Annotated in this window: 49 protein-coding genes, 1 pseudogene and 1 other annotated feature (1 of these 51 only partly in view); of the genes and pseudogenes, 3 read left to right on the plus strand and 47 right to left on the minus strand. The window is 32.7% G+C overall.

What is annotated here, in order from left to right; all coding sequences use genetic code 11:
• Nucleotides 1–295: 295 nt before the first annotated feature.
• From ACZ446_RS13450 to ACZ446_RS13545, 20 genes and pseudogenes are all read right to left on the minus strand, one after another.
• Nucleotides 296–2,317 carry a methyl-accepting chemotaxis protein gene (locus tag ACZ446_RS13450; protein ID WP_464393056.1) on the minus strand — a complete coding sequence of 674 codons (2,022 nt, stop codon included), beginning with the start codon at nucleotides 2,315–2,317 and terminating at the stop codon, nucleotides 296–298.
• 528 nt (nucleotides 2,318–2,845) lie between these two features.
• A pseudogene (locus tag ACZ446_RS13455) lies at nucleotides 2,846–3,010 on the minus strand (peptide ABC transporter substrate-binding protein); the annotation flags it as partial.
• 132 nt (nucleotides 3,011–3,142) lie between these two features.
• A complete protein-coding gene (locus ACZ446_RS13460; protein ID WP_464393057.1) occupies nucleotides 3,143–4,315 on the minus strand; it encodes a M20 metallopeptidase family protein in 1,173 nt (390 codons plus the stop codon).
• 39 nt (nucleotides 4,316–4,354) lie between these two features.
• Nucleotides 4,355–5,116 (minus strand): glutamine amidotransferase, encoded by a 762-nt coding sequence (locus ACZ446_RS13465; protein WP_464393058.1) that lies wholly within the window; start codon nucleotides 5,114–5,116, stop codon nucleotides 4,355–4,357.
• Nucleotides 5,117–5,207: 91 nt separating this feature from the next.
• Nucleotides 5,208–6,491 carry an ArgE/DapE family deacylase gene (locus ACZ446_RS13470; protein WP_464393059.1) on the minus strand — a complete coding sequence of 428 codons (1,284 nt, stop codon included), beginning with the start codon at nucleotides 6,489–6,491 and terminating at the stop codon, nucleotides 5,208–5,210.
• A 17-nt stretch (nucleotides 6,492–6,508) separates the two neighbouring features.
• On the minus strand, nucleotides 6,509–7,444 hold the full coding sequence (locus ACZ446_RS13475; RefSeq protein WP_464393060.1) for a nucleoside hydrolase: 936 nt from the start codon (nucleotides 7,442–7,444) through the stop codon (nucleotides 6,509–6,511).
• An 83-nt stretch (nucleotides 7,445–7,527) separates the two neighbouring features.
• Nucleotides 7,528–8,463 (minus strand): ABC transporter permease, encoded by a 936-nt coding sequence (locus ACZ446_RS13480; RefSeq protein WP_464393061.1) that lies wholly within the window; start codon nucleotides 8,461–8,463, stop codon nucleotides 7,528–7,530.
• On the minus strand, nucleotides 8,456–9,544 hold the full coding sequence (locus tag ACZ446_RS13485) for an ABC transporter permease (RefSeq protein ID WP_464393062.1): 1,089 nt from the start codon (nucleotides 9,542–9,544) through the stop codon (nucleotides 8,456–8,458). Before ACZ446_RS13485 ends, ACZ446_RS13480 begins: the two co-directional genes overlap by 8 nt.
• The gene (locus ACZ446_RS13490) at nucleotides 9,541–11,067 is read right to left on the minus strand and encodes an ABC transporter ATP-binding protein (protein WP_464393063.1); all 1,527 of its coding nucleotides are present in this window, start codon (nucleotides 11,065–11,067) and stop codon (nucleotides 9,541–9,543) included. The genes ACZ446_RS13485 and ACZ446_RS13490 overlap by 4 nt, the downstream gene beginning before the upstream one ends.
• 81 nt (nucleotides 11,068–11,148) lie before the next feature.
• Nucleotides 11,149–12,186: a BMP family lipoprotein gene (locus ACZ446_RS13495; protein ID WP_464393064.1), complete on the minus strand. Its 1,038-nt coding sequence runs from the start codon at nucleotides 12,184–12,186 to the stop codon at nucleotides 11,149–11,151.
• An 86-nt stretch (nucleotides 12,187–12,272) separates the two neighbouring features.
• Nucleotides 12,273–13,277, minus strand: a complete 1,005-nt coding sequence (locus tag ACZ446_RS13500) for a LacI family DNA-binding transcriptional regulator (protein ID WP_464393065.1) — start codon at nucleotides 13,275–13,277, stop codon at nucleotides 12,273–12,275.
• A 128-nt stretch (nucleotides 13,278–13,405) separates the two neighbouring features.
• On the minus strand, nucleotides 13,406–14,158 hold the full coding sequence (locus ACZ446_RS13505; RefSeq protein WP_464393066.1) for a sulfite exporter TauE/SafE family protein: 753 nt from the start codon (nucleotides 14,156–14,158) through the stop codon (nucleotides 13,406–13,408).
• A gap of 35 nt (nucleotides 14,159–14,193) precedes the next feature.
• Nucleotides 14,194–15,159: an ABC transporter permease gene (locus ACZ446_RS13510; RefSeq protein ID WP_464393067.1), complete on the minus strand. Its 966-nt coding sequence runs from the start codon at nucleotides 15,157–15,159 to the stop codon at nucleotides 14,194–14,196.
• Nucleotides 15,149–16,141: an ABC transporter permease gene (locus tag ACZ446_RS13515; RefSeq protein ID WP_464393068.1), complete on the minus strand. Its 993-nt coding sequence runs from the start codon at nucleotides 16,139–16,141 to the stop codon at nucleotides 15,149–15,151. The genes ACZ446_RS13510 and ACZ446_RS13515 overlap by 11 nt, the downstream gene beginning before the upstream one ends.
• Nucleotides 16,134–17,501 carry an ArgE/DapE family deacylase gene (locus ACZ446_RS13520; RefSeq protein WP_464393069.1) on the minus strand — a complete coding sequence of 456 codons (1,368 nt, stop codon included), beginning with the start codon at nucleotides 17,499–17,501 and terminating at the stop codon, nucleotides 16,134–16,136. Before ACZ446_RS13520 ends, ACZ446_RS13515 begins: the two co-directional genes overlap by 8 nt.
• Entirely contained in the window at nucleotides 17,498–19,027 is a 1,530-nt protein-coding gene (locus tag ACZ446_RS13525) for a sugar ABC transporter ATP-binding protein (RefSeq protein WP_464393070.1), read from the minus strand. Before ACZ446_RS13525 ends, ACZ446_RS13520 begins: the two co-directional genes overlap by 4 nt.
• A gap of 70 nt (nucleotides 19,028–19,097) precedes the next feature.
• Nucleotides 19,098–20,090, minus strand: coding sequence for an autoinducer 2 ABC transporter substrate-binding protein (locus ACZ446_RS13530; RefSeq protein WP_464393071.1), 993 nt, complete (start codon nucleotides 20,088–20,090; stop codon nucleotides 19,098–19,100).
• Between the two features lie 72 nt (nucleotides 20,091–20,162).
• Nucleotides 20,163–21,068, minus strand: a complete 906-nt coding sequence (locus ACZ446_RS13535; RefSeq protein ID WP_464393072.1) for a ribokinase — start codon at nucleotides 21,066–21,068, stop codon at nucleotides 20,163–20,165.
• Nucleotides 21,069–21,914, minus strand: coding sequence for a BtpA/SgcQ family protein (locus tag ACZ446_RS13540; RefSeq protein ID WP_464393073.1), 846 nt, complete (start codon nucleotides 21,912–21,914; stop codon nucleotides 21,069–21,071). It abuts the gene before it with no gap.
• An 84-nt stretch (nucleotides 21,915–21,998) separates the two neighbouring features.
• Nucleotides 21,999–22,736 (minus strand): GntR family transcriptional regulator, encoded by a 738-nt coding sequence (locus ACZ446_RS13545; protein WP_464393074.1) that lies wholly within the window; start codon nucleotides 22,734–22,736, stop codon nucleotides 21,999–22,001.
• 293 nt (nucleotides 22,737–23,029) lie between these two features.
• Between ACZ446_RS13545 and ACZ446_RS13550 the strand changes: the two genes are divergently transcribed.
• Entirely contained in the window at nucleotides 23,030–23,767 is a 738-nt protein-coding gene (locus ACZ446_RS13550) for a YaaA family protein (RefSeq protein ID WP_464393075.1), read from the plus strand.
• A 152-nt stretch (nucleotides 23,768–23,919) separates the two neighbouring features.
• Here the strand turns inward: ACZ446_RS13550 and ACZ446_RS13555 are convergent, their stop codons facing one another.
• The 14 genes from ACZ446_RS13555 to ACZ446_RS13620 all read right to left on the minus strand — a co-directional run bounded on the left by ACZ446_RS13555 (nucleotide 23,920) and on the right by ACZ446_RS13620 (nucleotide 38,179).
• On the minus strand, nucleotides 23,920–24,474 hold the full coding sequence (locus ACZ446_RS13555) for a BMC domain-containing protein (protein ID WP_464393076.1): 555 nt from the start codon (nucleotides 24,472–24,474) through the stop codon (nucleotides 23,920–23,922).
• 49 nt (nucleotides 24,475–24,523) lie between these two features.
• Nucleotides 24,524–24,904: a PH domain-containing protein gene (locus tag ACZ446_RS13560; RefSeq protein ID WP_464393077.1), complete on the minus strand. Its 381-nt coding sequence runs from the start codon at nucleotides 24,902–24,904 to the stop codon at nucleotides 24,524–24,526.
• A 165-nt stretch (nucleotides 24,905–25,069) separates the two neighbouring features.
• Nucleotides 25,070–27,028: a transketolase gene (gene tkt / locus ACZ446_RS13565; protein ID WP_464393078.1), complete on the minus strand. Its 1,959-nt coding sequence runs from the start codon at nucleotides 27,026–27,028 to the stop codon at nucleotides 25,070–25,072.
• A gap of 13 nt (nucleotides 27,029–27,041) precedes the next feature.
• A complete protein-coding gene (locus ACZ446_RS13570; RefSeq protein WP_464393079.1) occupies nucleotides 27,042–27,311 on the minus strand; it encodes an HPr family phosphocarrier protein in 270 nt (89 codons plus the stop codon).
• A 41-nt stretch (nucleotides 27,312–27,352) separates the two neighbouring features.
• Nucleotides 27,353–29,587 (minus strand): BglG family transcription antiterminator, encoded by a 2,235-nt coding sequence (locus ACZ446_RS13575; RefSeq protein ID WP_464393080.1) that lies wholly within the window; start codon nucleotides 29,585–29,587, stop codon nucleotides 27,353–27,355.
• 1 nt (nucleotide 29,588) lies between these two features.
• Nucleotides 29,589–30,854, minus strand: a complete 1,266-nt coding sequence (locus ACZ446_RS13580) for a PTS ascorbate transporter subunit IIC (protein ID WP_464393081.1) — start codon at nucleotides 30,852–30,854, stop codon at nucleotides 29,589–29,591.
• Between the two features lie 14 nt (nucleotides 30,855–30,868).
• Nucleotides 30,869–31,138, minus strand: coding sequence for a PTS sugar transporter subunit IIB (locus tag ACZ446_RS13585; protein ID WP_464393082.1), 270 nt, complete (start codon nucleotides 31,136–31,138; stop codon nucleotides 30,869–30,871).
• A gap of 74 nt (nucleotides 31,139–31,212) precedes the next feature.
• On the minus strand, nucleotides 31,213–31,668 hold the full coding sequence (locus ACZ446_RS13590) for a PTS sugar transporter subunit IIA (protein ID WP_464393083.1): 456 nt from the start codon (nucleotides 31,666–31,668) through the stop codon (nucleotides 31,213–31,215).
• 242 nt (nucleotides 31,669–31,910) lie between these two features.
• Complete coding sequence (locus tag ACZ446_RS13595) at nucleotides 31,911–33,194, minus strand: iron-containing alcohol dehydrogenase (protein WP_464393084.1); 1,284 nt, start codon at nucleotides 33,192–33,194, stop codon at nucleotides 31,911–31,913.
• 27 nt (nucleotides 33,195–33,221) lie between these two features.
• On the minus strand, nucleotides 33,222–34,175 hold the full coding sequence (locus tag ACZ446_RS13600; protein WP_464393085.1) for a 2-hydroxyacid dehydrogenase: 954 nt from the start codon (nucleotides 34,173–34,175) through the stop codon (nucleotides 33,222–33,224).
• A 46-nt stretch (nucleotides 34,176–34,221) separates the two neighbouring features.
• Nucleotides 34,222–34,992, minus strand: coding sequence for a TerB family tellurite resistance protein (locus ACZ446_RS13605; protein ID WP_464393086.1), 771 nt, complete (start codon nucleotides 34,990–34,992; stop codon nucleotides 34,222–34,224).
• An 83-nt stretch (nucleotides 34,993–35,075) separates the two neighbouring features.
• Nucleotides 35,076–35,846, minus strand: a complete 771-nt coding sequence (locus ACZ446_RS13610) for an ABC transporter permease (protein ID WP_464393087.1) — start codon at nucleotides 35,844–35,846, stop codon at nucleotides 35,076–35,078.
• Nucleotides 35,833–36,753, minus strand: coding sequence for an ABC transporter ATP-binding protein (locus ACZ446_RS13615; RefSeq protein ID WP_464393088.1), 921 nt, complete (start codon nucleotides 36,751–36,753; stop codon nucleotides 35,833–35,835). Before ACZ446_RS13615 ends, ACZ446_RS13610 begins: the two co-directional genes overlap by 14 nt.
• 58 nt (nucleotides 36,754–36,811) lie before the next feature.
• Nucleotides 36,812–38,179, minus strand: a complete 1,368-nt coding sequence (locus tag ACZ446_RS13620) for an MATE family efflux transporter (RefSeq protein ID WP_464393089.1) — start codon at nucleotides 38,177–38,179, stop codon at nucleotides 36,812–36,814.
• A 366-nt stretch (nucleotides 38,180–38,545) separates the two neighbouring features.
• Here ACZ446_RS13620 and ACZ446_RS13625 point away from each other — a divergent pair, with 366 nt between their 5' ends.
• Nucleotides 38,546–39,421 (plus strand): DUF7973 family transport facilitator, encoded by an 876-nt coding sequence (locus ACZ446_RS13625; RefSeq protein ID WP_464393090.1) that lies wholly within the window; start codon nucleotides 38,546–38,548, stop codon nucleotides 39,419–39,421.
• Between the two features lie 95 nt (nucleotides 39,422–39,516).
• Here the strand turns inward: ACZ446_RS13625 and nrdJ are convergent, their stop codons facing one another.
• On the minus strand, nucleotides 39,517–41,907 hold the full coding sequence (nrdJ, locus tag ACZ446_RS13630; protein ID WP_464393091.1) for a ribonucleoside-triphosphate reductase, adenosylcobalamin-dependent: 2,391 nt from the start codon (nucleotides 41,905–41,907) through the stop codon (nucleotides 39,517–39,519).
• A gap of 389 nt (nucleotides 41,908–42,296) precedes the next feature.
• Between nrdJ and ACZ446_RS13635 the strand changes: the two genes are divergently transcribed.
• The gene (locus ACZ446_RS13635; protein ID WP_464393092.1) at nucleotides 42,297–44,687 is read left to right on the plus strand and encodes a bifunctional diguanylate cyclase/phosphodiesterase; all 2,391 of its coding nucleotides are present in this window, start codon (nucleotides 42,297–42,299) and stop codon (nucleotides 44,685–44,687) included.
• Nucleotides 44,688–44,814: 127 nt separating this feature from the next.
• On the opposite strand, the gene ACZ446_RS13640 is transcribed toward ACZ446_RS13635, so the two are convergent.
• The 12 genes from ACZ446_RS13640 to dhaM form a co-directional block, all read right to left on the minus strand.
• A complete protein-coding gene (locus ACZ446_RS13640) occupies nucleotides 44,815–45,774 on the minus strand; it encodes a sugar kinase (protein ID WP_464393093.1) in 960 nt (319 codons plus the stop codon).
• A gap of 100 nt (nucleotides 45,775–45,874) precedes the next feature.
• Complete coding sequence (locus ACZ446_RS13645) at nucleotides 45,875–46,897, minus strand: PfkB family carbohydrate kinase (RefSeq protein WP_464393094.1); 1,023 nt, start codon at nucleotides 46,895–46,897, stop codon at nucleotides 45,875–45,877.
• A gap of 377 nt (nucleotides 46,898–47,274) precedes the next feature.
• Nucleotides 47,275–47,925 (minus strand): bifunctional 2-keto-4-hydroxyglutarate aldolase/2-keto-3-deoxy-6-phosphogluconate aldolase, encoded by a 651-nt coding sequence (locus ACZ446_RS13650; RefSeq protein WP_464393095.1) that lies wholly within the window; start codon nucleotides 47,923–47,925, stop codon nucleotides 47,275–47,277.
• Nucleotides 47,926–48,307: 382 nt separating this feature from the next.
• Nucleotides 48,308–49,576, minus strand: a complete 1,269-nt coding sequence (gene serS / locus ACZ446_RS13655; RefSeq protein ID WP_464393096.1) for a serine--tRNA ligase — start codon at nucleotides 49,574–49,576, stop codon at nucleotides 48,308–48,310.
• Nucleotides 49,577–49,692: 116 nt separating this feature from the next.
• Nucleotides 49,693–49,902 (minus strand) — a binding site (T-box leader).
• Between the two features lie 124 nt (nucleotides 49,903–50,026).
• The gene (alr, locus tag ACZ446_RS13660; protein ID WP_464393097.1) at nucleotides 50,027–51,154 is read right to left on the minus strand and encodes an alanine racemase; all 1,128 of its coding nucleotides are present in this window, start codon (nucleotides 51,152–51,154) and stop codon (nucleotides 50,027–50,029) included.
• Nucleotides 51,155–51,220: 66 nt separating this feature from the next.
• Nucleotides 51,221–52,345 (minus strand): alanine dehydrogenase, encoded by a 1,125-nt coding sequence (gene ald, locus ACZ446_RS13665; protein ID WP_464393098.1) that lies wholly within the window; start codon nucleotides 52,343–52,345, stop codon nucleotides 51,221–51,223.
• Between the two features lie 187 nt (nucleotides 52,346–52,532).
• Nucleotides 52,533–53,564 (minus strand): peptidyl-prolyl cis-trans isomerase, encoded by a 1,032-nt coding sequence (locus ACZ446_RS13670; protein ID WP_464393099.1) that lies wholly within the window; start codon nucleotides 53,562–53,564, stop codon nucleotides 52,533–52,535.
• A gap of 182 nt (nucleotides 53,565–53,746) precedes the next feature.
• On the minus strand, nucleotides 53,747–55,135 hold the full coding sequence (locus ACZ446_RS13675) for a PTS fructose transporter subunit IIC (protein WP_464393100.1): 1,389 nt from the start codon (nucleotides 55,133–55,135) through the stop codon (nucleotides 53,747–53,749).
• 40 nt (nucleotides 55,136–55,175) lie between these two features.
• Nucleotides 55,176–55,625, minus strand: a complete 450-nt coding sequence (locus tag ACZ446_RS13680; protein WP_464393101.1) for a PTS sugar transporter subunit IIA — start codon at nucleotides 55,623–55,625, stop codon at nucleotides 55,176–55,178.
• A gap of 23 nt (nucleotides 55,626–55,648) precedes the next feature.
• The gene (gene pfkB, locus ACZ446_RS13685; protein ID WP_464393102.1) at nucleotides 55,649–56,581 is read right to left on the minus strand and encodes a 1-phosphofructokinase; all 933 of its coding nucleotides are present in this window, start codon (nucleotides 56,579–56,581) and stop codon (nucleotides 55,649–55,651) included.
• A 27-nt stretch (nucleotides 56,582–56,608) separates the two neighbouring features.
• Nucleotides 56,609–57,370, minus strand: a complete 762-nt coding sequence (locus ACZ446_RS13690) for a DeoR/GlpR family DNA-binding transcription regulator (protein ID WP_464393103.1) — start codon at nucleotides 57,368–57,370, stop codon at nucleotides 56,609–56,611.
• A gap of 187 nt (nucleotides 57,371–57,557) precedes the next feature.
• On the minus strand, nucleotides 57,558–57,671 hold the end of the coding sequence (dhaM, locus tag ACZ446_RS13695; protein WP_464393104.1) for a dihydroxyacetone kinase phosphoryl donor subunit DhaM. 279 nt of this gene lie beyond the right edge of the window; 114 of the gene's 393 nt are visible here — the last part of the coding sequence; the start codon falls outside the window, past its right edge; it ends in the stop codon at nucleotides 57,558–57,560.

Here is a 57,671-nt window from a genome sequence, read left to right on the forward strand (position 1 = left end):
AAAACGTATCTGATTTTTGGCTGATCCGATACACTGATTAACTCCTATCAAACTAAATTGATGGGGGTTTTTTTATGTTAAAAAAGTCTATTGTTGCTGATTTTTTTATGATTTAAAGCTGGTAATTTATAATAAACAGAATAACTATTATTTCAGCGGAAAATACTAATACTTGTTATAATAGAAGGTAAAACTTGGTTATATGCTAATACAAGAAAAGGCTACTGGAGAATATCCAATAGCCCAACATCTGCAAGGATCTTTAATAACCTGTTATTAAAGAAACTAGGATACTTTAAATTTTGAATTCATTTACCGCATTTGAGAGTTTCTGTGCCATCTCCGCAAGATTTTGAGCAGAATTTACAATCTCTTCAGTGGAAGCACTCTGTTCTTCACTGGCTGCAGCAACTTCTTCTGCATTACTTGCCGCTGTTTGACTGACTTCTGCAATCTGTTTTACTGCAGATTCCACTTCATTACTGTTTACTTTCATTTTTTCAGTCTGTTCGTCTATATTTTCTATTATATTATTCAGAACAGAGGCTGCCTGCCTGATATCATCAAATGACTTACCACTTTCTTCTATTGAACTTACACTTGTATTTACTGCTTGCTCTGTCTGCTTCATATTTTCAACCGAAATTTCTACATCTTTCTGAATTCCACCAATTAATTTTGATATTTCGTCAGTAGCTTCACCTGACTGTTCTGCTAGTTCTCTAATTTCATCTGCAACAACACTAAAACCTCTTCCTGCTTCTCCAGCTCTTGCTGCCTCAATAGCTGCATTTAAAGCAAGAAGGTTTGTCTGAGCAGATATATCTTTAATTATTTGAACTATCTCACCAATTCTTTGTGATGAGTCTGCAAGAGAATCTATGGCATCAGATACATTATTAGAATTTTCTTTGAGTTTATTGACCTCTGCTACTGAATTTTCTATAGATTGATCACCAATTTCTATATTGTATGTTACCTCATCTGCTTTTTTGTTCATTGCTTCCGAGGAACTACTCACCATATTGATCTGGCCTGTCAGTTCATAGAGCAGAGCATTTGTTTCCTGGGCCTGTGCTGATTGTTCTTCAGCACCAGATGCCACATCCTGGATTGCTGTACCAACATGTTCTGCAGAAGCTGATACTTCTTCACCAGAGGCTGAAAGTTCTTCACTTGAAGCTGATAGGTTAGCTGAAATATCTATTACCTGTCCAACAAGAGATTTTAGGTTTTTGAGCATATTATTTAATGCATTTGATAGTTCCCCAACTTCATCCTTAGTCTTTACTTTCAATTCTGCCACCGAAAGATTACCATTTGCTATCTCTTCTGCAAATCCTATAGCATTTTTAAGCGGATTTACTACAGAAGAGGTCACCATGAAAACTATAATTGAGGCTACAATTATTGCTAACAAAATAGTAATGAATATCTTATTTCTGTATGCATCCAGCGCTGATTGATATTCAGATGTTGGAAGTGCGGTTACTATTATATAGTTATCATAGGGCATATAATGCTGGAGAAGTTCTTCTCCTTCCAAATTGATAATATCATTACCTTCCTGCTGAGTTAATATTTCATTGCCCCAGCTGTAATCTGTTATACTGCTGCCTATCATGCTGCTTTCTGGATGGCTAATTATCTCACCATTTTTGTTTGTAATATAAATATACCCATTTCTACCGTATTTAGCTGTTTCTGCAGTACGAGTGATATCAATTTTTGCCAAAATTTCCTGCAGTTCTTTTGGCCGGACACCAATCTGGACAATTCCTGCTTTATCTGTTCTTCCAACCCCTATATATTTAAATAATTCACCATCTGTTCCCCTCTCTTGAGGAGCCTGTGCTAATTCAAACTCTTCATTTTTCAGTCCTTCTAAAAAAGGCTGTGTCTGTTCTGATCCACTAAAATCAAACCCAATAAATTCCATAACACTAGACCATCTGATAACACCTTTTGCATCAGTTACATGTATTTCTTCTAAATCCAATTCCCGCATAAGAGTATTTATTTCCTCCTGGATTATAGAATCAGATACTGTTGTTAAATGTTGATCTATTGTTCTGGTTATTGTAATAAGATATTTATCAATTGCCTCTTCAGTAAGCTGAGCATTTTCTTTTCTATCATCTATTATGGTTTTAATTTCTTCCATCTTTGAAGTTGCTGTTTCTTCAGTCTGCTCCATGATATAATCTCTTTGAGTATCATAACCTATATATCCTATTACTGCCATTCCTGCTATGAGTACTATAAGTGTTGGTATTAAAAATTTTGCTCTAATCGACTTAAATTTTAATAATTTCATACTTTTTTATTACACTCCTTTTTGGCTGATAATGCTTTTATTTAATCTCACTAATTATATTATCGTGCTTAAGTTTGCAAAACTTAAACATCTTCAAACATGATTAAAGCCTTCCATACCTAATTAAATCTTATTTACTCATAAATAGTCTTTATCTTAACATGAAAAATTTGTCGAAAAATATTGTTGAGGAGGTTAACTAGTTATTGAAACTGAACCAGTAACAAATTTCGAGCAGTAGTATTAATATGATTTTAGAAATGATAATAGTCACACTTTGCTGTATTGTAAACGATGATAAATTTGCCACAAATTCCTAATAAAAAAAGCTGATACTATTAATTCATGTAATAATATCAGCCCCTATGTTAAATAAATTGATACATATTTAGTTTTGTTTATAATTATACAGTTTCAAAGTATAATTATGAGAATTTTTTGATTTTTATATTTAAAATTTATATACATATAATAACTTTACAACTCTTATCTATCTAATAAGTGACAGGTAGCAAAATGTCCCTCTAAATATTCTTTATATAAATAATGGAGCAAGTTTACAACCTGTGCCTGAACTGAAACATCAATTGCAGATACGGGCTCATCTGCAATAATTAATTTAGGAGCTACAGCTAATATTGCTACACCTATTCCCTGACTCTGTCCAACACTAAATTCATGATAGTAACAGTTAATATCTCGTCTTATTGCCAGCATTTCTATTTTAAGCTTAACCTAAAAAATAACCCCTATCAGCAAATAGATTTTGGTCTTTAACTCTACTTACTATAGGGGCTAAATGATTTTTATAAATTTTGACTAATTCTAGCTCATCAATTTTAATACTATGCCTAATAATGCTTTAACACCTGGAATCAGTATTTTTTCATTAATATTATATTCTGCATCGTGTAGTTTACCACTTTCTTCCCCAGAACCCAGGAAGAAGTAGCTGCCTGGAATCCTTTTTACAAACAAAGCAAAATCTTCGCCAACCAGAGAGGCATTTTCTATATATTTAACTTCTGGCAGCTCAGAATCTGTATTTAAGGCATCAAAAATTAACTCATTTACTTTACTGTCATTTACCAGAGCAGGAACTAATTTATCATATTTTAAATTATATGAGCCTTCGATCGTTAAATTATCCAATATTTTTTTCATGTTTTGAAATATTTGCTCTCTAACATTTTCATTTAAGCTTCGAACTGTACCTTTTAACTTAACTTGATCAGGTATGATATTAAATGCAGTTCCAGCTTCAATCTGGCCGATGCTGATCACAGCTGAGTCCAGGGGATTCAGTTTTCGGCTTATTATAGTCTGTATTTGGTTAATAAAGTTATTCATCATTATAACTGGATCATTGCTTTTATGCGGTTCTGAACCATGCCCACCTCTACCTAATAAATCAACTTCAAATTTATCAACAGCTGCCATAATTGAATCATTTTTCAAACCAATTTGACCAACAGGCAGCTCAGGCCAATTATGAAAACCTAATATATAATCAATTTTACTTTCTGCTAAAAATCCACTTTCGAGCATTGCTTTTGCTCCCTGCAGTTTTTCTTCAGCTGGCTGAAAAATAAATTTAACATTACCATCAATCTTTTTTTTAAGGCTGGATAAAACCTTTGCAATCCCCAGGCCAATGGCAAGATGACTATCATGACCACAGGAATGCATTATCCCCTCATTTTGGGATTTATACTCTAAATTATTTTTTTCAACAACAGGCAGAGCATCCATATCGATTCTAATAGCAACTGTTTTATTATTAACAGAATCACTCTTTAGATCTGCAGCAATACCAGTCCCACCAATTCCAGCTTCAACTTCATAACCCTGAGACTCTAGAAAGTTCTTAATAAACTTTGCTGTTTCAACTTCTTTGAAACTCAGCTCAGGATTGCTGTGAAAATGCCTTCTAATTTTAACAATCTCTTCTTCTAAACTATCCCAATCAAATAAATTATTAATCTTATAATCAGACATATTTTATCCTTTCATGAATTCAATCAATAATTTAAGCTTTTATTCAGTATCAGCGGATAACCAATCAATCAGCTGTCCCCATAATTTATCATACTGATCCCATTCGATAAAATCTTTAGACCCCCAGTGCGGAGCACAGTCAGAGGCAAAAGCAGCAGTTCTACCTTTTTTAAATTCTCCAGCTACTAAAAAGGGATCATCATTTTCTTTGCTTTTAGCAAGAACTACTGCATTTTCATCAGCACTAAACTGGTTATATCCTAAAAACATAGGCCAAGTTTTATCTAAACCAGCAGTAATTTCATGCTCTGTAGTTACTTCAGGATACATACCTTCTGGCACCTCTACTCTATCATCAACAGCTCTCATTTTAATCGGTAATACTTCTTCCACAGGTGTATCTTTATATCTTGCTTTAGCATCAACTCCCTGGAAAGATAAGTAGCCACCTATCATTAAAAAGCCTCCACCATTTTCAACATATTTTTTGATTAACTTGAGTCTATTTGTAGTAGGTATTGACTTTTCAAAAGTATCTGGATGAAGTAATAATGTATTTGCACCAATGTCACTTAAAATCAAAACCTGATATTGATTAATCTCCTCTTCAGAAGTTGGAAATTCACTTGAAGCACGGTGATTTGGAATAAAATCAACTTCATAATCAGCTTTTTCTAAAGCATTAATTAACCATTCTGCCCCTTCTTCATATTTACTGGTATAAAAAGTATCAAAACCTTTTATATGGGTTGAAAATGTTTCCCAACTTTCTCCAACAAGTAATACTTTTTTATTAGTCATTTTAATAACCTCCATATCATTTATTTAAAAATTATTTTACTCCTCTTCTCTCTTTTATAAGGCTCCTACAAAACAACCCACAACTAAAAAACTAACTTTTTTCTATTCCACACCAATCAGCTATAAATTCAGCGTAACTTAAAATGCTGTTAATATATTGATCAACAGAAATTTTTTCATCAATACTATGAGCATCTTCAGGATAACCTGGTCCATAAACAATAGTAGGTGTTTTAGAAATATTTTGTAAAAGTCGAGCATCATTACCGGCAGGAGATGCTGTTATTTCCTTATCTTTCGGGATATATTTTTTGAAAGTTTTTACTAAATCATGTTCTTTAGATATTTCATATGGGCTTCCTTCCTGGTAAACTTCAATTTCTAGTGGATTTTCTTTTAACCAGGGATCTCCCTGAACAGCATTATTAAGAGCCTGTTCTACATCATCTTGAATTTTTTCTTTTTCTAAACCTGGATAATAATGCAAGCATAATTTGAATTCACAGTTTGAAGGTACAGTAGATCCTGCTTCTCCACCTTTGATAACTCCAATATTTAACGTTGGAGGTGGCATTAAAGGATGCTTATACTCCATAAGCCATTTATGTTCCATTTCTTCTAAAGCATCAATTAATTTTATAGCCTTTTTTATCGCATTAACACCTCTCCATTTTTGAGATGAATGAAGAGATTTACCTTTGACACCAATCTTATAAAATATAAATCCCATATGCCCAACCTGTAAATTTAGTGAGGTAGGCTCACATATTACAGCTCCATCTGCCTTATATCCTTCCTGTACTAAACCAAGAGTTCCATTTCCCCCACCTTCTTCATCAACAACACTTTCAAAAATGACATCTCCCTTTAATTTATAGCCAGCAGCTTGAATAAGATCAACTGCCAGTAATGAAGCAGCCAATCCACCTTTCATATCACAACTGCCAAGCCCATAAATATTACCATCAATTTCTTCACCTAAAAAAGGATCATGCTGCCACATATCTTTTTCTCCGTATGGCATGGTGTCAATATGCCCATTTAAAATTAGAGACCTGCCATCTCTACTTCCAGAAAACTCGCCTACTAAATTAGGACGATCTTCGTAATTATGACCTGGGTTACCTTCATTGTACTTTTCTATCGCTTCCTGAATTTTTTCTTCTTTCATTTCCACATATTCTGCCTTACCACCGAGGTCTTTGATCAGCTTTTCTAGATACTGCTGTCCTTTAAGCTCATACCCGCCATCTATTCCATGACCAACAACTCTCGTATCAAGTTTTACCAAGTCTTTTAAGACCTCAAGATATCTACCTTTATTTTCTTTGAGCTTAATTTCTAAACTATTTTTTAACTCTTTATTTAAATTCATAATTTCCTCCAATCAAGTTACTCATATTTTGCAAGATTTTCAATTAAAATATCCCAGAAAAGATCTTGATTTAAGGTAATAGCGACATCGGTGTTCTTAGGCTGATCACTTTTATGATTAAAGTCACAGACAGTACGGCCATAAGTTAATTTGCTGTCAACTTCAACATCAACCCGCATATGTTCGGTTGTAAATACATCATCATCAATTAATTTAGCTACTGCACAGACATCGTGAAGCGGTGGTGCTTCGAAACCAAAAACCTCAAAATACGCTTGACCAAAGAATTCAAGCAGTTCAACTACTAGATCTCCAACTTTATTATCTAGATCTTTAATTCTATCTATAATTTCTGGATATGCTTTCGCCTGATGTGTCAAATCTAGACCAGCCATTGTAATTGGCAGACCGCTCTCAAAAACTATTTTTGCTGCTTCTGGATCAACATATATATTAAATTCTGCTGATGCAGTCTCATTTCCTGTACCATAAGCTCCACCCATTAAAACTATTTCTTTAATATTTTCTTTAATTTTAGGTTCTTTTTTAAAAGCCATAGCAATATTGGTCAGTGGTCCGGTTGGAACTAGGATTAGATCTCCATCTGCTTTCATTGCTTCTTCAATAATAAAATCTACAGCATGCTGCTCTTCAGTTTCGATTTCTGGCTCTGGGAATTTAGGTCCATCAAGACCTGTATCACCATGAATATCCTGAGCAATTACCTGTTCTCTAACTAAAGGTTGATCCATACCTGAATAAATCGGAATATCTGTAAGTCCAGCAAAACTACAGATATTTAAGGTGTTCTGCAGTGTTTTTTCTAACACTTGATTTCCGGCAACTACTGTAATTCCTCTTAAATCTAAAGCTTCAGACTTTGCAGCAAGTAAAATTGCTACTGCATCATCATGTCCTGGGTCTACATCTAATATTATCTTCTTCTTTTTCATTATTTATTCCTCCAATTTTAATTCCATATCTAAATCCAAAAATAATTATTTTTTCATTAATAATATTTTGAAGCTGTGTATTTTTATTTAAATATATCGTCTGAATCAGAATCTTTTTTCCTTCTTAATCTTATAGTACCAATCGTTATTGCAATTACTGTTGCCAAATAGGGTATCATTAGCATAAACTGTGATGGTAAACCAAGACTACTCTGTAAATTGTTACCAAGTGCTTCAGTAAATCCAAAAAACAAGCTGGCAAACCAGGTTTTAATAGGAGTTATTCCTCCAAAAAACATTGCAGCTACCCCAATAAAACCTCTTCCATTTGTCATATTTTCAATAAATTGAGTCGTATAACCTAAAGATAAATGTGCACCAGCGATTCCTCCCATAATACCACTAACAACTAAAGTCTGATATTTCTTTAAAGTCACATTTATTCCAGCGGCTTCAACAGCTTCTGGTCGATTACCAACAAAGCGAATTCTTAAACCCCAGGTAGTCTTGTAAATTATAATAAAGAAGATAAAAACCAGAATTATTGATAGATAATCGGTAAGTAAATATCCGCTCAAAATACTGTTCAAAACAGGAATATTCTCTATGATCGGTATGTCAATTTCTGGAATCGGAACAATATCGGGACTGTAAAAACTACCAGAAGTTTCAAAAATATTCACTAATAAAAATCTTGTAAAAGCTATAGCAAATAAGTTAATAGCAATCCCTGCCACAAAGACATTTGCCTTAAATTTAAGATGTAAAACTGCTATTATTAAGGCCAAAATTATACCTGCAATAATTGCAGCTGTAATACCTGCTACCCAACTACCTGTAAAATAACTGACTGCTACCGAAATAAAGGCCGTTGTCAACATAATACCTTCAACACCAATATTTGTAACACCCGAAAGCTCAGTAACTATTAAGCCCATTGCTGCAAGTGTAATTGGAGTGGACATTCTAACAGCTGCTCTTAATATATTTAAGTTTAAAATCAATCCTAATTTATCCAACTTCCATCACCTCTTCATCTGAGCTATTTTGAGAACTTACACTAGATTTTTTAATATCGATAATTATCTTTGCTGCTGCAAAAAGAATTATTAAAGCTTCGATAATGCCAACTACTTCTTTAGGTATACCTGTAAATCTCTCCATTCCGATTGACCCTGAGCGTAATACTGCAATAAAAAAGGCTACAAAAGGTAATGCCTTGAGATTATTTCTTGATAAAAAGCCAATCATAATTCCGTCAAAACCATACCCGGGTGAAAATTGATCTATAAAATAACCATGAATCCCTGTTATTTGAATTCCACCAATTAGTCCCCCCACCATTCCACTCATAATAACTGTCATAACTACAACTATCTTAGATTTCATACCTATATACTGAGAAAAAAATGGATTATTACCAACAGACTTGATTTTGTAACCAACTGTAGTTTTGCTAAAAAGCCAGATAAAAAAGATTAAAACACCTAAACCAATAAAGAGACCTATATTGGCTCGACTGGGAAACATAATCTTTGGTAACATGGCTGAATCCTGAAGGTTAGGAGTCTGTGGAATTCCAACATTAGGATTTTTAAAGGGATGATTAACTATATAACTTGTAAGCTGAATTGCAACATAGTTAAGCATAATAGTTAAACAGACCTCATTTACATTAAATTTTGCATTTAAAAAACCAGGAATTAGAGCCCATAATCCTCCAGCAATTGCTGCTCCCATAAGTACTATTGGGATATGTAATACAGCAGGCAATCCTGTTATATAAACTCCTAAAAAGGCAGCAGTTATAGCCCCAAAGTAGAGCTGCCCTTCAACACCAATATTAAAAAATGAAACTTTGGCAGCAATAATAAATGCTAAACCAGATAAAAGCAGAGGTACAAATCTTTCTAAAGTCCCTCCAAAATTAAATTTCCCACTAAATGCTCCCTTAATCATTTCTGTGTAAGCAACTGCAGGACTGTAGCCTAAAAACATAATAACAATTGTACCAATAATAAATGCTGCAGCTAAAGCTATAAGCACATTAATCATTGTTTGATGTTCATATAAGATTTGGATAAGTGATTTTTTCTTCAAGCTGAATCACCCCTTTGTTCAACTCCACCAGTCATTAAATAGCCTAGTTTTTCTTCTGTTGCTTCTTCACGCTTAACCTCTCCGACAATTTCTCCTTCATACATTACTATAATTCTATCACTTAAAGTCATAATTTCTTCCAAATCAGCTGAAACTAAAAGAACTCCTTTTCCCTTTTCTCTTTCTTCTAATAAAATAGATCTTATAAATTCCATAGACCCAATATCTACACCTCTGGTCGGCTGAGCAGCTACTACAAAATCAGCACCTTCTGATACTTCTCTAGCTACAACTACTTTCTGCATATTACCTCCAGATAAATTTCCAACTTCAATTGTGGTTTTAGGAGGTCGAACGTCAAATTTTTCGATTAAATCTTCAGCATATTTTTTTACTTTATCAAATTGAATTATTATTCCTTTAGAAAATGGATTGTCAAACAATTTGTTTGCAATTAAATTTTCTTGAATTGTCATCTCTTTGCAGACCCCCATTATATTTCTATCTTCTGGAATATGGGCCAGTCCTTTACGGCGAATTTCTAAAGGAGATAAATTACTAATTTCTTCTTTATTTAAAATCACTTCACCTTCGTTAAAGCTCTTCAAGCCTGTTAAGATTTCAACCAATTCACTCTGACCATTACCATCAACTCCAGCAACTCCCAGGATTTCTCCTTTTTTAACATTAAAAGATATGTTGCTTAATGAAGAAAGCTCTCTTTTTCCTTTCGCACTTAAATTTTTTACTTCTAATACATTTTCACCCTTTTTAGTTTCTTCTGGTGAAAAATCAAGAAAGACTTCTCGTCCAACCATAAGCTTGGCTAATTTCTTTTTACTTGCTTCCTCATTTGTTAATGTGTCAACTTTTTCTCCATCTCTCATAACAGTCATTCTATCTGCGATTTCTAAAACTTCGTCTAATTTATGAGAAATAAAGATTATTGTCTTTCCATTTTCTTTTAGAAAATTAATTGTCTTAAATAATTCTTCTGTTTCCTGAGGTGTTAAAACAGCTGTTGGCTCATCCAAAATTAAATACTCTGCCCCTCTGTAAAGAGACTTAAGTATCTCTACTCTTTGAGCTTCCCCAACTGAAATGTTTTGAACTTTTTGATTTAAACTGATAGAAAAACCATATTCTTCTGCTAAAGAATTTATTTTTTTATAGGCTGAATTATAATCTAAAAAGATCTTATTATCAGTTTCAAACCCTAATATAATGTTTTCAAGCACTGTCATTTCAGGAGAAAGCATAAACTCCTGGTGAACCATTCCAATTCCTAAGTCCATAGCAGCTTTAGCACTTTTAATGTCAACATTTTTCCCATCAATACTGATTTCTCCATCATCTTTTTCATAGATTCCATAAAGAATCTTCATTAAAGTTGATTTTCCTGCTCCATTTTCTCCTATCAGTGCATGTACTTCACCTTTATTTACAGAAAAATCCACATGATTTAAAGCTACTACATTTGGAAATTCTTTGTACATATTTTTCATATCAATTACTTTTTCCATATTTTCACTTCCTTATCTATTAAAGTGAATTAAAAAAAGGAGGTATAAATATAAATTATACCCCCCTTTATAATTTAAAAACTATTCACGAGAAAAGCCTTCATAAGATTCTACTTCAATTTCACCATTTTTGACTTTCTCAGTTAGTTCATTAACTCTATCTAATATTTCTTGAGGGAATTTGTCTCCTAAAGCTTCCTGCATTACAGTCATATCGGTTAGTCCTACACCACCATTAGAAAGGTCCATACTAACAATTTTTCCGCCTCTGAACTGATCTTTAACAACATCTTCAATCATTAAATAAGTTGCTCTATCTACTCTTTTCATCATACTTGTTAAAATATGTCCTGGATAAATATCATCCTGATTTAAGTCAACACCAACTGCATACTTATCTGCTTCTTGAGCTGCTTCTAAAATACCTCTACCAGTACCACTAGCAACATTCATTACAATATCTGCACCCTGATCATACTGAGAAAGGGTAAGCTCTTTTCCTTTGAGTGGATCATTAAAAGTCCCAGCAAATGAAACTAAGATTTCCATATCAGGATCTATATACTTTGCACCCTGCTTATAACCAACAAGGAAATCATGTAATACTGGAATGTCCATTCCACCAACCCAACCTATAATATTTTCAGAGTTAACACCGTCAATTTCATCATGCTTGGTAAACATAGCAGCTGCTGCACCAGCTAGGAAAGACCCTTCATTCTGAGCAAAAATTGCAGATGCAACATTGTCCTGATTAACAACACCATCAATTAATGCAAACTTAGTATTTGGGAAGTTCGGTGCATTTCTTTTAATAATTTCCTGGAACTGTGTAGATACACCAATAACTAAGTCATAACCGGAGGAAGCCATAGCAACTAAGTTTTGCTCCCATTCTGACTTTTTACCTGATTCTAAAATCTTATATTCAATATTATAGTCTTCAGCAGCTCTCTCCAAGCCTCTAAAAGCACTATCATTAAAAGATTCGTCTCCTAAAAATCCGGAAAGCACAAGTGCTACTCTAGTTTTATCCTGTGCCTGAGCCTCAGCCCCAGCAAATGCAACAAAAGAAATTAAAAATACAGCAATTAAAGATAATGTGACTAATTTTTTCATTAATAAAACCCTCCTTGTAGTTTTTGAAAGTTTCTGAATCTAAAACTGACTTCCCCCTTTATCACCTCCAATTAGTATTTTACAGTTTAACTCTCTAACTTTTTTACAGACTGTCTTTCAACTAGCTCGGTATTTAAAACAACATCTTCGTGAAATTCTTTATTATTTTCAATGAGATCTAATAATATTTTGGCTGCTATTTTACCTAATTTATTTTTAGGCTGTCTCATTGTTGTAAGTTTAGGTTGAACCAGGGAAGAAACATCTATGTCATCATGACCAATGATCGAAATATCGTCTGGGATTTTTAATTCATTCTCATCCAAAACTTCATATGCTCCTAAAGCCATCAAATCATTGGCAAAAAATACTGCTGTTGGATTTTCATTTTTAAGCATTTTTTTCATTGCAGTATAACCAGATTTTTTACTGTAATTTCCGTTTATCACTAATTTATCAATAAAATTTATATTATTATCTTTTAAAGCCTCTTTATAACCCTTCAATCTATCTATGGCAGGTTTAGTATTCAGATCACCAGTAACATGTCCTACTTTTTTATGCCCCAAATTTATCAAATATTCTGTAGCTTTATATGCAGATAGTTTATTATCAACGCTCACCATCGGATACTTTAATTCAGGGATATTTCTGTCTAGCTGAACAATTGATAAATTACTTTTTTTTATAGTATTTAAATCCATTACTGATTCACTGGATAAAGACATAATAATTCCATCAACACGATTATTAATTAATAAGTCAATAGAACTTTTTTCTTGTTTTATTTGGTTTTCTGTATCACAGATTATAACAGAATAACCATAATCCTTTGTTTTATGTTCTACACCTTTAATTATTTCAGGAAAAAAAGGATTACTAATATCAGGAATTATTAACCCTATTGTTTTAGTTTTTTTTAAAACAAGCCCTCTTGCAATATTATTTGGTTGATAATTATTTTTATTTATTATTTTCTGAATTTTTTCTTTAGTACTATCACTAACATCAGGTTTATTATTTATAACCCGAGAAACTGTGGTAGTAGAAACATTTGCCTGTCTGGCAATATCTTTGATGGTGATTCCCATTCAAAACACCTCATATTATATCAAATTATCCAGTAAAGGGAACGTTTACGTAAACGTTAACAGTTAAAATTATATATTATTCTGAATAATTTGTCAAATTGTTTCTACACTTTAATCCATCTCATAAATTAAAATAATCCGAGTAAATTTAAAGCCATAATCATTACTGCTAATGTCAAGAATATTTTAACTAATTTTTCTCCCTTAGAGACAGCTAAAGTGCTCCCTAACCAGGCCCCAAATGCATTGCCAATTGATAGTGTAAAACCAATTCCCCAATTAATTTTTCCATTAAAAATGAATATCAAAAGCGAAGAAGTGATATAGATTGCTATAATAAAAACTTTTATACTATTTACTTTAACTAAGGAAATTCCTGTGATTAAAGAAAGAGCAGCAATAATTATTATACCAACTCCAGCTTGAACAAAACCTCCATAAATACCAATAAAGAAGAAAATAACAACTGCTGCTGCTTTAGTTTTAAAACTCAGCTCTTCTTTAGTTTGATGAAATTTAGAAATGGGATTCCATAAGATTAGTCCAAGCATAATTATCATTATTACTGCTAAAATTTTATTGAAAATAGCTTCTGAAATCGAGATAGCTAATTGAGCACCAATTATTGAACCAATTAAAGCAGGAACAGCCAAAATTAAACTTAAAGAAAAATTTGAGTACCCCTTTTTTTTGAAATTTGTAACAGCAATTAAATTTTCGATTAGTAAAGCAATTCTATTTGTCCCATTTGCAATTGGTGCAGGTAATCCTAAAAATATTAAAACTGGTAGTGTAATAAGTGATCCTCCGCCAGCTAAAGTATTTAAAAAACCACCTGCAGCACCAGCAATTAAAATAAGACCTATTTTATAAATAGACAATTTTATCACTCCAATAATTAAACAAATAGCTAAGTTTAATTTATATCAAAAAATTTATTAGCTAAAACTGCGAAAAGTAACAGTAATCCTAATACTGCCAACTGCCAGATTGTATTTATATTGGCAAGCTGCAAACCATAGGCAATCATAGTTATTATCAGAGCAGACAACATTGTCCCGGTTAAAGATCCTTCTCCACCCATAATACTTATACCACCAAGGACAGAAACTGTAATAGCCTGAAGTTCATAACCATAACCTGCATCAGGTCTTGCAGCCATCAACCAGGATGACATTACTATAGCTCCAAAAGCTGCTAATGTACCACTAATAGCATATAATAAAAGCCTTATTTTTTTTGTATCAATACCTGAAAGACCTGCAGCTTTATTATTAACTCCAATATGATACACTTTTCTTCCAAAATCAGTATTTTTCATTACCCAGTTTAAAATTAAATATAAAGGTAATACTATAAATAATACCTGGACTGGAGTCTGAAATATATATCCCTGACCAACAAAAGAAAATCTATCTGGAAAATCGGAGATTGGAATACCTCCTGTCAAGACCATTGCTAATGCCCCATAAGCATACAGAGCTCCAACAGTAACAACAAAAGCTGGCATTTCAATATATGAAATCAAAAAACCATTTATTGAGCCAATTATAAAACCAAATATAAGTGTTAAAATACAGGCCAGCCAGATATTCAAACCTGCTGAAACGAGCATACCTAAAATTACTCCTGATAAACTGAGGACAGAACCTACACTTAAATCAATTCCTCCTTCTCCTCCAAGTATTACTAGGGATTCTCCTAAAGAAATGAGTGCGATAACTGCCCCAAATTGAGTCATTCCTAATAAACTTTCAACTGAAAGAAAATAGGGTGATAAAAATGTCATAATAATTAGGGTCAATAAATTTAATCCTAGTAAAAAGAAGATCCTATTTGAAAATATATTTTTAAAATCAATTGCTTCAGATTTAAGCTGCATTTAGTTCACCCTCCAAACTTTGTTTTTCTTTTTTATTACTCATCATATCTATTCCTATAGATACAATTATTAAAATACCAATAACTGCTCGTTCCCAAAGTGATGGGATTCCTAATAACAAAATTCCATTCTGCATAACATTTATGAAAAACACACCTAATAAAGTTCCGATAACTGAACCTTTTCCACCTGTTGCTGCTGTTCCACCAATTATTACTGCTGCTATAGCTTGAAGCGGTAAGTCATTACCAATCGTAATTTCAACCCCACCCATTCTACCAATATATGCTATAGCTGCTATTGCGGTTAAAGCACCAACAGTCATATAACTGTATACTAAAGTTCTTTTTACTTTTATTCCAGCAAGTCTAGCACATTCCTGATTATTGCCAATTGCATAAATTTTTCTGCCAAACTTCCTTTTGTTTGTAACTACCCAAAATAGAAAATATAAGGCAAAAATTAAAATTAATGAAATAGGTATACCGATAAAACTTTTATTTAAAAAACTAAATACAGGAGGGACTCCAGAGATCCATTTCCCACCTAAAAGACCAAATATAACTGCCCGCCAGAGATTCATTGTACCTAAAGTTGCTATAATTGGTGGCACTTTACCATATCCAACAAGTAACCCATTTATTCCTCCCAGCAAAGCACCTAAAATCAATGCCAAAATAACTACTATAATGGGGTTAAAACCGGCCATTAAAAGCTCACTTATAAATATAGCTACAACTCCCAGAACTGAACCAACTGAAACATCAATTCCTCCCATTAGAATTACAAGTGTCATACCTATTGAAACTATAGCAAGGTCAACAGAAGTCATCAAAATGCTCCTAAAATTACCTATTGAAAGAAAAAACTCCGTAACTATAGAGAAAAATACAATTTCTATAATCAGCATAATAAGTATGCCTAATTCTCTACGACCTAAAAAAGAGAGTTTGTTTTCTAATTTTTTAAACAAGTTATTCAATAGCCTTTCCTCCTTTTGAACTACTCATTCCACACCAATCAATAATAGATTTAGTAATTATTTTTGTTATGGTTTTTAGTTCCTCTAATTCTATATTTTCATTATTTTGATGTGCAACTTCTGGTTTTCCAGGACCAAAATTTATTATATTAGTACCATTTTCAATAAGTAAACCCATATCAGTATGGCTTGTTACCCCTTGAACTATTGAATTACAGCTATTATTTTTAGAATAAGCTTTTGAATATTCTTCGGTGTTATTCTTTAAAACATTTATAAATGGATGTTCAACTGGAACCTCTCCACAATCTGCATCAATCATCCATTCAATTTCAGGAGGATGATTTTTAAGCCAGGAATCAACTTCAGAAGCCTTTTTAATAATTTCTTCTATTTCTTCTTTTACTCTTGAGCCTAAACCATTTTCATCTTTTTCTGAAGGTAAGTACTGAGCATTAAAAACTATCTCTACCTTTTCAGCATATGTTGTTGGATAACTTCCACCATTAATTTGAGCCGGTATGATCTGACATGGTATAGGTAACAGCGGATGTTTTTTGCTTTTAGACCAATCCTCATTAATATTATCTATAATATCAAGTATAAATCTTGCTTTTTTTAAGCCATCAACTGCTCCTCCATCTTTCCAATGAGGCTGCTTCATTTCAATATGTCCACTTTTTCCTCTAACAATAATTTTACCCCAAAGAATGCCTCGGCAGAGTGGTGCTACCTTTAAAGAGGTAGGCTCGGCTAAAATACCAGCATCTGCTTTGTATTCTTTAACAGCAAAGTCAAGTGTCCCCATGCCGCCAGCTTCTTCATCAACTACACTACCAAATAATATATCACCGTCAATTTCCAAATCTAAATCTTTAATTATTTTAAGAGCCATCAGCATTGCCGCAATACCACCTTTCATGTCGGCAGTACCACGACCATATATTTTCCCATCTTTTACTACACATTTAAAAGGATCACTATCCCAACCTTCTCCTACATCAACAACATCTATATGACCAAAAAGAAGTATAGAGTTGGCTCCACTGCTATTTTGGCCAGGTATTTTCGCATATAAATTAGGACGATTTGTGAAATCTCTTCCTTCATAATAACCAGCCTTATCTTTGTATTCTCTCAATTTTTCAGTATCTGGTTCCCATAGTTTAATTTCTGCTCCTAAATCTTCTAAATAATTTTTAATAAAAATTTGGGCTTCCTTTTCTTTATTTAAATTAGGATCTTTTTTAAACCAGGGATTAACTGTAGGAATTTCAACTAATTTTTTTAATAAAGAAATTAACTCATTTTCATTTTCAGATATATATTTTTCTATTTTTGCAGAAACTTCATTTATCATACTACCTCCACCTTTTCACTCTCTATACCTATTGCTGCTCGCAGCACATTTTCTTCATTAGCTGTTTCCATTGAAAATCTTTCCTGTATTTTACCTTCATGGAAAACAATTAAATTATCAGAAAGGGCCAAAACTTCAGTTAATTCTGATGAAATACATATAATAGCAAAACCCTGATCTGCAAGTTCTCGGATCAACTCATGGATTTCTGATTTTGTTCCAATATCGATTCCTCTTGTAGGTTCATCTAAGATTAAAAGTTTTGGCTCAACAGCTAACCACCTTGCCAAAACAACTTTTTGTTGATTTCCACCACTTAAGCTCGAAACAGGTGCATTGATAGAGCTGGTTTTTATATTAAGAATATCTGTATATTTTTCAGATACTTGTTTTTCCTTTTTTTGGTTTAATACGATAGAGAATTTTCTAAGCCAGGGCAAAATAGCTGTGCTGACATTTTTTAAAACTGACATAACTGAAAATGTTCCCTGAGTTCCTCTGTCTTCTGGTAAATATGCAATACCCTTATCTATAGCTGCTCTCGGAGATGATATATCCAACTTATTCCCATCATAAAAAATTTCTCCCTGCTCAAAATCAAGATCCCCAAATATACTGCGTGCAATTTCACTTCTACCGGATCCTACTAAACCATAAAAACCAAGAATTTCTCCTTCTTTTACTTCAAAATCTATATTGCTGTATACACCTTTTTTTGAGATTTTATTTACTTTAAGAACAGTTTCTGCGTCTTCTTTGATACTCCTTTTCTGTCTTCTTAGCTTTATTTCTCTACCTGACATAAGTTTAACTAATTTATCTTCGTCAGCCTCTTCTATAGGCATATAGCCAACTTGTTCACCATCTCTTAAAATAGTTATATAATCAGAGATATTAAAGATTTCTTCCATCCGGTGACTAATATATAAAATAGATGTGCCCTCATTTTTTAATTGAGATATTATTTTAAATAATCTATCAGCCTCTGACTGGCTTAATATTGATGTTGGTTCATCTAAAATTAATATGGATGCATCATGATAAATTGCCTTAGCAATTAAAACCATCTGTTGAGTACCAATAGTAAGTTCTGACATACTTTTAACTGAAATTTCACCTGGAAGATCGAATTTTTCTAAAGCTTTGTATGTTTCATTCTTCATTTTTTTCCAATCTAAATTTCCGGTCGAAGTTAGAATTTCTTTACCAGAGAAAAAATTCTCCATAACTGAAAGGTAAGGATAAAAAACAGGTTCCTGATACACAATGGAAATTCCTTTATTCATCGCATCTCTTGGATTATTAACACTAACTTTTTTTCCTTTTAAATATATCTCACCACTGTTTTGTTGAAGTGCTCCAGAGATTATTTTCATCATTGTCGATTTTCCTGCACCATTTTCTCCAACAATCGAATGTACAGTTCCTTTTTTTAATTTAAGATCTACATTTGTTAAAGCTTTTACACCACCAAATGATTTACTAATATTTTTTAGTTCAAGCTCATATTCGTAGCTATTATTCATTTGCTTACCACTCCATCCTGAAATAATGGTTTTTCCGGAGGAGATATCTCCTCCGGAATTTAAGTTTTAATTAAAAATCAAAATTATCTACATTTTCTTCAGTAATAACAAGTGGAGGACCTAATAATAAAATTTTATCTTCTGGATACCATTTAACCGGGTCATCTAAACCAGGTACATTATTAACTTCCTCAAATTCTTCTCCTTTGGCAAGTTTCATTCCAGCCCAGGCTGTTAAATAACCTAACTCTTTAGGGTTCCATAAGATAGAAGCCTCCATTACACCATTTTTAATTTGTGAACGAACTGTGTTTGGAGAACCATAGCCAATTACTTTAACCTGACCTGTTTTTCCCATAGTCTGAACAGCTTGAGCAACTCCAGGCACAGTTGTAGACGCTACAGCAACAAGCCCTTTTAAATCAGGCTGTTTAGTCATTAATTGCTGTGCTTTTCTAAAAGCATCTTCACTTGATCCACCAGAAGTATAAAGAACTTCAACAATCTCTATCTCAGGATATTCAGCTTCAACTCTCTCCTGCATATATTCAATCCATGCATTTAAATTAGTAGCTGTTGCTTCACCAGAAATAATACCTATTTTACCTTCATTGTCAATTTGAGATGCAAGTTCATCAATTAAAGTATAGCCAAGATCTTTGTTCATTGCTTGAGCAACAAAGGCCTGTCTTTTACTATCTTTAGAACTATCACTATCAGAAGTAAGTACAGAAATACCTTTTTCACGAGCTTTAGCAATTATTGGATTAATTGATTCTGGATCTAACACAGAAATTGAGATAGCATCATATTCCTGTCTAATTAGACTGTCCATAATTTTTACCTGTTCAGGAGCACTTGTTTGCGTTGGTCCAGTATAAGTAAATTCAAAGCCAAATCTTTCAGCAGCTTCATTTCCTCCTTCTTCCATAGCACTAAAATATGGAATACCAATTAATTGTGGTATAAAAGCTACTTTTAATTCTTCTTCTGCTGCTGCCGATGTTCCTACTGCACCTAAAATTAATAAAGAAATTATCAAGATTGTTAATAGTTTTTTCATTTTTTTCCTCCTTTGATTTTTAAAAATAATAAGAAAATTCAGATTAAAAAATTAGTTGACCCCTCCTCATTTTTATTTATTGGTATACTCTGCAAGTTCTGGTATGGAAGGCATAGCTCCATACCTGGTTACAGAAATAGATGCTGCTTTATTAGCAGCCCTTACAGCATTTAATATATTTCCTTCAATAAGTTGTGATGCAAAAACTCCAATAAAAGTATCACCAGCAGCTGTTGAGTCAACAGCTTCTATCTTTTCAGCTGCTATATGGGTTTCAAAGTCTTTATTAACTATCACTACTCCCTTTTCGCCTAAAGTGATAATTATATTATCAACTTTATTTAATAGTTTTCTACCTGCCTTTTTTGAATCTTCAATATTCTTTACCTCTAAATTAGATAAATAGCTGGCTTCTATTTCATTAACTATTAAATAATCTACAAGTTTTAAAATATTTTCAGATATAGGTCTTACAGGTGCTAGATTTAAAATTATTTTATTTTTCAATTCTTTGGCTTTTTTTATAAAATATTCACCTACATCTTTTTCGATATCCCAATGTAGTAAAACATATTTGCTTTTTTCTAAAACAGGTACTATTTTATCAATATCTGATTTTGTCAGCTTTTTATTAGCACCCGGGTGAGTAATTATAAAATTTTCACCTTTCTTAGAAGTAGCTATCAGAGAAACCCCTGTACTTGTTTCTTTTTCAAACACATAATCTATATTTACTCCACTTTTTTTCAATTCTTCTTTTAAAAAGTTCCCATTATTATCACGGCCAACTGCACCAATATAGACAACATTTTTGTTTGATTTCGCTATTGCTGCTGCCTGGTTAGCACCTTTACCGCCTGCAAATATAGAAAATTTGTCTGACTGAATTGTTTCACCTCCTACAGGAAGGTGGGGAACTTTTGCCACATAATCTACATTTGAACTCCCCAGAACTACAAAATCTGCTGTATTTTTCATTTATTTATTTTCCCTTACTTTATAAACCTCTTCCATTAATCTAGCAACTCTATCATAATCTACTTCATTCCACCATAAGCTATCTTTTTTTAACCAGCTACCAACTATAGAACCATCTGCCCATTTCAAAATTTTAGATGCATTATCGGCTGTTAAACCACTTCCTGTTATAACTGACAACTCTGTATTTTCTTTTATTGCTTGAACTTCGCTAACTTCAGTTGCATCACCTGTTCGATTACCTGTAGCAATTAACACATCTGCATCAAAAAAGATATTATCTCTTGTCTGTTCAGATATACTTCTATCAGCAACAATTGAATGGCTTCCATGTTTAACATGAACATCAGCAAAGATTTTAATTTCATCTCCTTTAATAGAAGAGCGATATCTCATTGCTTTAGCAGAAGCACCATTCATTATTCCTTCATTTGCCACATAAGCGTTAACCCATTGATTAACTCTTACAAATTCTGCTCCAACTGCCTTCGCAACAGCAAGACCTGGTATCGCGCCATTTGCTAAAATATTAATTCCAACCGGAAGCCCGGATTCCTCTTTAATTGGTTTTGAGACATAAGCCATTGCAGCTGATGTTTCATGGCCGATATCTTCGGGCCTTGAAAAAGGAAGATCCCAGGCGTTTTCTATTACAAGACCATCAACTCCACCTTTAACATATGTTTCTACTTCTTTAAGAGCAAATTCTATAACTTTATCAAGAGAATCCCCTTTGTAATGTGGTGCGCCTGGTAGTGGTTTTAAATGAATCATTCCTAAAATTGGTTTTTCTACTCCATAAATATTTTTTAATATATTCTCTTTATCTGGAAATACTTTACTCAAATTGATCACCTCATAAATTATTTTTAAAAACTAACTAATTCAGTTAATTTATCACTGAATTTCAAAATGAAAAATAAATAAACATTAATTACGGTAAAGTCTGAATGAATACTTATATTTATCAGCTCTGTAATGCATCTTTACATATTCAAATGCTTCATTATCATCAGTAAAAGTTATCCGATCTAATATTAGCAGTGGAAAATGCTCTTTTATCCCTAATAATCTACTTATATATTTATCAGCAATCCCCCCTTCTAAAGTCTCATCTGCATGACTAATTTTCACATTATGATTTTCTATGATGTCATACAGTGAATTGTTGATATCCATTTCCCTAATTTCAGTTATTGTCTCATCTCCCAAAACATTAGTGTCTAAATAACAGTCATGAATTCCAACTGCTTCCTCATTTATTAATCTTAACCTCTTTATATTTAAAAAAACTGTTTGAGGATCTGCATCCAATTTTCTGGCAATATCTTCGTTAATTACTTTTTTAATGTCAATTATTTTAGATTCAGGATTTAAACCTTTAGATTCAATATCCTCTGTAAAACTTGTTAGGTTCGGTAATTTATGTGATAACTTTGGAAAAGAGACATATGTGCCTTTACCCTGCTTCTTTTTGACTAAACCTTCATTTTCTAATTCTTTGATTGCCTGTCGAACAGTAATTCTACTAACTCCAAATTTTTTCTGAAGCTCTTTTTCAGATGGTATCATATCTCCCGGTTTCCAAATTTCTTCATTTATTTTTTCTTCTATTATATTTTTTAACTGAATATATAGTGGTAGATGATCATTTCTATCAACTTTCATTAAAATATCCCCCTTTTTTGGATAAACATCAGGTCGTTATAACGTGTTGTTTTAAAAAAATATACTCCTCTAGTATATTTCTATTTTATTATAACAGGATAACGTTATAACCTTTAAGGATATTATATAGTGTAATTTTATCTTTGTCAAGAATTTTCAGTTTTTTTGTTAAAATAATTTAATTTATAGTCAATTTTCTCTTATGTTTTATTTATAAAAGGGATAAACTATCTTATCTTGAATATATATATTAGGAAAATAATTCATTTAAGATAAAGGAAGGAATGATCACCATGAAAATAATTTTATCGCCAAGCAAAACTCAAAATCACGAAAGAAAAAGAAAAGAAAAAGGCAGAAATATTTTAAAAGAAGAAATGACTAAAAAATTATTCGATTATCTTAAATCTTTATCAAAAGAAGAACTAAAAAAGGAATTAGATATTCAGGGAAATCTTTTAGATAGAACCTATGAGCTGTATCAAGAACACAACTATGATGATCAAACTCTCCCGGCTATTGAGTGTTATAATGGCTCTGCATTTAAGCAAATTAATTTAGATAGCTACAATAAAGATCAGTTTTCATATATGCAGGAAAAACTTATTATAATTTCTCCAATGTATGGCCCCTTACATTCAGACACTGAGATATGGCCGTATAGACTAGAAATGAGACTAAAACCTAATGGGATTGACCTCAATGAATACTGGCAGGATGTAATGAGAGATTACTTTGATAATGTTGATTTAATAATTAACTTAGCCTCAAACGAATACAGTAAAGTGGTAGAAGATAATTATCAGGGAGAGATGATTGATTTCTATTTTAAAGAAGAAAAAGAGGATGGGAGCCTTAAAACAGTAGGCTATTATGTTAAACATAATCGAGGTAAACTGCTGAATGAATTAGTAAAAAACCAGGTTGAAAGCATTGATCAAATTAAAAAAATAAATTTAGACGGTTACAAATACAACGAAGAACATTCTACTGAAAATGAATTCTATTTTATTAAAGCATTTGAAAAATAATCTTTAACAATAAAGAATCCGCTAAATGGCGGATTCTTATTTTTTAATTCTAATCTTTATTAAATAAGATTCCCCAGAATAAGTTAATTATCGAGTAGCTATGCTAAGTAATTTAAAGTTAAAATAATTTCCTGTCTAATATACAATTAATTTCAAATTAAAGTATCAACCAACTCTTTTTCAGGAGAAGAAATTAATTTTTTTCCTAATAAATATTTATTATTATCTTTATTTGCTAATTCAGCTGCATCTAATCCTTGACGGCAGGCTTCAATACTTCCTGTAAAAATAATTAAAGATTTCCCGCCCGTTCTCATCCCTAAAACTAATTTAACTAATTCTACCTCTGCCGCTTTAACAGCTACATCTGCTGCTGTTATTCCTGAGGCTATACTTGAATATTCTAGAATTCCTAAAGAATTAATTTTATCTAACTTCTGTTTCTTATTCTGTATTAGATCAATTAAAGATTTGTTCACTTTAGAAATTACCATATCTTTTAGAAGATCTTTTTGGGCAGCTTTTACTCCAGCTTTAACCGAAGAATTAACAGCACTTATATCACCAGCAATTAAAATTATATATTTGCCTGGACAAATATATTTTGCCATAAGCAATTTTACATCAGCAGCTTTTAGCATCTGATTACTGGCTTCAATACCTGTTGAGATCCTTTTGAACTCTAATAAGCCAATTGAATCAATCATTTTCCCCTCCCCTTTTCTTGACAAAATAAAAAACAAACTAAAGTAATATTTAATCTAAAATATAACTAGCTAAAGTTCTTTGAATCTTTAAAATATCACTAGATTTTTTACCAAATTTCTTTTCAATTGGTTCAGCCAGACCTGCTGTCCAAAGTTTAAGTTCCGCATCTCGATCAAAAGTCCCCGCTGATTCAATACTAAAATGTCTTATATTTTTATAAGGGATTGTGTGATATTCAACTTTTTTACCAGTAACTCCCTGTTTATCTACTAAAATTAACCGCTTGTTTGTAAAAACAAAGTAATCTCTCAATATCTTATATCCACTCTCAATCTTTTCAGCATCAATTATTATTTCTTCTAACTCATTTTCCAACTTCTCTATCTCAACTTCTCCAGCATTTCCAAGAATCCCGTCTAATAAACCCATAAAAACCCCCTAATATTCTATAATTAAAATTTATATTAATTTATCTATTTATTATAATTCTATAATACTGAGAATAATCCTTTAATATTCTTGCATAAAATAAAAGAACTAAAATGGTTGTAATAATAATTGTACAACCACTTTAGTTCTAATTAGTCTTAATTTTCAACTGAAATGTTTTCTTATTTTTACTGCTATTTTTTCTGCTGTTAATCCAAATTCTGCTGCTATTTTTTCTCCAGCGGCACTGAAGCCAAACTCTTCAATGCCAAAAACTAGTGCATTCCCTCTCAAAATTCTGTACCATCCGGTTGGATTGCCAGCCTCTACCGCCACACTTAATTGAATATTTTGAAGCAGCTGCTCTAAATAATCTTGATTCTGATGCAATTTTTCTTTTTCAGGTGCAGAAATTATTCGAACTTTATAATCTTCTTTTAAAAGTTCTTTAACCTCCAGAGCGGTTTCAATTTCACTGCCGGAAGCCATAATAGCAATATCCGGTTCGGCTTCATCAGCAACTACAAAGGCTCCTTGGTTAAATTCTGCCGCGGTTAACTCCTTTTTATAACCTTTGACGCTTTGTCTGGCCATCACTAAAATTACCGGTTTACTATTTTCTTCAACTGCAGCCTTCCAGGCTAATTTAACTTCAACAGCTGTGGCAGGTCTAATAACTCTTAAACCAGGGATCATTCTTAAAGATTCAAGCTGTTCTATGGGTTGATGAGTAGGGCCATCTTCACCAACATAAATAGAATCATGTGTAAATACATAAATCACCGGTAATCCCATCAGAGCTGCCATCCTGATTGAAGGCCTCATATAATCAGAAAAGGTTAAATATGTTGCAGTGACAGGTCGTAATCCTTGATGAAGCATTATTCCTCCTGCTGCAGCTGCCATTGCATGTTCTCTAACTCCAAATTTAATATTTCTGCCGGAAAAATCACCTCTTTTAATATCAGAAAACTGATCAAGGTTAATTCTAGTCGAGGCTGATAAATCAGCAGTACCTCCAATTAAATAAGGAAGCTTTTCAGCCAACTTCTGATAGTATTTGCCTGCATAATTTCTAATCGGCTTTCCGACTTCTTCCATACTAAATAGGCTATCAAAATTCAAATCAACCTCAAGCTTAATTCCAGCTTTCAATTTTTGATATTCTTTTTCAAATTTTAAAGCATAGTTACTTTCAAGTTCCTGCCACTCTAAAAATGTTTTTTTGAGCTCAGCAAAGTTAGATTTAAAATAATCATAAACATCAGCTGAAACTTCAAAGTCACCTGTAGACAGTCCTGATTTTTTCTTCATTTTAATTATTTCATCTTTTCCAAGTGGTGATGCATGAGCAGAGCTATCACCCTCTTTGCCAGCAATTCCCTTTGCAATTACAGTATCTGCAATAATTAATGTTGGCCGCTCCTGATCTGACTTTGCCTTTTTAAAAGCAGCTTTCAAGTCAGAAAAGCTGCTGCCGTCTACAGAAGAAATAACCTGCCAGTTAGCTGAGTTAAATCTTTTTTTAATATCATCTATAAAAGTTATATCAGTTGCTCCGTCAATAGACACTCCATTATGATCATAAATAACTATCAGCTTATCAAGTTCCAAACTTCCAGCAAGAGAAGCTGCCTCATAACTTATACCTTCCATTAAATCTCCATCACCAGCTACCACATAGGTATAGTGATCAATTAAATTATAATCATTTTTATTATATTTTGCAGCTAAAATTTCTTCAGCAAGCGCTATACCGACAGCATGTGCAAGTCCCTGACCTAGAGGCCCTGTAGTCATTTCAACTCCAGGAGTTAGCCCATACTCTGGATGCCCAGGAGTTTTAGAATGAAACTTCCTATACTTTTTTAAATCTTCAAGACTCAAGCTATAACCACTAAGATGAAGCAGAGAATAAAGCCAGATCGAACCGTGTCCAGCAGATAAAACCAGACGATCTCTATTAAACCAATCAGGATCTTGAGGATTATATTTCATTTCCTCTGCAAAAAGATAGGCCCCAATTTCTGCACACCCCAGAGGCATTCCTGCATGCCCTGAACCAGCATATTCAACTGCATCTGCAGAAAGCGCTCTAACTGTATCAGCAATTTTTTGCAGCATTTATTTCACTCCTCTATTCTTCTGCCATCTGTTCATGAAGAAAGTTAACTAGTTCCTCAACTGCAGTTTCGGCATCTTCACCTTCGCATTTAATTGTTATTTCATTACCCTGACTTACTCCAAGACTTAAAACTCCCATTATACTTTTAGCATTAACCTCTTTTTTTCCATAAATAATTGTTATGTCTGATTTGAAAGTACCAGCTTTTTGCACAAATTTTGAAGCTGGCCTAGCATGCAGACCAGTTTCATTAGTTATTTCAACCTTTTTTTCCGCTCCCATTTTAACACCCTTTCTAAATTTAATTAATTATCTCCATATTTTTAATAATCTCTTATTTCATTGAAATTGTTCTGCAGCAGTTTATATGCAGCATCTTCAGATTCTACTACTAAAAGTTCATCCATTAGTTTTCTGTTATTTGCAAATTCCATAATGTCTGTAAGCGCGGGCATATGAGATTTTTTATCTACTGGTGCCAGCACAAAAATAAATTTTATTGGATCAAATTGATGACCAAGTTTAATCCCATTTCGAATCACCAATAAACTAATTGCAGCTTTTTTTACTCCATCTTCAATTCCAGCATGTGCCAGACAAATTTCTGGAGCAATAGCAATATAGGGACCCTTATCCTCTACAATTTCGATCATTTTTTCAATATAACGAGTCTCAATAAAATCCTTTTCTAAAAGCAGTCTTCCTGCTGCTTTAATTGCCTTTTTCCAATCTCCAACATTTTCAATTATTTCAATCTGATCTCTTGAAAGCATTTTTAGAAGATTATTTTTCTTATTTTTTACGTGACTTTCAGACTGCTTATTCTTTTTATCTGAAGCAAAATATGATTTTACTTTCTCCAAAGCTGCAGGGATCTGCTCCTTATCCAAAAACGGCCTCAATAAATCAATAATTTCTTCTGGCTTCAACTCAGAATTTTTAATAATCAGATTCTCATAATTTCTACTCAGTACTTCCTTTTTAGAATCATCTTTATCCTCTGCAAAAATTCCATATTCCATTTTTTGCTGCTGAAGATAGTCTTTAATTTTTTCAATATCCTTTTCTTCTAGAAATGGATTAACTTGAATTACATCTTTTGCTTCCAGACTTAAAGGAATAGTTGAAATCACAAAATCAATTTCTTTTAAAAGATCATTCCCTTCTAAACTGAGACTGGATAGACTGTCAACTATTTCAATAGCCTTAAACTCATTTTTAAGCCGAACTTCTAAAAGATTAGTAGTTCCCACACCACTGGAACAGACAATTGCAACTTTTGCTTTTTTCTTTTTTTGAAAATTAATCCTCTCCAGAGCAGCTCCAAAATGAATAGTTAGATAACCGACTTCATCTTCACTGATCTCGACATAGAATTCGCTCTGAATTAACCGTGCTGCTAACCTAGAAGCTTGAAAAACTTCTGCATATTTTTCTTTAATATCTTCAAGCAGAGGATTTTGAATTGGTAGATTGAAAATAATCCGATTAACAATTGCCTGCAGATGAACTAAAAGACCTGAATAGAGCTTCTGATCTTCTGACAAATTAGTAGAAAAATATTTTTCTACTACTCTAATCATTTCCTTCACTAAATATTCAAGCTCATTTTCGTTTAACTCACTGCTGGTTTTACCTTCCCTCATTTTTGCTCCCAGCAAATGAATAGTAATAAAACCTATCTCATCGTCTGGAATTTCTACAGGAAATTTTTCTTCCAGTAAGGCTGCTATTTTTTGAGCAATCTCAAATTCTTTTTTCTTTTTAATAATTTTCAATCTTTCAGGATCAATTTTTATATCCTGTTCTGCCAGCAGACGAGAAATTGCAAAAGCTATATGAACAATCAGCCCTGTAAATGCACTGTCAGTAAAACGAATTCCAAGTTCATTTTCTGCTACCTTAACCGCAGCTTCAATTTCTTCTAGATTTAGTTCACCTAAAAGATTTTTGATTTCTTTATTATATCCATGTTCTAGACGACTTTTAAAATCTACTTTTTTATTACTCTTGTTTAAAAGCTCGATCATATTACCTGTCTCGTAAGATTCATTTAGAAGACTTTTCATTGCATGCCTAATATCAATTTCAGCACCTTCAATTTGAACTCCATAATTTCTACGTCTAATTAAAGCAAGACCTCTACTGTTAAGCCATTTTTCAACCTCATCTAAATCCTTACTTACTGTTGCTGAGCTTACATCTAAAAGATCTGCCAGTTCAAAAATTAAGATTGGTTCCTTTTTCTGAAAAAGTCTATATAAAATTAAATACTTTCTCATTTTGGCTGAACGGAAATGACGGCTGTTGTAAAAATCATTAAACTCAGCAAAAACTTTAAACTGCTCCTCTGCTTCGCCTTCTAAAAATACACCAAAATTAGGTTTTTTAATCAGCTTTAAATCATACTTTTTAATTAAATCTTCAATCTCATTCAGGTCATAGCGAATTGTTCTGCTGCTTACATCAAGAATTTCAGAAAGAACCTGTATAGATACAGGCTCCTTCTGATCAACAAGATATTTATATAACTCAAATAACCTTGTACTTTTTTTCATTTTAAGCGAACAGCTTCGCTATATAACCAATTATGATACCAACAACTCCAAAGTCTGCATCACCAAAGGTTGTATTTGCAAAACCAAGTGATCCCAGAACCGGTAATAAGAGTGCTGGTAAGAATGAGATTAAGACTCCATTAACAAAGGCTCCAAGCATGGCTCCTTTTTTACCACCTGTAGCATTACCAAATACTCCTGCGGTTGCTCCTGTAAAGAAGTGAGGCACCATTCCAGGAATAATTAAGGCCAGACCCAGAGGTCCAAGTAAGAACATGCTGATAAGCCCACCTAAAAAGCTGAATAAGAAACCAATAATTACTGCATTTGGTGCATAAGTGAAGGTAATCGGACAGTCCAGTGCAGGTTTGGCATCCGGAACCAATTTTTCGCCAATACCCTGGAAAGCTGGAACAATCTCACCAATAATCATTCGTACACCAGTTAAGATAATGTTAACACCAGCTGCAAAGGTAATACCCTGCATCAGTGAGAACATAAATATACTTTTACCACCTGAATACTCAGAATAAATGTCACGTCCTGCAATTAAAGAAACTACAAAGAAAATAATAATCATAGTCAGGGTTGTTGAAAGAACAGATTCTTTTAAGAAACTTAGAGATTGAGGAACCTCAATGTCTTCAGTACTGTCTTCTGGATCTCCAACAAATTTACCAACCAGACCTGCTGCTACATAACCAGTTGTGCCAAAGTGACCTAAAGCAACATCACTGCCACCTGTAATTTTTTTCATAAATGGTTCTGCCAGAGCAGGGAATAAAACCATTACAAATCCTAAAATGATAGCTCCAACTATAATCAGAGGTGCTCCTGTCATTCCAGCTGTACCTAAAACAGCTGATAATAAAGCTGCCATAAAGAAAATATGATGACCGGTTAAGAAAATATACTTTAGAGGTGTGATACGAGCAATAATCAGATTAGCTATAAAACCAAAACCCATGATCATCGCAGTCTCACTACCAAATGTCTGCTGAGCTAAAGCCACTATTGCTTCATTTGTCGGAATAACTCCCTGAATATTGAAAGCATCCTGAATCATTGGACCTAAATTATTTAAACTTCCTACTAGAACATTTGCACCAGCACCCAAAATAACAAATCCTAAAATACTCTTTAAGGTACCGGATATTACTTTAGAAACTGGTTTTCTCATTAAAGCTAGACCCAAAAATGTCATTAAACCAACTAAAACTGCCGGTTCATTTAAAATTTCATAAACAATAAAATTAATTAAAGCCATAAACTATTCCCTCCTTAAAGTTTTTTGTATGCTGCCAAAACTTTTTCTTTAATTTCATTTTTATCAGTCATATTTTTGACACTAATTACTTCAGCTGGGTGATCAATTTTTTCTCCAATTTCTTCACTCGCAAAAATATAATCTGCCTGTTCTCCCATAATAGATGATAAATCCTTAACTTCAACTGAACCTTCAATACCTTCCTGCTCCATAATCTTTTCTATATTCATTTTCAAAACTAAGCTGCTCCCCAAACCCATTCCACAAACTGCTAGTACTCTCATGCTTTTCTCCTCCTATAATTTTTTGTTTTGACCACCAATATAATTTAAGAATTTTATAAATATTTTGACTAAAATTACTGCTGTGCCAGAATATCTTCGATATAGTTTAAGATCTCTTCTGCACTCCCCATCTCTGCAATATTGTCTACTGCAGATTCTTCCATTAAAACTACTGATAACTCTGAAATTGTTTTGACATGTTTTTCGTTATCTACTGTTCCAAAAGCAAAGGCAATCTGAACAGGATCATTGTTTTCATTGCCAAATTCAACCGGCTCATCCAGGGTGATTAAGCTTAGACAATTTTCCTTGACTCCATCTTCTGGTCTGGCATGTAAAAGGGCAATTCCCTTCCCAATAACCACATAGGGTCCATTGTCGATTATTGACTGTTTCATTGCTTCTATATATTTTTCTTCAATTTGATCTGCTTCTAATAATAACTTTCCAGTTTTGTCTACCACTTCTTTCCAGTCAGCTGCTTTTACATTTACAGCAATGTTTTTCTTTGTTAAAAGATCTAAAATCAAATCTTTTCACCTCCTGAATTATTGCATTTCTTTAACTTCTGACTCTATTATACTCCTGTAATCCCTGCGATGGCAAGAGTTAATAAACTACTTCTTTTTCTAACTATTGTGGCAAATGACTTTATTTATTACAAAAAAGACAGCTTATTGCCGTAATTAAACGGCTTTTAAGCTGCCTTAAAATTAAAATATTAATTTTACTTTTATTAAATTTTAAAAAATTTATCTATATTTTTTAACTTTTATGCTTTCATATTTTTGATCAGGCTTAAATCTCCAGTTTTTGCTGCTTCCAGGATAGGAGCCATATATTCATCTATCATTGAAGCATCAAGTGGTATAGGCATATTTTTCAACTTCATCTCCAGCTGTGGATCTTTGGCTGCCTGCAAAGCCCGCTCAATATGTTGATCACTAAAATCATCTAGTTCGGAAAGTTTTGTGGGAAATTTAATTTCTTTAGCAAAATTTATCATTCCTTTAGCAGCTGCTTCTCCCAAATCACGCCCTGTTAAGTTTGCAATATCTTGCTCAATATAACCATTTCTCTTAAAAATATCAGCTAAAACTTTTAATTGAGGCTCGATCGCTGGAGCAAAAAAGACAGTATAGTAGATATTCATAATCCCACAGGCTCTTCCATGGCTGCTTACATCTACTAAAGAAAAACTGGTTAAATGACCACCATTTGTTCCACCAACCATTATTGAATAGGCTCCCAAGTCAGTTGCCAAACCTAAAGCCTCCCGCGCTTCAGTATTCTGAAGATCATCGACTAATTTAGGGGTGTTCTTGACTATCATCTCTATTGCAGTTGCTGCAATATCTTTTTCTAAATCATAATTTTCCTGATTAATACCATAAAAAACTTCTAAACAATGAGCCATACCATCAAAGGCACCATCAACAGTAACATCTAAAGGCATCGTTTCACTTATCTTATAATCAAAAACGGATTTATGAGGAATAATTGCATCATCTACAATTAATTTTTTCTGCCCACTTACTACATCAGTTACATTAGAATATTTTGTCAAATGAGCCCCAGAACTTGATGCTGTTTGAATTGCTATCATAGGTGTCAAGTGATTACTGCTGTGTTTCAAAGCTTCTGTCACAACACCAGTACCAAAATATTTATCTATGTCAGGGCTGTAATGACCAAGTGATGCCAGCACATTGGCAGCTTTAACAGCATCTATAGTACTTCCTCCACCAATTACAATTATAGAATCAGCTTCAAAAGTATGTATGTATCCTGCTAAACGATAAACATCTTCCCTGGGAGCATTTGGTTCAGCCCCTAGAAAAACTCTATTTCCAGCCATTTTTATCTTGTTTTTTTTAAGTGATTTTTTTACTTCTTTTACAGCAGTTTCTCGATAAGTATCGTTAGAAATTAGCAAAACATTCCGACCATACTCTTCAGCATATTCTCCTACTTCATTTAAGATTCCTACACCTAAGGCATATTCTTCCCCTCTAAAATCATATAGAAGATTTTTCGCTTTTTCTTTTAAATCCATTCTGAAATGCCTCCTTCCATAATTATCTCAACTAACTACATTCTGAGGTTTTTCTGCTAACCAGGCGTCAATATTATCAAATACTATCTCAGCTCTTTTGATAAAGGCTTCTTCTGTTGCAAAAGCGGTATGTGGAGTTAAAATTGTATTTTTAGCATTTAAAAGTGGATGATCCTCAGGAATCGGAGGCTCCATTTCAAAAACATCAATTCCAGCTCCTGCAATTTTATCATTATTTAAAGCCTCAGCCAGAGCTTCACTGTTAATTACTGGTCCACGTGCTGTATTAATCAAAATTGCATCTTCTTTCATTAAGGCAATTTCCTCTACACCGATTAAATCTACAGTTGAATCTTTAAGCGGAACATGCAGGCTCACGATATCACTTTTTCGCATTAATTCATCAATCGGAAGATATTCTACCCCTAATTCCTCTCCCAATTTATGTTTTTTATGGTCATCAACTAGAATCTTGCAGCCAAAGGCAGCAGCTATTTTAGCAGTTTTTTGTCCTATTGAACCAAAACCAATTATGCCAAAGTTTTTTCCGGCAAGTTCATTACCAATTAAACCTTTTCTTGTTTTGCCAGCTCTAACCGCCTTATCAGAATCTTTAATCTTACGCATCAGATCAATTATTAGACCAAAGGCCAGCTCTGCTACAGCCTGATTGGCATAGCCGGAAGAGTTGGAAACTAAAATGTTATTTTCTCTGCAGGCATCCATAGCAATATGATCAAAACCGGTAAAAGCAACAGAAATCATCTTTAAATTTTTAGCAGCATTAATGACTTCAGCAGATAAAGGCTGGTTGGCTATAATTAAAATATCAGCTTTTTTAACTCTTTTAATCATTTCCTGATCATCTTCTGCCCGACTTGAGTAAGCAATCAGCTGATGCCCCTCAGCTTCCAGCCGCTGGCGATACTCTTCAATTTTCATTATTGAAATATTAATCGGTTCAACCATCACAATTTTCATATTATATCCTCCAATTGTTATATTTTTCATTTCATTTAAAAATAATTTAAGCTCCCTTTTCAGCCTTTATTTTTTCATAAGCATCATTAATTTTTTTGAATTCCTGTTCAGCAAAATCCACAAATTCTTCCGGTAAACCCTTCCCAATCACATTATCTGGATGAAATTCTTTAGCCTTTTTGCGGTATTTTCGCTTAACTTCTTTGAAATCAGCTTCAGGAGAGCATTCTAAAATCTTATAATATTTTTCTAAATCATTTGTGTCCACATATTGTGATCTAATACTTTCATATTGACTGTCGCTGATTTTAAAAATATTTTTAGCTTTTTTAATATATAATTCTTCTTTTTGATGAAAATCATTATCTGCTATAGCAACTTTCATCAGCAGATCAAACATTCCTAAAACCAAAGTCTTCTCATTTTTAAAATTATCATAAAACTGCTGAGCATATTCTTCAAAAGTGTTATTTTTTCTTTTAGCTTCATCAAAAATTCTAATTGCCAATTTACGAGCCGAACCCTGAAGTTTTAGCTCATTTTTTATGAATCTATCAATTGTCATAATTTCACTTCTAGTAACAGCCCCATCAGCCTGAGCAAATTTAGCCAGCATTGAAAATATACTGGTAAAAAATATAGTCTGTTTTTCTTCCTGTTGATTTAAATTGTTCTGCTGTCTGTAAGCCCTTTGATTACCACCAGCATCACTACTTTTATCAAAATGATTACCAATTGCAGCTCCAATTACAGCTCCCAGTGGACCCCCAAAAGACCAGCCAACTGTTCCGCCAAGAATTTTTCCCATCCAGGCCATAAATTAATTACCTCCATTAGGTTTAATTTTGTTGAGTTAATTTTAGCATTTTTATAAATCAAGTCAGATATTTTAAACTTTTATTAACTTTTAATTTTATATCCAATTTTAAATAAATAAGTAACTAAAATAAATAAGATCAGGGCAAAAGAACCAATAATCAGAGCAGATAATAAAGGCGAAACATCTGACTTTCCCACAAAAGAAAAACGCACTGCATCCACCATATAAAAAACCGGATTAAATAAAGAAACTTCGCTCCAGATTCCCGGCAGGCCTTTAACTGAATAAAAGACACCACTTAAAAATGTCAGAGGTGTAATAAAAAAGTTTGAAAAAATTGATACATGATCAAATTTTTCCGCCCAAAGACCTGCAATTATTCCAAAAAGCGAAAAGATTGAAGACACTAAAACAGCAAAAAACAGGGCTAAAAATGGATGTGCAACTGCTCCTCCATAAAAATAAATTGATACCAGATAAGTTACTGTTCCAACCAGTAAGCCTCTTACTATTCCACCAATCATAAAACCCAAACTGAGTTCGATATAAGAAAAGGGGGCCAGCAAGAAATCAATGATAATTCCATTATATTTAGCTCCAATTAAAGAAGATGAAGTATTTGCAAAAGAATTTTGGATTAAACTCATCATAATTAATCCCGGTACTATAAAACTGATATATGGTATCCCATACCCCTGAACATCTCTATTTTGAAAAGAATAAGAGAATATAATTAAATATAAACCTGTAGAGATCAAAGGTGCAAATACAGTTTGAATAGCTACCTTTGAAAATCTAAGAACCTCTCTTTTGACAAGACTTGAAAAAGTAACAGTATTAATTTTCATCATCCCCTAAATTAGTCAACTTAATAAAAACATCCTCTAATTTTGCACTTTCAATATTCATATCAACTATATTTAAATTTAATCGATTAATTTTTTTTAGTATTTTATCTAAATTTCGTTTTGCAGTCTCAATTTCAATCTCTCTTTTTTCTTTATTCAAGCTAAAATTCATCTCCAGCAGCTCTTCTTCCAGTCCTTGAACTGAATCAGAAAATTGAATCTTAATCAGCTTTTTGTCAATAGAGTTGATCAGATTTTCCTTAGTATCAACCTTAACTATCTTTCCCTTATTCATAATAGCAATTCGATCACACAAAGCTTCAGCCTCTTCTAAATAGTGAGTTGTCAAGATAATTGTTTTTCCCTTTTTATTTAAATTAATTACATACTCCCAGAGACTGTTTCTTAACTCAACATCAACCCCAGCAGTCGGTTCATCTAAAACAATTATCTCAGGATCATGTACAAGAGCCTTTGCAATTAAAAGCCGCCTCTTCATCCCACCTGAAAGTTCTCGCGGACCAATTTCTGCTTTATCAGTCAGACTTAATGCTGCAAGTAATTCATCTATTTTTTCTGAATTATCTTTAATCCCAAAATACCCAGAATGAATTTTTAGCGTTTCACGAACTGTAAAGTAAGGATCAAAAGTTATCTCCTGCGGCACTATTCCCAAAGATTTTTTTGTTTCCCTATAATTTGAGATAACATCCTTCCCCAAAACTGTGATCTTACCTGAATCTTTTTTTACTAAACCGCCAAGAATACCAATTAAAGTACTTTTGCCTGCACCATTAGGACCCAACAGCCCAAAAAATTCTCCTTTTTTGATATCTAAATTCACATCATTTAAAGCCTGCAGACTGCCGTAACTTTTATTTATATTTCTAATTTCTATAGCTGTAGACATCTTACCCCTCCTTAATAACTGCTTATTTAATATATCAATTTAATAAATAATTTGGTTATTAAACCGTTTCTCTCATTTTAGATATTGAATCTTTAATTGATGAAAGCAGCCAGATTGACATAATTATAAAAGCAGTTAATTCTGCAATAGGAAAAGAATACCAAACTGCATCAAGCCCAAATAATTCTCCCAGAATATACATTCCAGGTACTAAAAAGACAGCCTGTCTTAAAAATGTGATAGCAAAGCTGGGCATTCCTTTTCCAACTGCCTGAAATGTAGCTACACCAATTATATTTAAAACCATAAAAAAATATGATAAACTAACTCTTTTTAAAGCACCAACTCCGATACTTAAGAGTTTGGGATCACTATTAAATAACCTAATTATAAATTCAGGAAATAATTGAAATACTGCAAAACCAATTATACCAAAAGTTAAAGCTGCTGCATTGCCGATTAAAATTGTTTTTTTCATTCGTTCGGAATTATTATGGCCAAAATTATAACCAACAATCGGCAGGTAACCCTGAGTTAAACCAAAAACCATCATTAAAAAGAAAGACTGCATTCTAAAAATTAATCCCATTACTGCTATCGCTGTAGAACTAAAAGCTCCCAAAATAAGATTAATAAAGACAACTGCAAGACTAAAAAGTAAACGATTAGCCATAGCAGGTATTCCTACATTATATATCTCTTTTATTATCTGAAAATCAAACTTAAAATCCTCCAACTTTAAGGTTAATTCATTTTTATCACTAAATAAGACAAATATGATAAATACTCCTCCCACTGCACGTGAAAAAATAGTTGCATAAGCTGCACCAGCTACTCCAAGTTGGGGAAATGGTCCTAAGCCAAAAATTAAAAATGGATCTAATATCATATTTAAAACTGCACCAATGATCATAGTCATCATCGGCAGAAAGGTATTACCTTCTCCCCTTAGTATATAATTAAAAGTTGCCGGAATAAAAACGGCCATTGATCCGGTCAAAATTATATTAATATACTGATAGCCAAGATCTATTAAAATTGAATCATCTGTAAAAATTTTAATTATATCTTCAGCAAAAAATATCCCGACTATTCCACCAATTATCCCATAAATAATTGCAATAAAAAAGACATGCTCAGCCACATTATTTGCTCGGCAGTTATCCCCCTGTCCCAAAAGTCTTGAAATTAAAGAACTAGTACCAACACCTGTTCCAACTCCAACAGCAATTAAAAGCATTTGAACTGGAAAAGAAATCGATAATGCAGACAAAGCATCTGTACTCAGGCGACCAACATAAATACTATCTACAATATTATACATTGCTTGAATAATCATACCTACTATGGCTGGAGCAGATAATCTAAAAAGCAATTTCATTATCGGCTCCTGACCCATTCGGGCCGATTTTGATTGAATTTCCATCTTAACCCTCCATAAATAGTAAAAATTATAATTAAGGTTATTTATTATTTTTAAACATACTGTTTTAATTTTAGCATCTATGTTCAAAGAAAACAATAATTTACTTAACAAATAACTATTATTTGCTTAATTGATAAGTTTTATTAACATTTTTTTCTAAAATAATAGGCATAATATTGCAAATTCTTTGACATTGATTATTTAAAGTGATAAAATTTACATAGAATGGATAAGATACTATTAGATTTTAATCATTAATAATAGATATATATTATTAAATAAGTAGCTAAATTTAGCGTCTTAATTTCTCTTAATTTTTTAGGCTGTACTGTCCATGACAATTATATTAATAAAGGAGGAAAAAGGATGAGTATTAGTTTAAACTTAGTTCTTGCTGCTTTTGGGGGAGGCGCATTTGGAGCTGCTTTAGGAGCACTACCTGCATTTATTTTCTGTGGTTTTCTTGTTATCGCTGGAGAAGCTCTTGCCCTGGCAACTGGTGGAGGTGCTATAACTGGTTCGATTGCTTTTGGTACTTTATTTGGTCCTCATATTGCTTTTGCTGGTGGTGCTGCGGCAACAGCTTATGCCGGAAAAAAGGGGAAACTTGATGATGGTGCGAACATTCTAGCCCCACTTTATGGAATTGATGAGAATTGGGATATCCTACTTGTTGGCGGTATTTTTGGTGTTTTGGGTATGGTAATTAATCAGTTTTTTGGTTCAATAGGTACTCCCACTGATACAATTGCCTTAACTGTTGCTATTTCTGCATTCGTACACAGACTGGCCTTTAGCAAAACAGGAATATTTGGAAAATATGATTCAAGTAAAAGTGATTCACGCTGGAGTCCGCCAGCAGAAATCGCCTGGCTTCCCTGGCAGATGAATTTCTCACAATTACTTTCTTTAGGACTTAGTGTTGGACTAATTTCTGGTTATATTACTATTGTTACAGGAAGTAAATTTATCATGTTTGGTATAACAGCTGCTTCCTTGATTATCTTAGAAACCAAGGGTAAAGGTCCTGTTACCCACCATATTGCTTTTCCTGCTGCAGCCGCTGCAATTGCTACAGGAAGTGTTATCTGGGGAGGTATTTTTGGTATTTTAGGTGCATTTATTGGAGAATTTTTTGCTCGTTTATTCTATGACTGGGGTGACACTCATATTGACCCTCCAGCCTGTACTATTGCTGTTTTAATAACTACCGCAATGCTATTTTTAGGATTTACTTTTTAACTGAATTAATAGAGTTAAAGCTCCTGGCTAATTTTAGTCAGGAGCTTTTTAGATTAAGAATATATTTCATATTTAGTTTAGATAGTTTATAATGTTTATCTTACCGGACAGGCTCCACTTTCACAGGAAGAATCTTCTAACTCTCTTTCCAGATACTCAGTTTCATATTTAGAAACTAAGGATGGATTAAACCGTGCCATTTCTTTTACTCTTTTATTATATTCTTCTTCAGTTATCTCTTCATAAGGCATTAAATCATAGAAGTTATCATTATAAGAAATAAATGAAATACCAACTACACTATTCCAATTTTCCCATAACCACTCTTCCACATCTTCCCATTCATCATCACGGACATGAACAGTAATTGAAGCATTATGATCAACATAATTTTCCATAAACATCTTATATGTTTCAAGCTGATCAATTGCATCTACATCCCCCTTAACTTCGCCTTCAGGAGCCTTAACAGGAAATTCAACTACAAGTGTTTCTGGATCATCTGGATTCTGACCAACTTCTGGATGGATTGGATAATCCAGTTCTTCACAGACTCTAGCCAGTGGGTCAGAAGCAGAAATTCTTACTCTGCGAACATAATATGCACTGTGAGAATAATGAAGACCACTTGAAACTGTTGGCATCTGAGTCTGTGTTCCTTCAGGTTTTACAGTTGTAATCAGTTTTGGCTCATTATCTCCAACTTCTTTTGCAATTTCTCTACTGGCTTTATGAGCAACTTCACGTAATTTTTCAAGTAATTCAGCCTCCTGCGCTTCATTTAAATCAGCAGCATTTTTCATATCCTGCCAGCCGGTCAATGAAGTTCCAATCAGCCTATCTCGTTTATTTATTTGATCCCATTCTGGTAATTCAAACTCAATTAAAGCCATTCTATAACCAGCTCTAGCCGAAAGTTTCTGAGCCTCAAACATAGCTTCGCGATCAATATTGCCTTCAGCATCAACAAAAGCCATTACATTCAATGAAGTTAAATTACACACTCCCCTGGAATCCAGCAAAATTTCAGCACAGGGATTAACACCTTTAAAGTTTTCACGGCGACGGCTTCCTTCAACAGCGTTAATAAAACCTGGTTCACCACTAAAACGCATCTGTTTAACATGCCATTTCAGCTGTTCTTTAGAAGGTTTTCCTTCATAAAAGATACTATTATTGCTCATCTGACGGTGTGAAATTTCTTTATTAATTACCCATTCATCATCTTCTTTGACATATAAATTGCTCTTAGCCTGAGCAATCTCCTTATCATCAGCACTGAATAAGCAAATTTGAGAAGATCTCCTAACTCCACCTGAAACAACATTTTCAGCCACTATATTTGCTAAATCCATAGCATCAATTGGCTTTAATTTTACACGTTTAATATCATCAAGTTCACGATCTGGTTTTTCTGTTAATAATTTATCTATTTTTGTAAACATTCTTTTTAAGCTCTGATGACCGGAAGCTGTTCCACCAAAAGTCTTTAATTTTTCACCCTTTGGACGCACAGAATCATAATTAAAGATAATTCTTTTTAAAGGTCTATAAGCATGGTCAATTAAGAATTTAAAATAATATTCTAAAGACTGAATCCACCCTTCTTTAGAATCACCAACATTTATTGTTACTACATCATCTTCATCAAAAACAAAGTCCGTATATTCTCTTCTTTCATCTTTTTCAACTGGCTCATAATACTTATGAATAACTTCAATATCAGTTCTAATCTTTGGCAGCTTTTCTACATCACGCGGCAGAACTCTGAAACCAACTCCTGATCCGATCATTAAAAGATAAAACAAATCCTGATATGCTTTAAAGCTGTCAATAACAGTAAAGGAACAGTTATAATTACTCATTCCATATTTTTTAGATGACTCTGTAGAAGCTGTCCAGAGTGTACGACCTGCTAAAAAGTTTTTTAAATTGTATACATTATCATACAGTTTCTCTGCTTCCTTTTGAGTCGTTTGTGCCAAAGAACAGTTGTATTCTACTGCTCTTTTTACTGTTTCCCACCAATATTCTCGTCGCTGCTCTTCTTCTAGCCAGCGTGAATATGTTCTATAATAAATAAATTCTCCCAACTCAGTAGGAAAAGGATTGGGTTGGTGTTTATATTTGCTTAAAAACTCATTAGTTAAAAGTTGATTTTCTTTTTCTTTTTTTCTTGATAATCTTGACTGCTGTCTTTTATTTCTATATAAAATATATGCCTTAGCTGTTGTTACATAAGCAGCTTTCATAAGTTTTTCTTCTACTAAATCCTGAATTTCTTCTACTTTAGGTACCTGATCTTCATTGTAAAAATTTATAATTAAATCAGATTCTACATCTAAAGCAACCTGTTCTGCATCATCTTCAGCTGCATCTTCGCCTGACTCAACCATAGCTCTATAAATAGCCTTGGTAATCTTATCTCGGCTGTAAGCAACCTCTCTATCATCTCGCTTAATTACCGTCATCTCAGATTTGCTCAAAATAAAAACCTCCTTAAATTTTAATGCATTTATATTATTTATTGCTCAATTAATATCTTGAATAATAATTATAGCATATAATTTATAAATTATAAATTATATTTTTACGAAAAAAACTTGTTAGATAAACAGGAAATCAAATTAAATCTATCATGATAGGTCTTAGACTAAAATTAAATCTGCTTTAAATTTAATTATTAATCTTTCTTATAAATTATTATTCTATATTGATAGTTATTATCCTTTATATTTTGAAGTTTTTTCAGACTGGAACATTCTATAAATTTATCATATAATTAAAATAATCAAAACTATAAATTAAATTTTATTGGATAGTATTTTATTATATTTCTATAAATTTTGATTATTTATTTGAAAGGGCGTTTTTAATGGATAATAATCAGATTAAATGGTATAAAAGTTTAATAATTAAGGTTAACTGGGTTATAATTTTAATTTTAATTATTTTAATTTCTATCTTAGGTTTTTCAATAAGTGAACTTGCTTCTGAAGAAATTAGTAATCAAGTAAGAGAAGTCAATTTAGAAAATGCTAAGTCTTTAAAAAATAATGTAAATAATTTTTTGGATAACACAGAAAATATTATTAATTTAACAGCTTCTTTTCTTCATCATCATCTGGATAATGATGATGAAATTTTAGAATTATTAAAACAGGTAAAAAAAGAATATACAATTTTTAAATATATTTATTATGCAGATAACAGCAGTAAGATAATTATCCATCCTGATGTTAATCTGAGTTCAGATTACAATCCTAAAGAAAGAAATTGGTATCAAAAAGCCGTTAATAGTGGAGAGTTGATTTGGACAGACTCTTATTTAGATGCAAATGATAGATTTTTAATGATTACAGTTGCTTTACCCATAAAAAATGAAAATGGCGAAATTTTAGGTGTTCTAGCAGGTGATATTTTACTTAATCAATTAAGCAAGACTGTTGCCAGTAAAAAAATTGGTCAAACCGGTTATTCATCTATTACAAATCAAAGTGGGGAAATCATAGCCCATCCTAATTTTGAACTTGTTAAAAATAAAGATAATATCAATAATGTGATTAATTATAAACAGGTTTACAACAAAAAGGTTGGTTCTTTAAATTATTATTCTAATAATGAACAAAAATTAGCTTCTTTTGTCTTTTTAGAAAGATTAAACAGCATTATTTTCTCTCAAATAACAAACAAAGAAGCTTTTTCTGTCAGGAATAAACTAGAAATACTTATTTTTAAAATTAGTTTAATTACTTTATTTATTTTGATCATTACAGTATATTTTATTAATAAAAGATACCTCCTTAAACCAATTCAACAGTTAATTAATAATGTGATAATGGTAGCAGAAGGTAATTTTGATGTACAGATTAATAATAGCAGAGATGATGAAATCGGAAAGCTTGCTCAAAATTTCAATTATATGATTGAAGAAATTTCTACTGCTTATCAGAAGTTAGAAGCATACAACCAGGAAGTTACTGCACTAAATGAAAATTTAGAATATCAGGCTTACCATGATCCATTAACTAGACTGGCAAATAGAAGAAATTTCATGGAAAAATTGAATTCTGTACTGGCTGATCATAAAGAAGGGACTATCATTTTACTTGATTTTGATAATTTTAAAGAAATCAATGACACCTTTGGTCATATATATGGAGACAATCTTTTAAAAAAGTTTAGTCAGCTGCTGCTTAATTCTTTTTCTGATAATTTTTTTGCTGCTAGATATGGTGGTGATGAGTTTTTACTGCTTCTAGAAGGGATTAACTCTAATTATGAAATCAGAGAATATATTTCTAAATTAAAAGCTCTGGTAACTAAACCATTTTTGATTGAAGAAAGCGAGTTTTATCTTGATTTTAGTCTCGGAATCAGCCGTTTTCCAGATGATTCTAAAGATAGCTACGAACTAATTACTATGGCTGATACTGCAATGTATCAAGCCAAGGAGAGTTATAATCAGGATTATCTATTCTATCAACCAGAAATGTTTAATAAAATTAAAAGAAAACAGGAGATTAGAAAAATACTGCGAAAAGCTCTAAAAAACAATGGTTTTAATTTAAAATATCAACCTCAAATAAATTCGAAAACAGGAAGTATTGATTCTTTAGAAGCTTTAATTAGGCTTAAAGAGCATGATATATCACCTGCTGAATTTATTCCTGTGGCAGAGGAAAGTGGACTAATTATTGATATATCAAGGTGGGTTACAGAAAGAGCAATTAAAGATTTAGCTATTTTAAATAATGAGAATAATAAATCTGTAAAGATATCAATCAACTTTTCTGTACAGCAGTTAAATGATATAGATTATCTAAACTTTATTGAAGAAAAAATAAAAGAAAATAATGTTAAAGCTGCTAACCTAGAAATTGAGATTACCGAAAGCCTCTTAATCCACCAGGAACAAAAGGCAGTTAATTATTTAACTCAACTTAGGGATTTGGGAATAAAACTTGCCCTTGATGATTTTGGTACCGGCTATTCTTCTTTAAATTACTTAACTTATATTTCTTTTTCAAAGGTTAAATTAGATAAAAAATTAATTGAAGAATTCCTAGAGTACAAAAATTTTAAAACCATAGATAGTCTAATTAGCTTATTCCACAGCATGGGTTTACCTGTTGTCGCTGAGGGTGTAGAAACAGAAAAACAGTTAACCAAATTGAAAACTGCTAAATGTGATTATATTCAGGGCTATATATTCAGTAAACCTTTGATCTTTTCAAAAATACTTGATTTGATAAATAAGTCTTAAACACTAAGTTTAATAAATACAAAAATACCTCCAAGTAGATAGTCTATTTTAATTAATTAGACTGTCTACTTTGGAAGTATAATATCATAGAAAGGGGATTTAACTTTATTTCAATAAAAATTTTAAACTACCGATGAATCTCTTCTTTTTTACCCTGATAAACTTCTACCTGCTCCCAGGTAGGTAATCCTTCTATATCACCTTTAACAGTGATACATAAAGCTCCTACTAAATTAGCCAGCTCAACCGCTTCTCTAATCGGCAATTCTCTTAAAAGTCCGGTAATTAATCCTGCTGCAAAGGCATCACCAGCTCCAATTAAATCAACAATATTGTCAACACAATAAGGTTCAACATGTTCTATTTGATCTCCCTGATAGTATAATGCTCCTTTAGAACCAATTTTGAGAACTATTAATGATCCAGGATCCATCATCTCATAAAACCCTCTAATAATATCTTCTGGATCAGAAAGTCCCAGTAAAATTTTTCCCTCTTCAATTCCTGGTAATAGAACATTAACCTGAGGAATAATTTCTAACATTACTTTCCTCATTTCTTCAATGCTGTCCCAAAGCTTTAATCTCAAATTTGGGTCAAAAGAAATTTTCAAATTATTTTCTCTTGCTAATCTTAAAGCTTCGAAAAAAGCAGCTTGAGCACTATTACTTAAAGCTGGAGTAATACCAGTTAAATGAAGGTGTTTAGAGTTTTTAATATAATCTTCATTAATATCTTCTTTTTTAAGATGACTAGCAGCAGAATTATCGCGATAATAAAAAACTTTTGGCTCTTTAGTTGTATGCATCTCTTTAATTAATAAACCAGTCCTATGTTCCTCATCTCTTTTAACCTGAGAAACATCTACTCCTTCACCTCTTACAAAAAACTCTACATAATCACCAAGAGGATCCTTGCCCAGTTTACTGATCCAGCCTGAATTAAAGCCAAGCCTTTTAACACCAATTGCAACATTGGATTCTGCTCCTGCTATATACTTAGAAAAATTATTTAAATATTTTAATGAACCTACCTCATTTGGTGCCATAGCTGCCATTGTTTCCCCTATAGTAACAAGATCAATCATTTGAAATTCCTCCTAAAAAAATAAAAATTTGTCTTTAATGCTAAAATTTAAAAAAAGGCCACAGCCTAAGCTGCAGCCCCTATTTTAATTAATTAACTATTTATCTCTTAACTCTTCCGGAAGCATTTCCACCAGCAAGAGTTTCTACTTCCTTAACACTTACGTGGTTGAAGTCACCAGGAATTGACTGTTTTAGAGCAGATGCAGCAGCACCAAACTCAGCAGCTTCCTGGAGATCTTTGCCAGTTACTAGAGAATAAATCAAACCACCTGCAAAAGAGTCTCCACCTCCAACACGGTCAATGATTGTGATCTCATATTTAGTTGACTGGACAAAGTTTTCCCCATCAAAGAGAATAACTAACCAACCATTATTGGAAGCACTGTGGCTGATTCTTAAGTGACTTCCTACTAATTCTAAGTCAAAGCGATCAATTAACTGTTTGGCAACATCTTTGTAACCTTCAACATTAAGGTCGCCACCAGTAATATCAGAACCACTCTTAATATCAAATACCATTTCGGCATCTTCTTCGTTAGCAATTACAACATCAGTGTATTCCATTAAACCTTCCATTACCTGACCTGCTCTTTCTCTACTCCAGAGCTTAGCACGATAATTTAAGTCACAGCTAACCTTTACTCCATGTTTTTTAGCAGCTTTAACAGCTTCTAAAGTAACATCTGACATTTTTTCACTTAAAGCTGGAGTAATTCCAGTATAATGGAACCAGTCAACATCAGCAAAAATCTCTTCCCAGTCAAAATCTGCACTTTCTGCTTCAGCAATTGCAGAATGAGCTCTATCGTAAACTACATTTGATGGTCTCTGACTTGCACCATTCTCACAATAATAGATTCCTAAGCGGTCTCCACCACGAGCAATATAATCAGTATCAACACCAAAACGGCGAACTTCGTTTAAAGCTGCCTGACCAATTGGATTGTCAGGTAACTTAGTTACAAAACGAGCATCAAGACCATAATTAGCTAAAGATACAGCAGTATTTGCCTCTCCTCCACCATAAATCACATTAAATGTGTCAGCCTGAATAAAGCGCTCATGGTTAGGTGGTGTCAAACGCAGCATAATTTCTCCAAATGTAACAACTTTCTTAGTCATAATATAAAAACCTCCTGATAATTTTTGAATTGAATATAATTTTAGTAAAAATAATTTATAGTCACAATTACATTATGATAATTAAAAATTTAAATTTAAAATGTACATCTATCAGTAAAATAGACTCTGCAGCTTATTAAAATGATCTCAGATATAAGAACACTCCAGCCAACCTTCTTAACTAAAAGAAATGATATTAAATTTTTATGAATTAGAATTTTTATTAGAATAACTTTATGAATATCTCCGCTAACTCAGCTCGAAAGACAGGATGTTTTGAGCTGACCGCAGCACACGAGGTGCTGATCGGGAAGGCAAGCTGAGTTAGCTGAGAGATGAATGCTAGTTATTCTTAAAAATAATTTTGAAATAAAAATTTAATTCATTTCTGCTCTGGCTTCCTTAATCAATCTAATAAATTCTTTAGCAGTTTCTGTTACCTGCTCATAGTCACCAGTCTTGGCTCCCTTACTTAAGGAACTACCTACACCAACAGCTAAGCTTCCAGCTTTAATCCAATCCTTAACATTATCTAAGCTAACTCCGCCTGTAGGCATTAGAGGTGCTTGTGGTAAAGGACCTTTAACAGCTTTTATTATCTTAGGTCCAAATAAAGTCGCAGGGAAAATTTTAACGATATCTGCACCATATTTCATTGCTTTAACTACTTCAGTTACACTCATTGCTCCAGGCATAACAGCTTTTTGATAGCGGTTACACATAGCAATAGTTTCTTCATCTAGAGAAGGAGAGACTATATATTCAGCTCCAGCTAAAATGCAGGCTCTAGCAGTCTCTGCATCTAAGACAGAACCTGCACCAATTAAAATTTCATCTTTGCTGTACTCATCAGTCAACTGCTTGATTACATCAACAGCTCCCGGAACAGTCATAGTAATTTCAATGGCTTCAATACCACCTTTTTTTACAGCCTCTGTAATTTTCAATGCTTTTTCTGCATTTTCAGCCCTAACAACAGCAACAATACCAGTTTCTTCAACCCTTTTTAAATCTTCAATTTTACTCATTAAATAAGCCTCCTTTAAATTTTAAATCTTTTTGTAAAAACAGCTCAACGATTTTCTCTAATTTTTAGCCGGTATTTTAATATTCCGTTTTTAGAAAGCACAATAAATTAAATAATCAAATTAAAACCCGGCTTTATCTCAAAAAATTACTACAAAAATATAATTTTAAAATTATGTTTCTTATAGTAAAACACTGTTTTATTTATACCTCGTTTTATATAATTCTAGACTCAAGGTAATATTCCTTCTTTTTTTTAAAAAAATATAAAAAAATTTTTAAAAAAATAAAAAGAGCCCTAAAAAGAGCTCTTTCAAATAAAATATTTGTTTTTTAACAATTATTTAAATTAATTCAGTTTTAAATTATAAATGAAGTAACTAATTATTTAATTACATCAGTTCCCATAAATGGTCTTAACACTTCTGGCACAGTAACTGTACCGTCTTCATTCTGATAATTTTCTAATATTGCAGCTACTGTTCTTCCTATTGCCAACCCGGATCCATTTAAAGTATGAACAAATTCTGTGCTTGCATCAGGCTCTGGTCGATAGCGAATTCCAGCTCTTCTTGCCTGAAAATCTTCAAAATTAGAACAAGAAGAAATCTCTCTATAGCTTTCATAAGCTGGCATCCAAACTTCTAAATCATAAGTTTTTGCAGAAGAGAAAGTTAAATCCCCTGTACAAAGACTTACTACCCGATACGGAAGCTCTAATTTCTGAAGTACATCTTCTGCATCAGCTGTTATTTTTTCTAACTCATCATAGGAATCTTCAGGTTTTACAAATTTAACCATTTCAACCTTGTTAAACTGATGCTGACGAATTATACCTCTAGTATCACGACCATGAGCACCAGCTTCAGCTCTAAAACAGGCACTATAAGCTGTTAAATATTCGGGAAGCTGATCCACATCAAGAATTTCATCACGATAAAGGTTAGTTACTGGAACTTCAGCAGTTGGGATTAAATAATAATCTAAACCTTCAAGTTTAAACATATCCTTCTTAAATTTAGGCAGCTGTCCTGTCCCTGTCATACTATCTGCATTAGCTATGAAAGGTGGGAAAACCTCCTTATAACCATGCTCATCAGTATGTAGATTAAGCATAAAGTTGATTAATGCTCGCTCTAACCTTGCACCTGCTCCTTTAAGAAAAGTAAAACGGGTTCCAGTTACTTTCCCTCCCCTTTCAAAATCTAAGATATCTAAATCCTCTCCGATATCCCAATGTGCTTTGTATTCAAAATCAAATTTTCTTGGTTCACCCCATTTTCTAAGTTCTTTATTGTCTTCTTCGTCTGAACCAACTGGTACAGATTCATGGGGAATATTTGGAATTCCAAGAAGTAAATCATTTAGTTTTGCTTCTACATCTGCAACTTTTTGATCTAATCCCTTAATTTTTTGAGAAACATCCTGCATTTCTGCAATGAGATCAGAAGCATCTTCTCCATTTCTTTTTAGCTCTCCAATTTTATCAGAATTAACATTACGCTTATGTTTTAACTGCTCAGCTTCATATAAAAGATCTCGTCTTTCATCATCAAGTTCTTTAAATTTTTCAATTGGAGACTCCATATTTCTCTTTTCCATCGATTCTTCTACAATTTCTGGGTTTTCTCTTATAAATCTCATATCTAACATTCTCTAATTCCTCCTTTAAAGATTATGCTTAATTTGAATTATAACCTTGATTTGAACTAAAAATTAAATAACTTCTAGAATATAAAGTAAGATAAAAACAAAAAAACTCCTCCCTAAAAAGGGACGAGATTACTCGTGGTGCCACCCTAATGACAGCTCAGCTGCCTCTTAAATAGTTTTAACGGACTCAACCGGTTCAGCTTAATCTAATTACTTTCAGCTTCACAGCTCCAGACTGGATTCAAAAATTAACTGGCCAATTTACAGCAGCCATCAGCTCTCTTATTTCAGTTAATAAATTTACTATTGTCTTTCACAGCTTTTAGATAGTTGGCTATTTATTTGTTATGCTTATTATATTACAGGGTTTTCCTTAATTCAAGTTAAATTTATTAAAATCTACTCAATAAAATATATTTTTCTTTTTTTCTCCAGTTTAAAATTAAATAGTTATTTTAAATATATTTTTTCTAATCTATCATTTAAGCTGCAGACAATTTCATAATTTATAGTTCCACAGAGTTCTGCAATTTCAGCAGCAGATATTTCTTCGTTTTTTTGCTTACCAATCAAAACAACCTCATCACCAACTTTAACTTGGTCAAGATGATCCACACTAACAATTGTCTGTCCCATACAAACTCTACCTCTAATCGGAGCCCTCTCACCTCTAATTAAAACTTCACCCTTATTTGAAAGAAGTCGGGGATATCCATCTTTATAACCAACTGGTAAAACGGCAAGCTTTTCTTTAGACTGAGTTTTATAAGTTGAACCATAACTAATAAAAGAATTGGCAGGAACTTCTCGGATTTGAGTTACTTTTGTTTTAAATGATAAAACTGGTTCTAAATCAGCATCTTTATTTAAATCTTTAGAAGGTAAAAGTCCATAAAGGATAACACCTGGCCTAATTAAATCCAAATAAGTTTCTACTAAATCTATAACAGCAGCACTGTTGGCAATATGGATCATAGGTATCTCAACTTTTTCATTATTTAAAGATTTCATAAGAGAATTAAATTTCTGGAGCTGTAGATACGAATATTCCTTATCTGCTTCATCAGCCTGAGCCAGATGGGAAAAAAGGCCATCTAGTTTGATAAAATCTAATCCCTTTAAACATTCAAAAACATCTATAATTTCTTTAGGAAAAAATCCGATTCTTCCCATTCCCGTATCTATATTTAAATGAACTTTTATAATTTTACCAAATCTAGAGGCAGCCTTATTTAATTCTTTAAGTGTTTCTAAACTAGCAGCAGTCTGAATTAAATTACCAGTTATAACGTCATTTATTTGAGAAGGCAAAATTTCAGCTAAGACTAAAATTGGTTTTTCAATTCCAGCATCTCTTAATTCAAGTCCTTCATCAGGACTTCCAACACAAAAATATTCTACACCTAACTGTGATAATTCTTGGGCAACCCTTACTGCTCCATGACCATAAGCATTTGCTTTAACAACTGCAGCAATCTTAGTTTTATTTGGAATTTTACTGCGAATAAAATTATAATTATTTTTTAAAGAACCAAGATTAATCTCAATCCAGGTTGGCCTTTTTAACTGCAGTTCCATCTTTTTTCCTCCATCTTTTGGTAATTTGTTAAAAATATTAGTTAAATATCTAAAGTGATTAACTTCTTAGTTCCACTCAGCTAATAATTGATCTAAATCCTGATAGTCATAGCCAAAACTTTCAGCAACAGCCTGACAAACTATATTTCCCTGATAAACATTTAATCCTAAAGCTAAAGAATAATCATCCAGCATTGCTTTTTGATAACCTCTAGATGCCAATTTATTTATATAGCTAAGAGTTGCATTTGTTAAAGCAAAGGTTGAAGTTCTAGCTACCGCTCCTGGCATATTTGCAACAGAATAGTGAATAACTCCATGCTTTTTGAATACAGGCTCATCATGGGTTGTCGGATAAGTTCCTTCAATACAGCCTCCTTGATCAATTGCAACATCAACTATTACAGAACCAGCCTTCATATTTTTTATCATTTCTTCTGTAACAAGATTTGGTGCTTTCGCTCCAGGAATTAAAACAGCCCCAACAACTAAATCAGCATCCTTAACTTCTTCTGCTATATGAGCGGGATTAGACATAATTGTTCTAATGCTGCTTTGGAAGATATCATCTATATATCGCATTGTAGATTGCTTGATATCCATAATTGTTACTTCTGCACCCATACCAAAAGCTACTTTAGCTGCATTCCGACCAACAATTCCTCCCCCAACTACTACAACTTTTGCAGGCTTAACTCCAGGAACACCTCCTAAAAGCACTCCACTTCCACCTTTTGGCTTTTCTAGATAAGCTGCTGCAGCTTGAACGGATAACCTGCCAGCAACTTCACTCATTGGAGTCAGAAGAGGCAATTCACCTTCTTCATTTTGAACTGTTTCATAAGCTACTGCTGTTATCTTTTTATCTATTAAAAAATCTGTTAATTCTTTATTAGCTGCTAAATGCAAATATGTAAAAAGAATTTGACCTTCTCTAAAAAATTCATATTCTTCTCTTAATGGTTCTTTAACTTTAACTATCATTTCTGCTTTATCAAATAATTCCCTTTTTTCAGCTATTATTTCAGCACCAGATTTCTGGTAATCAGCATCAAAAATTCCACTTCCTCGACCAGCATCCTTCTCAATTAACACTTGATGACCTGCCTTTGTTAAAACTTCTGCTCCTGCAGCAGTTAAAGCTACTCTATTCTCATTGTTCTTTACTTCTTTTGGTACTGCTATTATCATCAAAATCAGCTCCTCTAAAATTTATAATCTTATCTACATAATAACAGATATACAAGCTTATTAAAAGATTTTTTATGCATGTTTTTGACATATATGAGCAATTAGGCGCTCTAAATAAAAATTCCTGCTTCAAATAAATGAGCAGGAATTTATAATCAATACTATATAATTTTATAACAATTAAATATTATATATTTTTCTCAATTTCTGCATCTTCTCTTAAACCTTCAACAAAATCCTGAAATGCCTGACTTTGTTTCTGATTTCTAAGCTGACTCTTAATTTGAGAACTTACCTCTTCAAAACTTCTTACTCCCGCTTCTCTAAAATCAGTTACTTTAATTACATGGAAACCAAATTGGGTTTCTACAGGTTCTGAACTGACTTCGCCTACATTTAGCTCCATTGCAGCATCACGGAAAGTTGCATCTAAGCCACGTTCTTCAGCTGTTATAAATCCTAAATCGCCACCGTTTTCTGAAGTAGGTCCTGTAGAGTGTTCTTTAGCCATTTCTGCAAAATCAGCACCATTATTAATTTCAGATAATACTTCCTCTGCTTTTTCTTTTTCATCAAATAAAATATGGCTTACTCTTTTTTGCTCAGATGTTTCAAACTGTTCTTGATTATTATTATAAAACTCCTGTGCTTCTGCATCACTAACCTCTACCGTATTAACAACTTCTTCTCTTAATTTATTAACTAAAAATCCATTCATATTATTTTCAAAGAACATATCTTTGTATTGCTCCATTGATTCAAAACCCTGCTGCTGAATAGCCTTTTCAAGCTGCTCATCATTAAGATTATTCTGTTGTTTTAGAGCATTTACCTGTTGATCAAATATATTATTCATTTCCTCATTACTAACTTCAATTCCTCTATTTTTTGCTTCCTGAACAAGTAATTCATTTGTTATTAACTGTTCTAGCTTTAACTTGCGAAATTCGTTTACTACATTTTGTCCAGCCTCTGTCTGTAATATAACAGACGCAAATTCTTGATTTGATTGCAGAAGCTGCATCAAAATATTTCTAACACCTGCAAACTGTTCGAGTTCCTGCATTGAAATTTCTTCTCCATTAACATAGGCTGCAATCTCAGGTGTTTCCTCTGTTACTGTTTTATTAACATCTTGAGCATCTTGAGCCATTGCTGGAATTGATAAAACTAAAAGCATAATTGCTGAAATAATTAAAATGTTCTTCTTTAAATTCATTAATACACACTCCCAATTAAAATATTCTTAATTTATAATTAACTGCTTTTAATTATACCATAAATCCAATGATTAGCAAGAATTTAGAAGCTTTTCTAATTGAATTTTAATTATTGTGAAATTAAATTTATCAGTATCTAAAGAAAAAAGAGAAGGTAAATTAATACCCTCTCTAATCATTATTATTCTTCTAATTTTGGTTTTAAAATTCTTAACATAAAAGCAGTTACAACAGTACCTGCAGTTATTGCTAAAGCATAAAAACCAAGGTTAGTTACAACATTAGGAATTGGCAGCACAAAAATTCCTCCATGTGGTGCTTTTAAACCAACTCCGAATAACATCGATAAAGCACCTGTTACAGCAGAACCCGTCATTATAGATGGAATTACTCTAATTGGATCTGCTGCTGCAAAAGGAATCGCTCCTTCTGTAATAAATGATATTCCCATAAACCAGGCTGGTTTTCCTGCTTCAATTTCCTGGCGAGTAAATCTATTTTTAAATAAGGTTGTTGCTAAAGCAAGGCCCAAAGGAGGTGTCATACCTGCAGCCATAATTGCTGCCATCGGACCATAAATTTCTGAACCTAAAAGACCAACTCCAAAAGTATAAGCTGCTTTATTAACTGGTCCTCCCATATCAAAGGCCATCATTGCTCCTAAAATCAATCCAAGTAAAACAGCATTTGTTCCAGTCATACCATTTAACCAATTCTCAAGACCGTTCATTATCCCCTCTACAGGAGGGCCAATTAAATATATCATTAAAAGTCCAACAATTAAACTAGAAAGGAAGGGTAATACTAAAACGGGCATTAACCCCTGTAAATTTTCCGGTAATTTTATAGTGTTTTTTAACCACTGAGTCAGATAACCGGCTAAGAAACCTGCAATTATTCCTCCTAGAAATCCAGCTCCTATACTACTTGCAAGCATACCACCAATCATACCAGGTGCAATACCAGGACGATCAGCAATAGAGAAAGCTATATACCCAGCAAGTACTGGAACCATCAAAGCAAAAGCAGCTCCACCACCAATTTGACTTAAAGCAGCAGCAAGTGATCCTTCCTGTTGAGCAGCATTAATACCAAAAACAAAAGATAAGGCAATTGCTAAACCTCCAGCTACAACGAACGGAAGCATAAAGGAAACACCTGTCATTAGATGTTTATATGGGCCAGATCTTTTCTCTTTTCTTTTTGCCTTCTCATCACTTACCCGACTTTGAAGATTAGAATCAACCTCTGTTTTTTCTCCTTTTTCTGCTTTTTTAAGTGCCTGATTAATTAAAGATTCTGCATCATCAATTGCATCAGCTACTGCTACTTCTACAATCGGCTTACCTGCAAAGCGCTCCTTGCTTACATTAGTATCAGCTGCAATAATTACTGCATCAGCATCTTTAATATCCTGAACATTTAATTCATTTTCTACCCCTACTGAACCTTGAGTTTCTACTTTAATTTCTAAATCCATTTTTTTAGCAGCTTCTTCTAAAGATTCTGAAGCCATATAAGTATGAGCAATTCCAGTTGGACAGGAAGTTACAGCAACAATCTTTTTCATAAATTATTCCTCCTTATTTTTACACAAATTTTAGGTATACTTAAATTTTTTCTAAAATATCCATTATCTCTGCTTCATCTTTTGCTTCTAATAAATTGTTTCTAAAATCATCATGAACCAAATTTCTAGAAAGCTGAGCTAATAATTTTAAATGTTCATCATGAGATTCCTCAGGAACTGTGATTAAGAAAAATAAGTGACTTAGTTTTTTATCCATAGATCCATAATCAATTCCCTTTTCTGAACGCCCAAAAGCAACTGCTGGTCTTTTTACAGCATTACTTTTAACATGAGGAATAGCAACCCCTTTTCCAACACCAGTTGTTCCTTTAGCTTCTCTTTCCATTGCTTTTTTTATCACTTCTTCTTTATCAGTAATTACACCATTTACAGCCATTATTTCTATCATTTCTTTGATTACAGAATCTTTATCATTGCTTTCTAAATTCATTTTGATTAAATTTTTGTTTATAAATTCATTTACTTCCATTTTTATACCCCTTTTCTTAATTTCTAATAAATTTTCTCAACTTTGATACTATTTTTTATTCTTTCAATTAAATCTTCATCAATTTTAGCAATAGAACCACTTTCAACAAAAGCAGTAGCTAAAGCTGCAGCAAAAACACCGGTTTCTTTAATACTTTCATTTTTATCTATCTCAGCAGCCAGACCAGCAACCATTGTATCTCCAGCTCCAACTGTTGTTTGAGAAATTTTTACCTGAGGGGTATATATTCTATACCCTTCTTCTTCAGATGCTATCAAGGCACCTTTTTCTCCTAGTGAAATCATAACAACCTTAACACCCTGATCTAATAAGTATCTAGCTCCTATTTTTAAATCTTGATTACTTTTAATTTTTCTCCCCAATAAATTTTCAATTTCTTCTAAATTGGGTTTAACTAAGTATGGTGCTTTTTTTAAGGCCAATTTGAATTCATTACCAGAACTATCTAAAATAACTTTAGCTCCTTTTTCTTTTGCTTTTTCAATAAGTTCTGAATAAATATCTTTTGCAGCACCATCTGGTAAGCTACCTGATAAAACCACTGTTTTATTTTTTTCAACTGCCTTATTAAAAGATTTTAAAAAATCGTTTATATCTTTTTCACTAACTTTTCCACCTTCATTGATTTCTGTTTCTCTATTAGTGTTTTTTTCTTTAATTTTTAAATTTTGTCTTGTCTCAAAGTCTGACCAAATAAAATTAGAATTTACTCCTTTATTTTCAAGCATTGAACTTATTATTCGGCCGTTATTACCTCCAATTATACCCAAAGCCTGGTTTTCAATCTTTAATTTTGTTAGAACCTCAGAAACATTGATCCCTTTTCCTCCAGCCAAAATATTGGTATCCTTTACTCTATTTAATTTTCCTAATTTAAAATCTTCAAGAAATATTATTCTGTCTAAAGCTGGATTTAAAGTAACTGTTAAAATCATTTCCCCACCTCCTCAATACTTAATAAATCATGCTAAAATCACTTCAACTTTCTCTTCTTTTAATCTTTTTTCTCTATTCTCTTCAATTGAATCGGTAATAATAAAATCTATTTGACTTAATTCTGCGAACCTATAAAAATATTCTTCTTCCCACTTGCTTTGATCAAATAAAAGAAATTTTTCTCCAGCAATTTCCAAGGCGATTTCTTTTATTTTTGCTTCTCTTAAATCTGGTGTTGTTGCAGCAGAATTTAAAGTAAAACCATTTGAACCAATAAAACTTTTATCAACTCTCAACTTTTTTAAATCATCTTCTGCCATTGGACCAATCATAGCTTCTGTTGACCACTTGAAATTTCCACCAATAACAACTAAATCACAGTCTAAATTAATTTCATTTATTTTATTTATTATATGAAGTGCATGAGTAACAATTGTCAAATCTTTTTTGTTTTTTAAATTATCAATAATATGTCTTGTTGTAGTCCCTGCATCAATAAATATTGTATCTCCCTCTTTTATTATTTCTGCAGCTTTTTTCCCAATTTTCTTTTTTTCATCAGCTAGTTTATCTTCTTTTTCTTTAAAACTTGGTTCTAATTTGCTACTGCCGCTTAAGATAGCTCCTCCATGTGTCCTCCGCAAAAAACCATCTTTTTCTAACTCACTTAAATCTCTTCTTATTGTTGCACGTGAAACATCAAATTCTTCACTTAGCTCGTTAACACTCGCCCTCTTCTCTTCTTTAAGTAGAAATATTATTTCCTTTCTTCTCTCTTCAGCAAACATTAACAAAACCTCTTTTCTGTATTTTTATGATTGTATATTTTCGTTTTCTTTCAATTATGATTATATAGTATTCGTTTTTGATTGTCAACATAATTTTCAAAAAACTTAAGTTAGTTAAATTTTGAACTGCATAAAAATAACCGCTCCTAAATATTTAGGAGCGGTTATTAGTTGAATAATATTATTCTTAATTCTTTTTTATCATCTCAGCTGATTCAATTGATTCCAGTATTTCTTCAATTTTATTGCCCATCCCAGCTTCGACAGCTGCAACAACTGCTCCTTCTACAAAGGGAGCATC

The organism is Halanaerobium sehlinense, assembly GCF_055379485.1.

Excerpts from the sequence above, each read along its gene's own strand:
- ACZ446_RS13450 (WP_464393056.1), bottom strand. The coding sequence starts at position 2,317 with ATGAAATTATTAAAATTTAAGTCGATTAGAGCAAAATTTTTAATACCA.
- ACZ446_RS13460 (WP_464393057.1), bottom strand. The coding sequence starts at position 4,315 with ATGTCTGATTATAAGATTAATAATTTATTTGATTGGGATAGTTTAGAA.
- ACZ446_RS13465 (WP_464393058.1), bottom strand. The coding sequence starts at position 5,116 with ATGACTAATAAAAAAGTATTACTTGTTGGAGAAAGTTGGGAAACATTT.
- ACZ446_RS13470 (WP_464393059.1), bottom strand. The coding sequence starts at position 6,491 with ATGAATTTAAATAAAGAGTTAAAAAATAGTTTAGAAATTAAGCTCAAA.
- ACZ446_RS13475 (WP_464393060.1), bottom strand. The coding sequence starts at position 7,444 with ATGAAAAAGAAGAAGATAATATTAGATGTAGACCCAGGACATGATGAT.
- ACZ446_RS13490 (WP_464393063.1), bottom strand. The coding sequence starts at position 11,067 with ATGGAAAAAGTAATTGATATGAAAAATATGTACAAAGAATTTCCAAAT.
- ACZ446_RS13495 (WP_464393064.1), bottom strand. The coding sequence starts at position 12,186 with ATGAAAAAATTAGTCACATTATCTTTAATTGCTGTATTTTTAATTTCT.
- ACZ446_RS13500 (WP_464393065.1), bottom strand. The coding sequence starts at position 13,277 with ATGGGAATCACCATCAAAGATATTGCCAGACAGGCAAATGTTTCTACT.
- ACZ446_RS13510 (WP_464393067.1), bottom strand. The coding sequence starts at position 15,159 with ATGCAGCTTAAATCTGAAGCAATTGATTTTAAAAATATATTTTCAAAT.
- ACZ446_RS13520 (WP_464393069.1), bottom strand. The coding sequence starts at position 17,501 with ATGATAAATGAAGTTTCTGCAAAAATAGAAAAATATATATCTGAAAAT.
- ACZ446_RS13525 (WP_464393070.1), bottom strand. The coding sequence starts at position 19,027 with ATGAATAATAGCTACGAATATGAGCTTGAACTAAAAAATATTAGTAAA.
- ACZ446_RS13530 (WP_464393071.1), bottom strand. The coding sequence starts at position 20,090 with ATGAAAAAACTATTAACAATCTTGATAATTTCTTTATTAATTTTAGGT.
- ACZ446_RS13535 (WP_464393072.1), bottom strand. The coding sequence starts at position 21,068 with ATGAAAAATACAGCAGATTTTGTAGTTCTGGGGAGTTCAAATGTAGAT.
- ACZ446_RS13545 (WP_464393074.1), bottom strand. The coding sequence starts at position 22,736 with ATGAAAGTTGATAGAAATGATCATCTACCACTATATATTCAGTTAAAA.
- ACZ446_RS13550 (WP_464393075.1), top strand. The coding sequence starts at position 23,030 with ATGAAAATAATTTTATCGCCAAGCAAAACTCAAAATCACGAAAGAAAA.
- ACZ446_RS13555 (WP_464393076.1), bottom strand. The coding sequence starts at position 24,474 with ATGATTGATTCAATTGGCTTATTAGAGTTCAAAAGGATCTCAACAGGT.
- ACZ446_RS13560 (WP_464393077.1), bottom strand. The coding sequence starts at position 24,904 with ATGGGTTTATTAGACGGGATTCTTGGAAATGCTGGAGAAGTTGAGATA.
- tkt (WP_464393078.1), bottom strand. The coding sequence starts at position 27,028 with ATGCTGCAAAAAATTGCTGATACAGTTAGAGCGCTTTCTGCAGATGCA.
- ACZ446_RS13570 (WP_464393079.1), bottom strand. The coding sequence starts at position 27,311 with ATGGGAGCGGAAAAAAAGGTTGAAATAACTAATGAAACTGGTCTGCAT.
- ACZ446_RS13575 (WP_464393080.1), bottom strand. The coding sequence starts at position 29,587 with ATGAAAAAAAGTACAAGGTTATTTGAGTTATATAAATATCTTGTTGAT.
- ACZ446_RS13580 (WP_464393081.1), bottom strand. The coding sequence starts at position 30,854 with ATGGCTTTAATTAATTTTATTGTTTATGAAATTTTAAATGAACCGGCA.
- ACZ446_RS13585 (WP_464393082.1), bottom strand. The coding sequence starts at position 31,138 with ATGAGAGTACTAGCAGTTTGTGGAATGGGTTTGGGGAGCAGCTTAGTT.
- ACZ446_RS13595 (WP_464393084.1), bottom strand. The coding sequence starts at position 33,194 with ATGGATTTAAAAGAAAAAGCGAAAAATCTTCTATATGATTTTAGAGGG.
- ACZ446_RS13600 (WP_464393085.1), bottom strand. The coding sequence starts at position 34,175 with ATGAAAATTGTGATGGTTGAACCGATTAATATTTCAATAATGAAAATT.
- ACZ446_RS13605 (WP_464393086.1), bottom strand. The coding sequence starts at position 34,992 with ATGGCCTGGATGGGAAAAATTCTTGGCGGAACAGTTGGCTGGTCTTTT.
- ACZ446_RS13610 (WP_464393087.1), bottom strand. The coding sequence starts at position 35,846 with ATGATGAAAATTAATACTGTTACTTTTTCAAGTCTTGTCAAAAGAGAG.
- ACZ446_RS13615 (WP_464393088.1), bottom strand. The coding sequence starts at position 36,753 with ATGTCTACAGCTATAGAAATTAGAAATATAAATAAAAGTTACGGCAGT.
- ACZ446_RS13620 (WP_464393089.1), bottom strand. The coding sequence starts at position 38,179 with ATGGAAATTCAATCAAAATCGGCCCGAATGGGTCAGGAGCCGATAATG.
- ACZ446_RS13625 (WP_464393090.1), top strand. The coding sequence starts at position 38,546 with ATGAGTATTAGTTTAAACTTAGTTCTTGCTGCTTTTGGGGGAGGCGCA.
- ACZ446_RS13635 (WP_464393092.1), top strand. The coding sequence starts at position 42,297 with ATGGATAATAATCAGATTAAATGGTATAAAAGTTTAATAATTAAGGTT.
- ACZ446_RS13640 (WP_464393093.1), bottom strand. The coding sequence starts at position 45,774 with ATGATTGATCTTGTTACTATAGGGGAAACAATGGCAGCTATGGCACCA.
- ACZ446_RS13645 (WP_464393094.1), bottom strand. The coding sequence starts at position 46,897 with ATGACTAAGAAAGTTGTTACATTTGGAGAAATTATGCTGCGTTTGACA.
- ACZ446_RS13650 (WP_464393095.1), bottom strand. The coding sequence starts at position 47,925 with ATGAGTAAAATTGAAGATTTAAAAAGGGTTGAAGAAACTGGTATTGTT.
- serS (WP_464393096.1), bottom strand. The coding sequence starts at position 49,576 with ATGTTAGATATGAGATTTATAAGAGAAAACCCAGAAATTGTAGAAGAA.
- alr (WP_464393097.1), bottom strand. The coding sequence starts at position 51,154 with ATGGAACTGCAGTTAAAAAGGCCAACCTGGATTGAGATTAATCTTGGT.
- ald (WP_464393098.1), bottom strand. The coding sequence starts at position 52,345 with ATGATAATAGCAGTACCAAAAGAAGTAAAGAACAATGAGAATAGAGTA.
- ACZ446_RS13670 (WP_464393099.1), bottom strand. The coding sequence starts at position 53,564 with ATGAATTTAAAGAAGAACATTTTAATTATTTCAGCAATTATGCTTTTA.
- ACZ446_RS13675 (WP_464393100.1), bottom strand. The coding sequence starts at position 55,135 with ATGAAAAAGATTGTTGCTGTAACTTCCTGTCCAACTGGAATTGCTCAT.
- ACZ446_RS13680 (WP_464393101.1), bottom strand. The coding sequence starts at position 55,625 with ATGGAAGTAAATGAATTTATAAACAAAAATTTAATCAAAATGAATTTA.
- pfkB (WP_464393102.1), bottom strand. The coding sequence starts at position 56,581 with ATGATTTTAACAGTTACTTTAAATCCAGCTTTAGACAGAATAATATTT.
- ACZ446_RS13690 (WP_464393103.1), bottom strand. The coding sequence starts at position 57,370 with ATGTTTGCTGAAGAGAGAAGAAAGGAAATAATATTTCTACTTAAAGAA.